The following is a 57370-nucleotide window of genomic DNA, read 5'->3' as shown; positions in this document are numbered from 1 at the left end:
GGCCCCGCAGCCGCCGGATCGCGTCGCCCAGCACGTGCGCCCCGGTGGCGTCCAGCGCCGACACCCGGGACATCCGCAGGATGACCACCCGCACGTCGGCGACGTCGGAGAGCTGGAGCAGGAAGGTGTGGGCGGCGGCGAAGAAGAGTGGCCCGTCCAGCCGGTAGGCCACGATGTGCTCGGCCAGCAGCGCGTGCTCCTCGGCGCTGTGCTCGCCCCGGTCGAGGGGCACCTGCTCCAGCCGCGCGCTGCGGGCCACCGCGCGCAGCGCGATGACGACCGCCACGGCGATGCCGACGGCCACGGCGGTCACCAGGTCCCAGATCACGGTGACGGCGAAGGTGAGCACCAGCACCAGCGCGTCGCCCCGGGTGGCGCGGGCCAGCGCCAGGAGCGAGGCGGCCTCGACCATCCGTACGGTGGTGGCGAGCAGCACCCCGGCGAGCGCCGCGAGGGGGATGCGGCCGACGAGCGGCGCGGCGGCCAGCACGATCGCGGCGAGCGCGACGGCGTGGGTCAGCGCGGCCAGCTTCGACGACGCCCCGGCGCGCACGTTGACCGCGGTGCGGGCGATGGCGGCGGTGGCCGGGATGCCGCCGAACAGCGGGGAGGCGAGGTTGGCCAGCCCCTGCCCGAACAGCTCCTTGTCCGGGTCGTGCCGCTCGCCGACGGTCATCCCGTCGGCGACGGTGGCCGACAGCAGGCTCTCCAGCGCGGCGAGGGCGGCGACGGCGAGCGCGGAGGGCAGCAGCACGCCGACCGCGCCGGGGTCGAGGAAGCTCAGCGACGGCGCGGGCAGCCCCTGCGGCAGCGCGCCGATGCGGACCAGGTCGACCGGCGCGGTCTCCGCGAGGATCGTCGCGGCGGCGACCCCGACCAGGGAGAACGGCACGCCGGGCCGCCAGCGGCCGCCGAGCAGCATCAGCGCCGCGACGCCGAGGGCCACCGCGAGGGCAGCCGGCCGGGGGTGTACGACGAACCGGGCGACCGCGTCGGCGGCCACCGCCCACACCCGCTCGCCGTGCGCGTCTGTCACGCCGAGCGCGGCGGGCACCTGTTGCAGGGCGATGACCACGGCGATGCCGGCGGTGAAGCCCTCGATGACGGGGGTCGGCAGATAGCGGACGTAGCGGCCGAGGCGGGCCAGCGCGAGGGCGATCAGCAGGAGGCCGGCCAGCGCGCCGACCATCAGCACCCCGGTCGGGCCGAACTGCTGCACCACCGGCACCAGGACCACGGTCATCGCGCCGGTGGGGCCGGAGACCTGGAGGTTGGAGCCGCCGAAGACGGCGGCCACGGCACCGGCGACGACGGCGGTGACCAGCCCGGCCTGCGCGCCGAGCCCGGAGGTGACGCCGAAGGCGAGGGCCAGCGGCAGGGCGACGATGGCCACGGTGAGGCCGGCGAGCAGGTCGCGGCGGGGCGAGCGGCGTACGGCGTGCCAGTCGGCGCGGCCGGGCAGCAGGCCGAGGACGCGGTCGCGGACGGCGGCGGTCGCGGCGGCGGCGGCGGCAGTGACGGCGGTGGCGGCGCTCACCGGACCACTCCGGGCCGCGCGCCGGCCTCCCCGCTGACGGCCGGAGCCGAGCCGGCGGACGGCACGGAGCCGGCGGACGGCACGGAGCCCGCAGCCGGCACGGCGTCGGCGCGCAGCTCGTCGAGGAGGGCGTCGCGGTCGGTGAGGACCGCGCCGAGGATGCGCCGCCCGGCGGCCAGCAGGTCGGCCACGTCGGGGGTGCTGAGGGAGTACACGACCAGGGGGCCGTCGCGGTGGGAGGCGACCATGCCGGCGCGGCGCAGCACGGCGAGCTGCTGGGAGAGGTTGGACGCCTCGACGTCGATGGCGGCGAGCAGGTCGCGGACGGGCTTCGGCCCGTCCTGGAGCAGTTCGAGCACGCGGATGCGCACGGGATGCCCGAGGGTGCGGAACAGCTCGGCCTTGGCCTGGTACAGCGGCACGGACACCTGGGGACTCCCCGCTCGACGACCCATACGTGAAGACTTTAACACTTGCAGAAATCTTCAAGTCGAAGAGCGGGGACGCCCCCTCAGGCCGCCGGGACGAACCGGACGGCGTCGGCCACCACGTACCCGTCGGTGCCCTCCGTGCGGATCAGCACGCTGCCCGCCGAGCCCGCCGCGAACTCGTATGCGCCGAGCGACACCCACTGCCCGCCCGAGCCGCGCTGGTCCACCGTGCGGGTGGTCACGCCCCCGGCGTGCGCCACGTCCACCGGCACGTTGCTCGCCCGGTTCGGATCGGCCGTCCAGCGCAGCTGGACCGTCCACGTGCCGGCGGCCGGCAACGCCGGGGTGAACCGCAGCCGGTTGACGCCCTTGCCGGTGTTGCCGTCGTGCTCGTAGTCGGTGCCGTAGTAGCCGCCGACGGCGGTGCTGCCCACCCAGGCCCCGCCCCGGGTCACCCCGGCCGCGCGGTTGTCGACCACGATCTCGCCCTCGGCGACGGGCGGCCAGGTGAGGATCTGCCCGTCGGCACGCAGCCGGGCCTGGAGGGCGCCGACGTCGACCCGCTGCGCCGGCACGCCCGCGTCGAGGGCGAGCTTCGCCGCCGTCGCGGCGGACTGGGCGAGGATCATGAAGACCGGCTCCATCCGGATCGAGCCGTACGCGATGTGGCTCGCCGCCAGGCAGACCGGGACGAACAGGTTGGCGCACTGCCCCTGCGCGGGCACGATCGACCGGTAGCTGACCGGGTACGGCCCCGGCACCCCCACCTGCACGTCGCCCTCGTTCTTCACCACCCCGTTCACCACCACCCGCTGGCAGTTGTGCGAGTCCATCGTGTAGCTGGCCAGGCCGACCGAGTCGGCGACCCGCACCGCGCCCCGGCAGTCCCGCTCGGTCATCACGTAGTCGGCGAGCATCCGCCGCGCCTCGCGGACGTACAACTGGGGTGGCCAGCCACCGGTGGCGGTGAACTCGTCGGCGGCCAGGCCCCAGGCGGCGGTGTCGGCCCGGACCGACGCCGGCAGCCGGGGGTCGTTGGCCAGGAACCACAGCAGACCCTGCTGGTACGCCCGGTGCTCGGCCACCATGCTGTCCCGCTGCGCCCAGGTGGCCGTCGGGTACGCGTAGCCGGCCCCGATGAAGTCGGTGGAGAACGCGCCGGTGTTGTTGGAGTCGGTCTTGCCGCCGCCGACGCTCTGCGTGGTGAAGAACGGGCCGGTGTAGCCGGCCTGCACGTAGCGCAGCAGCAGCTCGTAGTCGGCCGGGTCGTAGCCGGCCGGCTTCGGGAACGGGATCCGGTCGGCGGCCCGGGTGAGGCACATCCGGAAGTTGTACGCCTGGATCCGGTCGTCGCCGGTGCCGTTGGGCGCGACGGGGGCGGCGGAGATGCCGGGCAGCAGGCCGCTCGCGGGGTTGCCCGGCGTCACGTACGGGTCGACGGGCAGGGTGAACTGGTGCGCCCCGCGCAGCTGCACCCCGTTGATCGTCTCGCCGTACACCGAGTTGGCCTCCCGGCCCACCGTGAACGGCACCCCGGCCGCCGCCATCAGGTCGCCCTCGTACGTGGCGTCGACGAACATGCCGCCCGCGAAGAGCCGCCCGTCGTCGGTGGCCAGGCCGGTGAGCCGGTCGCCCGCGCGGGTCACGGCGGCGAGCCGGGCGTCGAGGTGGACCGGGATCGCGTGCTCGGCGAGCAGGTCGGCGAAGACGGCGGCGGCGACGTGCGGCTCGAAGACCAGCCGCATCGGGGAGGTGGGGGTGACGGCCGTGCCGGCGTACTTCGCGTGGACCCGGCGGTAGAACTCCCCGGCGAGGCCGCCGATGGCGGCGCTGGTGCCGCTGTCGGTGTAGCCGAGGCCGCCGGTGGTCAGCCCGCCGACGTGGCCGCCCGGCTCCACGATCAGCGCGGTGCGCCCCAGCCGGCGCATCTGCACGGCGGCCATGATCCCGGCCGACGTCGCGCCGTAGACGACCAGGTCGGCGGTGACCGTGGCGGCGGTGCGGGCGGACCGGCCGGCGGCGGGCAACCCGGCGCTGGGCAGCCCGGGGCCGGCGGCGGCCCGGGCCGGCTGGCCGAGGCCGGTGACGGCGGGGGCGAGGAGGGTGGCGCCGCCGAGGCGCAGCAGGCGGCGGCGGTCGAGCGGGAGCGGCATCGCGCAGGCCCTTCGGGGAGAGGGGAAAGGCGCGCGCCGCCGCACCTCGGGAACGCATCGACTTTCGTGCATGCGCTCGGCTGCTGTCAAGCGCCTGCGGGGTGATTGGAGGGGCCCCTTCCTATACAGAAAGCGTTAACAAGGGGCCCCTCCTTTCAGTTCACCGTGCGCAGGACGGGGCGGGCGGTGAGGGCCGCCGCGGGCAGCGGGCGCGGGGCCCGCACCGTGAACGTCGCCGACTCCCCCGGCAGCAGCGTCACCAGGGCCTCGTCGACCTCGGCGGCCGGGTCGAGCCGGTCCGGGAACAGGGTCAGGTCGCGCAGGAACGTGCGGGCGGTGACGCGTACCCGCTGCCCGCCGTCGACCTGCTCGACCGTGGCGTCGTATTCCGCCGCCGGCCAGTCGGCGTCGCGGTCCTCGGCGAAGAACCAGAACGCCCGCCCGGCGTCGCCCGCCTCGGCGACCAGCAGCTCCCGCCGGGGCTCCTCCGGCCGGGCCAGGTCCGCCGGCAGCGCCAGCTCCACCTTCCCGTACGCGGGCACGTCGAGGTCGTACGCCGACTTCGCCCTCGGCTCGCCGTCGGCCGTGACCCGGGTGACGGCGGCGGGGGCCCGCCACGGCTGCCCGGTCTCGTTGACGGCCACCAGCGCCAGCCCGCCGTCGCGGGGCTGGACGGTGAGCAGCCGGTCGGCGTACGCGCGGCGCAGCGCGTACCACAGCGGTTTGCGCCGGCCGTCGCCGTCGACGGCCGCCCAGGAGGTGACGGGCCAGCAGTCGTTGAGCTGCCACACGATGGCGCCCATGCAGACCGGCCGGTGCGAGCGGAAGTGCTCCACCCCGAGCTGGATGGCGCGGGCCTGGTTGAGCTGCGTGAAGTAGTGCCACTCGGCGAAGTCGGCCGGCGGGGGCAGGTGCGCGTCCAGGCCCCGTCGGAGCTTCGCGTCGCCGTCGATGGCCTTCTGGTGGTGGGCCATCCCCGGCGAGTCGGGGGCGAGCGGGTCGTCGGAGATGGCCCGGCGCAGCGTCGCGTACGCCGGGGGCGCCTGGTAGCCGAACTCGGCGACGAACCGGGGCAGGTACTCGCGGTATTTGGTGTAGTCGTCGGTGTTCCACACGTCCCAGATGTGCATGCTGCCGTGCGCCGGGTCGTTGGGGTGGATCTCCGCCGATCCGGGCCGGTCCGACCAGCCCGACCAGGGGCTGCCCGGCCAGTACGGGCGGGTCGGGTCCAGCTCGGCGACGATCGCCGGCAGCAGCTCCAGGTAGTAGCCCCGGCCCCAGGTGCGCCCGGCGAGGCGCTCCTGCCAGCCCCAGTCGTGCCAGGCCCAGATGTTCTCGTTGTTGCCCGTCCAGAGCACCAGCGACGGGTGGGCGGCCAGCCGGGTGACCTGTTCGCGCGCCTCGGCCTCCACCTCGGAGCGGAACGGCTCCTCCTCCGGGTAGGCCGCGCAGGCGAACAGGAAGTCCTGCTGCACCAGCAGCCCGAGGGAGTCGGCCAGCTCGTAGAAGTCCTCCGACTCGTACCGGCCGCCGCCCCAGACGCGCAGCAGGTTGATGTTCGCACCGACGGCCTGGTCGAAGCGGTGCGCCAGCCGCGCCCGGGTGACCCGGTCGGGGAACGCGTCGTCGGGGATCCAGTTGGCCCCCCGGACGAAGACCGGCACGTCGTTGACGACCAGCGTGAACGCGGAGCCGTACGCGTCGGGGGCGGTGTCCAGGCGCACGGTGCGGAAGCCGATCCGGCGGGACCAGGCGTCCAGCTCCCGGCCGTCGGCGGCGTGCAGCCTCACGTCGAGGGGGTGCAGCGGCTGGTCACCGTACCCCCGGGGCCACCACAGCGCGGGGTCGCGGACCTCGACGGTCAGCGCGGCCGTGCGCTCCCCCGCCGCGACGACGGCCTCGGCGGCGGCCCCGGCCACCGTGGCGCGGACGGTGACCGGCTCGCCGGCGGTGGCCTGCCCGGAGGCGGCGCGCTCGATCTCGACTACCACCTCGACCCGGCCGACACCGTCGGCGACGGTGACCAGCGGCCGGACCGTCGCGAGCCGGGCCGTCGACCAGGCGTGCAGGCCGATCTCCTGCCAGATGCCGGCGGTGACGAGCGTCGGCCCCCAGTCCCAGCCGAAGTTGCAGGCCGTCTTGCGGATGTAGTGGAAGGGCTCGGGGTACGCGTTGGGCCGGTCGCCGAGCCGGTCCCGGTGCGCCTCGGCGTAGCGGTAGGGCGAGTCGAACCGGACGGTCAGCGTGTTGGCCCCCGGCCGCAGCGCGTCCGCCACGGCGAACCGGTAGCCCCGGTGCATGTTCTCGGCGCGGCCGACCTCGACGCCGTTGACGGCGAGCGTGGCGACCGTGTCGAGGCCGGCGCAGACCAGGTCGACCCGGTCGGCGTCGCCGGTCGGCGCGTCGAACGTGGTCTCGTAGACCCAGTCGGTGCGCCCGATCCACGCCAGCGCCGTCTCGTTGTCGTCGAGGTAGGGGTCGGGGATCAGCCCGGCGGCGAGCAGGTCGGTGTGCACGCAGCCGGGCACGCTCGCCGGGACCGACCGGCTCGCCACCTGCGGCGGCGCCTGGCCCCCGGCGACGGCCCGCAGCAGCCAACCCTCGTGCAACGATTGCCGGATCACGACTTCACCGCGCCTTCCATGATTCCGCGGACGATCTGACGCCCGCCGACGAACAGCATGACCAACAGGGGAATCGTGGCGACGAACGCGCCGGCCAGCACCCGCCGGTAGATCACGTAGTTGCCGCTGGCCAGGTCGGAAATGGCCACCATCGAGGTGGGGAAGTCGGTGCCGCTGAGCGTGATGAGCGGCCACTGGAAGTCGTTCCAGGTGGCCACGAACGTCAGCAGGCCGAGCACCGCGAGGGCGGGCCGGATCGCCGGCAGCACCATGCTCCAGTAGATCCGCATGGTGGTCGCGCCGTCCACCCGCGCCGACTCGACCAGCTCGTCGGGGACGGAGTTGACGATGAACTGGCGCATGTAGAACACGCCGAACGCGGTGACCAGGCCGGGCGCGACGACGGCGAGCAGGGTGCCGTTCCAGCCGAGCTTGCCCATCACGATGTAGAGCGCCACGATGCCGAGCTGGTTGGGCACGGTGAGGGTGAGCACCACGAACAGCATCAGCCAGCCGCTGCCCTTGAACCGCAGCTTGGCGAACGCGAAGCCGGCCAGCGAGCAGAAGAACAGCACCGAGGCGGTGACCACGGTGGAGACGATGAGACTGTTGATCAGGCCGGCGGCGAAGAAGACGTCCTGGAGGGAGAAGACCTCCTCCAGGTTGACCAGGAACCGGTCGCCGGGCACGACCGCCGGGGGGATCATCGCGAGGGCCTCGTCGTCGCTGGTGGCGATGACGAACATCCAGTACAGCGGGAAGACCGAGAAGAGGATCGTCACGGCCAACAGCAGGTACGTGCCGAGGCCCGCCGGGGTGTCCTGCGGGGCGCGGCCCATCAGCCGGGCCCGCCGGCCCCGGGGCGCGGGGACCTGCGCGACGGGCCTGCGCGCGGTGTCGACGGCGCTCATGTGCGGCCTCCGGACAGGCGGCTCGTCAGCCAGGTGTTGATGCCGGCGATGACGAGGATGATCAGGAACAGGGCCCAGGACATCGCGGCGGCGTAGCCGAGGTTGAGGTCCTTCCAGCCCACCTTGTAGATGAGCTGGGCGATGGTCTGCCACTCGCCGTTCGGGCCGCCGGTGGCCGCCTGCGCGTTGAGGTCGAACAGCATCGGCTCGGTGAAGAGCTGGAGCCCGCCGATGGTGGAGAGCACGACGGTGAACACGACGACCGGCTGGATCATCGGCACGGTGATCTGCCAGAGCTGCTTCCACGGGCCCGCGCCGTCGATCGCCGCCGCCTCGTAGACGTCGCGGGGGATGGACTGCATGGCCGCGAGGTAGAGCAGCGCGTTGTAGCCGATCCACTTCCAGTTGACCATGGTGGCGACGGCGATCCAGGAGTGCAGCTTGTCGGCCCGCCAGTCGATCGGCGCGTCGCCCCCGCCGAACGGGCCGAGAAGCCAGTTGGCCAGGCCGAAGTCGCGGGAGAAGAAGACGCTGAACACCATCGTGGAGGCGACGATCGGCGTGACGTACGGCAGCAGGACGCCGACCCGCCACCAGGTCTGGGCACGCAGCCTGCGGTTGAGCAGCGAGGCGAGCACCAGGGCGAGCAGCAGTTGCGGCACCGAGGAGAGCAGGAAGATGCCGAAGGTGTTGTAGAGGGCGTTCCAGAAGTCCTCGTCGCCGGCGAGCCGGGTGAAGTTGTCGAGCCCGGCCCAGTACGGCAGCGTCGGGTCGTCCAGCTCGTAGTTGCGCAGCGCCACCACGCCGTTGAACAGCAACGGGAACAGGCCGAAGACGGCGAACAGCAGGAAGAAGGGCGCGATCATCAGGTACGGCAGGTAGCGCATGTCGAAGCGGTACAGCCGGTCGCGCCAGGCGAGCCGCCGGGTGTCGGGCATGTCAGGACCTGCTGGCCTTCTCGGCCTCCTTGACCGCCTCGGCCCAGGCGGCGTCCGGCTTGAGCGTCCCGTTCTCCACCCGCCGGATGACGTTCTCCACGTTCACCCGCGTCGGGCCGTTCTTCCTGCCCTGGTACTGCGGGGTGAGGCCCTGCGCCATCTTCGGGAAGATCTGCCCGACCGGGGCGTCGGTGAAGAACGGGTTCTTGAACTCGGCGATCGCCGGGTCGGCGTAGAGGGCCGGCTGCGACGGCAGGTTGCCGACCTTCTTGAAGATCTCGATCTGCTGCTCCGGCTGGACCAGCCACTCCAGCAGCTCGTACGCCTCGTCGACGTGCCTGCTCTGCTTGGGGATGGTCAGGAACGAGCCGCCCCAGTTGCCGCCGCCGCCGGGCACGGCCGCGATGTCCCACTTGCCCTCGGTGCCGGGGGCGGTGTCCTTGATGTGGCCGAGCATCCACGCCGGGCAGGCGAGGACGGCGAACGCGCCGCTGGTGAAGCCCTTGTCCCAGTCGGCCTGGAAGCTGACGAGCTTGGCGGAGATGCCGGCCTGGAGCGCCTTGACGGTGTAGTCGAAGGCGACCTTGGGGCCGCCGTCCATCCGGAGCTGCTCCTGCTCGTCGTAGAAGCCGGCCTGCTGCTGGCCGAGGATCGGGTTGAACAGGTTCGTGCCCGAGTCGATGAACTTCTTCCCCGTCGCGCCGGTGTACTGCTGGCCGACCTCGATGAACCTGTCCCAGGTGGGCCACAGCGCGGAGACCTGGTCGCGGTCGGTGGGCAGCCCGGCGGCCTTGAAGAGGTCGGTGCGGTAGCACATGGCCAGGCCGCCGACGTCGGTGCCGAGGCCGATCTGGGTCCTGCCGTCGGCGGAGAGCGTCTGCTTCCACTTCCACGGCAGGTACTTGCTCTCGAACGACCCGGCGCCCTTGTCCAGCAGGTTGACGAACTTGTCGGACTGACTGCGGAACTGCACGGCGTAGCCCTCGTCGATGGCGGCGATGTCCGCCGCGCCCGAGCCGGCGACGAGCTTCTTCTGGAGGTCCTCGTGCTGGGCGTTGTACTCGCCCGAGTTGAGCTGGATCCTGACGTCGGGGTGCGCGGCCTCGTACCTGGTCTTGAGGTCCTGGAGCCCGAAGTCGCCCCAGAAATTGATCTTCAGGGTGACCGTGCCGCCATCCGCGTCGCCGCCGCCGGTGGTGCTCCGGCCGCTGCACGCGGCCACCAGGGTCAGGCCGACCGCCCCCACGGCGACCGCGCGGGCCCAGTGGCTCCAGGACCGTCTCATGTCATCCTCCGAGCATGGTGGAACGCTCCCGACATCGAGAGACGTTGACTGAACCGGATAAGTGACGCCACCGTACGGGCCGGCTTCAGCAGTGTCAACGGCCGGTTAACTAGGTGCCTTATCCGTAACTTGCCGGCGTCTCGCGGGGGCTTAACCGCGCAAGCGCCGCCCCGGGGCCGCGCCGCGCACGGGCCCCGGCCCCGGTCGGCGGCCGGGCCGGTTGCAGTAGCGTGAGGGCCGCCGGCCACCCCGGCAGCGTGCACCCGCCACGGGGGCGGGCCGAGCAAGTGGAGGAACACGCCGGTGAAGCGGCCGACCATCGCCGACGTCGCGCGGCGGGCCGGGGTCTCCAAGGGCGCGGTCTCGTACGCGCTGAACGGGCAGCCCGGCGTCTCCGAGGCGACCCGCCAGCGCATCCTGGCCATCGCCGCGGAGATCGGGTTCAGCCCGAGCAGCGCCGCCCGGGCGCTCTCCGGTGCCAGCGCCAACGCCGTGGGCCTCGCCCTGTGCCGCCCGGCCCGGATACTCGGCATCGAGCCGTTCTTCATGGAGCTGATCAGCGGCGTCGAGGCCGAGCTGTCCGCCCGCTCGTACGCGCTGACCCTCCAGGTGGTCGCCGACCCCGACGCCGAGATCGCGGTCTACCGCCGCTGGTGGGCCGAGCGCCGCGTCGACGGGGTCTTCGTCTGCGACCTGCGCACCGACGACCGGCGGGTGCCGGCGCTGGAGGAGCTGCAACTGCCCGCCGTGGTGATCGGCGGCCCCGGGCACACCGGCGGGCTGGCCCACGTCTGGTCCGACGACGCCACGGCGCTGGTGGAGACCGTGGAATACCTGGTCGCCCTGGGGCACCGCCGCATCGCCCGGGTCGGCGGGCTGCCCTCGCTGCTGCACACCGAGGTCCGCAGCGACGCCTTCACCGAGGTGTGCCGGCGACTCGGGCTCGACGAGTCGGTCACGGTCTGGTCGGACTACACCGGCGAGGAGGGGGCGCGGGCCACCCGCCGGCTGCTCAGCTCCCCGCACCGCCCCACCGCCGTCATCTACGACAACGACGTGATGGCGGTGGCGGGCCTGTCCGTGGCCCAGGAGATGGGCCTGACGGTCCCCGGCGACCTGTCCATCGTCGCCTGGGACGACTCGCCCCTGTGCCAGCTCGTGCACCCGCCGCTCACGGCGCTGGGCCGGGACATCCCCGCGTACGGCGCGCACGCCGCCCGGCAGCTGCTCCAGGTGATCGCGGGCGAGCCGGTCAGCGGCGTGCAGGGCGAGACGGCGCACCTCACCCCCCGGGGCAGCACCGCGCCGCCCCGGGCACGGTGAGCCGGGCCAGCGTCGACTGAACCGGTTAAGAAGTCACCGGGACGCCGACGGGAACTCCTCGAGGTACGCCTCCACCCGCTCGGCGGTCGCCGGGCGGGCCAGCGCGTGGCCCTGCCCGTACCGGCAGCCGGCCCGCGCCGCCGCGTCGACCTGCGCCGGGGTCTCCAGCGCCGCGGCGACCACCTCCAGGCCGAGCCGTCGGCCCAGGCCGACCACCACGTCCGTCAGCGGCGGCCGGACCGCGCCGGTCCCTCCCGCCACGCCGGCCGGACAGGTCGCGCCGGCCACGCCGCCCATACCGGTCCCGCCGGTCGCGCCGCCCATGCCGGCCCCACCGGGCCGGTGCGCGGACGCCGCCGCCGGGGCCAGCTTCAACAGGTCGACCGGGAGCCGGCGGAGCTGGGCCAGCGAGGCGTGCTCGGCCCGGAAGCCGTCCAGGGCCGTGCGGACGCCGAGCGACCGCAGCCCGGCGAGCCGGGCCACCACCGCCGGCAGCTCCGGGCCGACGCGGGGCTCGGCCACCTCGACCACCAGCCGGTCCGCCGGGACCCCGTGGGCGGCCAGCACCGCCGCCGTGCGGCGGAGGAAGTCCGGCGCGGTCAGCTCCCCCGGGGTGACGTTCACCGACATCCACAGCCGCCGGTCGCCGGCCGACCAGTCGGCGAGCTGGCGGCACGCGCGGTCCAGCACCCAGCGGCCCACCTCGCCGATCAGGTCCAGGTCCTCGGCGACCGGCAGCAGCTCGGCCGGCAGCACCGTGCCCAGCACCGGGCTGCGCCAGCGCAGCAGCGCCTCCGTGCCCACCGGCAGCCGGTCGGCCAGCCCCAGCACCGGCTGGTAGACCAGGTCCAGCTCGCCCCGGGCCACCGCGCCGGGCAGCTCCCGCTCCAGGTCGAGCCGCCGCACCAGCTGCTCCTCCAGGTACGCGTCGTACCACTCGATGCGGTCCCGCCCGAGCTGGGCGGCCCGGCGGCGGGCCAGGTCCGCCTGGCGCAGCACGTCGTCGGGCCCCGCGCCGCGGACCTCGGCCAGGCCGATGTTGGCCTGCAACCGGACCTCGTCGTCGCCCGCCATCCGGTACGGCTCCGCCAGCGCCGCCAGCAGCCGGTTGCCCAGCCCGTACGCGAGCACCGGGCCCGCGTCGGTGAGCACCGCGAACTCGTCGCCCACCAGCCGGGCCACCAGGTCCTCCGGGCCGGCCACGGCGCGCAGCCGGCGGGCCACCTCGACGACGACGGTGTCGCCGAACGCGTGCCCACGGCCGTCGTTGACCACGCCCAGGCCGTGCAGGTCGACCACCAGCAGCGCCCCCGACCGGTCCCGGCGGGCGCGCAGCTCGCGCAGCAGCTCCTGCCGGTTGGCCAGCCCGGTGAGCTGGTCGGTCGCGGCGAGCTGGTGCACCGCGCGTTCCAGCCGGCGGCGCTCGCCGACGTCGCGCACGTGCAGCACGAGCGCGCGGACCTCGGGCACCCCGCGCTGGTCGCTCACCGTGGACTCGGTCTCCCGCCACGCCCCGTGCCCGTCGCACATCCGGGCCGGCAGCAGCGTCGGCCGGTCGCCCGCGAGCACCCGGTCGAGCAGCCGCGCGATCCGCCCCGCGTCGTCCGGGTGCAGCAGGTCGGCGAAGTGCCGGCCGAGCACGTCGGCGTCGGTGAGGGCGAAGAGCCGGGCCGCCGCCGGGGACTGCCAACGCACCCGCAGCGCGTCGTCCAGCAGCAGGATCAGGTCGTTGCCGCCGGAGACCAGGGCACGGAAGTGCGCCTCCTGCGCGGCGAGCCGGCCGGCGTACCGGCGGTTGTCGGCTGCGGAGATCAGCTCCCGGACGACCAGCGGGGGGATCACCGAGAGGCCGAGCAGGACCATGCCGGTGCTGAACGGGCCGTACGCGGCCAGGTGCCCGGCGGCGGCCACGGTGGCGATGCCCGCGGGCGCGCTGACCCGGGGCCAGACCGGCGGCGGGCCCCCCGCCCGCCTCGGGTCGCCGGCGGCCACCCGCCGGACCCCGGCCGCGGTCAGCAGCACGCCGGCCACCAGCGGCGGCACGGTCGCCAGGGCCGCCCGGTCCGGCGCGCCGTAGGCCAGCAGCACGATCAGCGCGAGCAGGCCGAACTGGGCGGCCCCGGTGCCCAGGAGGCAGGCCGCCGCGCCCGGGCGGCGTCGCCAGTCGGCCAGGGCCGCCACGCCGACCGCCGCGAAGCCGAACCCGCCGGACGCCACCGCGATCCGGGCGGCGAGCGGGGCCTGCTCCGTCGGCATCAGCACCCAGGCGGCGAAGTGCAGGCTCAGGCCCAGGCTGACGATGTCCGTCGCGTGGCGCACCCGGGCGCGGGCCGCCAGCCGGGTGCGGCCGGGCAGCAGGAGCAGCCCGACGGTGTGCAGCACGGCGGCGAGGCCGAGCCCCGCCGCGCCGACGGCGACGCGCAGGCCGGCGGCGGCCAGGGGCAGCACGGCGACGGTCAGCCCGACGGTGAGCACCGCCGCGTGGAGCAGCCCGGCGGCGGGACGCACCCGGGGGCCGCGCCACGGGCCGGGCCGGTCGCCGCCGTCCCCGGCGGGGTCGTCGCCGCTGGCCGGGACGACCAGCCGGGACAGCCGGGCCCCGGCGAGGGCGCTGCCGGCGGCACCGGCGAGCGCCACCACGGCCAGCGGCGGGCCCGCGCCGGCCAGCCCGGCGAGGAGGAGCAGCGCCACCACCGCCAGCACCAGCAGGTCGGCGGGGCGCAGGCGGGGAACACCTGAGGGGTACACGTCGGGCACGGCGGTCGCCTTCGTGAGGGGGCACGGGCGGATGCGGTAGGGCGGTGCGTCCCGGCACGGCGGTTGCGGTCGCCGGGCCGGGATGATCGGCGGTGTCGCCCGGCGGACGGGCCTGCCAGCGGCATGGCAGGGCGCGGCGGTTGAACCCGCCCGATACGGGAGAACGATTCATCGTCACCGCCGGACGCGGGCGCGGCCGACCGGGTAGGCGTGATTCGGGTCACTGCGGCCCGCCGGCCATCCGACGCCCGGCCGGCGGGCCGCACCGACCAGGTGGGATCATCTCCAGGTGCGTACCGAGACCGTCCGCTTCCGCCACAACCAGGCGATCCTGGTCGCGGCGGTGATCGCCTTCATCGGGGCCCTGCCGCTGGCCAGCGCCGGGTGGTATTTCGTGCCCGTGCTGCTCGTCCCGCTGGCGATCGGGGTCTGGGCCTGGCGGGCCGGCACCGAGGCCGACGCCCGGGAGCTGCGCCTGCGGGCGCTGGCCGGGCAGCGCCGCGTCACCTGGGACCGGGTCGTCGAGCTGGGCGCCGACGCCCGGGGGCGGGCGGTCGCCCGGCTCGACGACGGCGAGCTGCTCGTGCTGCCCGGGGTGCGCGGCAGCGAGCTGCCCCGGCTCGTCGCGGCCACCGGCCAGACCCTGCCCGGCCCGGCCGCCTGACCCCACCGCCGTGGGCCGGCGGGTCAGTAGCCGTCCGTCACCGCGTTCGCCAGCGGCTCGCCCGCGGCGAAGCGCCGGACCTGCTCGGCCACCAGCCGGTACGCCCGGGGCAGCAGCCCGCGCACCGAGCCGGCGACGTGCGGGGTGAGCAGCACGTTCGGCAGCTCCCACAGCGGGTGGTCGGCGGGCAGCGGCTCCGGGTCGGTGACGTCCAGGGCGGCCCGCAGCCGCCCGGCGGCCAGCTCGGCGACCAGCGCGTCGGTGCGGGCCACCGGGCCGCGCGCGGCGTTGACCAGCAGCGCGCCGTCGGGCATCGCGGCGAGGAACTTCTCGTCGACCAGGCCGCGCGTCGCGTCGGTCAGCGGCACCAGCAGCACCACCACGTCGGCCTCGGGCAGCAGCGCGGGCAGCTCGTCGACGCCGTGCACCCCCTCGGCGGGGCGGGCCGTCCGGGCGACCAGGGTGAACGTCACCTCGAACGGGGCCAGCCGGGCCCGCACCGCCGCGCCGATCGACCCCGCCCCGACGATCAGCACCCGCTTGCCGGCCAGCTCGTCGGTCGGGCAGAGCCGGTCGTACGCCCACTCGCGGCGGGACCGGGCGACGGCGAAGTCGGGGAAGCCGCGCACCTGGGACAGGATCGCGGCGACCACCCACTCGGCCGTGCCGACGTCGTGCACGCCCCGCGCGTCGCAGAGCGTCACCCCGGGCGGCACCCGGCCCGCCCAGGCGTCCGCGCCGGCCGAGAGCAGCTGCACCACCCGCAGGTCAGGAAGCTCGCCGAGCAGGGCGGTGGCGTCCACGCCGGAGAGGAACGGCGGCACCCAGAACCGGACGCCGGCCACCCCGGAGGGCAGCCGCGACGGGTCCTCGGCCACCTCGACGGTCACCCCGGGCGGCACCTCGCCGAGGAGGGCGCGGCCGGCGGGGTGCGGGATCCAGACCTTCACGAACGCCGACGATAGCCGGTGCGGGCCCCCGTCGCGGCACGGCCGGGGCGGCTAGGCTGGGCCGGGTGAGCACCGGTGCCCCGTACCACCGCAAGAGCCCGCTGCGGGCGGTCGTCGCGGCATCCTGCGCGGCGCTGCTGCTGGCCGCCGCCGGGTGCAGCTTCGGCGAGCCCGAGCCGGACCCGGCCGGCGAGCCGCCCAACCTGCCCACCCCGTCGGTCTCCGCGCCCGCCGGGGCCGGTCAGCAGGTGGTCACCACGGTGCTGGCCAAGGGGCTGCGGGTGCCGTGGGGCATGGCGTTCCTGCCCGACGGCGGGGCGCTGGTCACCGAGCGGGACAGCGGCCGGATCCTCCAGGTCGGCCCCGGGTCCGGGCGCGAGGGGCTGACGGTCACCCCGGTGCGGACGGTGCCGGGCGTGGTGCCCGGCGGCGAGGGCGGGCTCATGGGGATCGCGGTCTCCCCCGACTACGCGACCGACCAGACGATCTTCGTCTACCACACCGCCGCGAACGACAACCGGATCGTCAAGCTCGACCTGGACGGGGCGCCCACCCCGATCCTGACCGGCATCCCCAAGGCCGGCATCCACAACGGCGGCGGGCTCGCCTTCGGCCCGGACGGCTTCCTCTACGCGAGCACCGGCGACGCCGGCAACCGGGAGGCCGCGCAGGACCAGAAGAACCTGGGCGGCAAGATCCTGCGGATCACCACCGCCGGCAAGCCGGCCCCGGGCAACCCGTTCGCCGGCTCCCCCGTCTGGTCCCTGGGCCACCGCAACGTGCAGGGCCTGGCCTGGGACGCCGGCAAGCGGATGTACGCCGTCGAGTTCGGCCAGAACACCTGGGACGAGATCAACCAGGTCACCAAGGGCGGCAACTACGGCTGGCCCCAGGTCGAGGGCCAGGCCGACGACAGCCGGTACGCCGACCCGCTGGTGCAGTGGCCCACCTCCGACGCCTCCTGCTCGGGGCTCGCGGCGGCCGAGCGGCTGCTGGTCACCGCCTGCCTGCGCGGGCAGCGGCTGTGGCTGGTCGAGCTGACCGACACCGGCACCGTGCTCGGCCAGCCCCGGGAGCTGCTGACCCGCCGGTACGGCCGGCTGCGCGGCGCGATCGCCGCCCCGGACGGGTCGATCTGGGTCACCACCTCCAACCACGACGGGCGGGGCCAGCCGGCCCCCGAGGACGACCGGATCCTGCGGCTCGTCTTCACCGACGGCGGCGCGGGCCGCAGCTGACCCGCCGCCGCCAACAGGGCCGGAATCCCGGGTTTGCCAAGATCCTTCACTGGGCAGGTCAGAATCTCAGCATGGACGGGCAGGAGAACGAACAGCGCAGCACCGGCGAAGCCGTGCCCCGCAGGGCCGGGCGCGGCCGGGTCCGCCGGGCGGGGGTGGTCCTCGCCGTCCTGGTGATCGCCCTGGCCGGGGCCGTCATCGGCACCCTCGCCGGCGGGCGGGTGCACACCGACATCGGGCCGTTCCGCGCGCAGCTGAGCATCACGCCTTCGCTGGAGGGCGGCACCACCGTCGACATCCCGCCGCTGGGCGCGCTCCAGCTCGACAGCCACGACGGGCCCACCCACCTCACCGTCGGCCTGGGGGCCCTCGACCAGCGGCGCACCGAGGCGCTGATCGACGACCCGGCGAGCATCAGCCGGGCCAGCCAGTCCGCCGTCACCGACGTCCGCAACGGGGTGCTGCGCCTCGGGCTGCGCACCGTCGGCGCGGCGGTGCTGGTCACCCTCGTCCTCGCCGGGCTGGTGTTCCGCGACACCCGGCGCACCGCCTGGGCGGGCGGGCTGTCGCTGCTGGTCACCGCCGGCAGTCTCGGCCTGGCCGCCTCCACCATCCGGCCGCAGGCGATCGAGGAGCCCCGGTACGAGGGGCTGCTGGTCAACGCGCCCGCGATCGTCGGTGACGCCCGACGGATCGCCAACGACTACACCAAGTACGCCGAGCAGCTCCAGCGCCTCGTCGGCAACGTCAGCCAGCTCTACACCACCGTCTCCGCGCTGCCGGTGTACGAGCCGGCCCCCGGCACCACCCGGGTCCTGCACGTCTCCGACATGCACCTCAACCCGACGGGCTGGCAGCTCATCCGCACGGTCGTGGAGCAGTTCGGCATCGACGTGGTGATCGACACCGGCGACATCACCGACTGGGGCAGCGAGCCCGAGGCGTCGTTCGTCGGCTCGATCGGCCTGCTCAAGAAGCCGTACGTCTACATCCGGGGCAACCACGACTCGGGCAAGACGGCCGCGGCGGTGGCCCAGCAGCCCAACGCGATCGTGCTGAACAACTCGACCACCACCGTCGCCGGGCTGACCATCGCCGGCATCGGCGACCCCCGGTTCACCCCCGACAAGGAGACCTCCCCGGCCGGCAGCGGCCTGACCAGCGAGGTCGCCAACCAGGTGATCGGGGCCGGCGATCAGCTCGCCGCCACCGTGCGCAAGTCGCCCAGGCCGGTGAACATCGCGCTGGTGCACGACCCGGCGTCGGCCGGCCCCCTGTCGGGCACCTGCCCGCTGGTGCTCGCCGGGCACACCCACGCCCGGCAGATCTCCAAGCTGCCGCAGGCGCCGGGCCAGATGCCGACGCAGCTCATGGTGGAGGGGTCCACCGGCGGCGCGGGGCTGCGCGGCCTGGAGGGCGAGAAGCCCACCCCGCTGTCGATGACGGTGCTCTACTTCGACAAGGACAAGCTGCTCCAGGCATACGACGACATCACCGTCGGCGGCACCGGGCAGGCGCAGGTCAACCTGGAACGGCACGTGGTGCAGAACCCGAAGGCCGGCGACCAGGTGCCCGTCACCCCGACCCCGACCCGCTGACCCGGCTGCCCCGACAGCGTCCCCGCCACCCGCGCCCGCCCCCGCGGCCACGCCACCCGTGCCCGCACCACTCGCGGCCACGCCGCCACCGCCTCGCTCACCGCGCCGCCGGATTCGGCCCTGCCACCACGGCCCTGCCACCACGACCCTGCCAGCACGGCCCTGCCAGCACGGACCACCACGGACCTGCCGGCACGGATCTGCCACGGGCCTACGGCCCCACCGGCCCGCAGGCCACGGCCGCCCGTGACATCGGGTAACCGAACCACGCCGGGCGACACACCTCCTCGGCTCCTTTGCTCTGCACCCATGGACGCAGCAGTCACCCTCGGCAATCAACCCCGAGGGGCATCGCCGGGATACGCCGACCGTTAGCGCTGGTCAGCGCCAGTGTTGCATCCCTGGGTGCAGAGCAAAGGAAAGGTGGGCGGGGTGAGGCCGGCGGGGGATGCCACGGAAAGTGACGACGAGGCACCCGACACGGAGCGCGACGGGCCATGCGCCGCCAGGGCTGGGCCGGCGCGGCGGCGCAGCCCACGCGGCAGCGCAGCCCACGCGGCGGCACGGCCCACGCGGCGGCGCGGCAGAGCAGCGGCACCGCAGGGCCGGCGGCGGGTAGCGGCGTAGCAGGGCCGGCGGGCAGCGGCGCGCAGCAGGCGGGCGGCGGGCGCGGCGGGGGCGGGGGCGGGGTCAGCGCAGCGAGAGGGCGGCCAGGGCCGCGTTGACGATGCTGCCGGGCAGCAGGTCGTGCAGCTCGTACAGCTCGCGGACGCTGCCCGACTGGCCGAACTCGTCCACGCCCAGCGGCACCGCCGGGGCGCCCACGGCCGAGCCGAGCCAGGCCATCGCGTGCGACGCGGCGTCGTGCACCGTCACCACCGGCACCCGGTCGACGAACGCCGACCGCAGCGCCCCCGGCACGCTCGGCACGGTGGCCGTCCGCACCCCCTGGCGCAGCGTGCGCTGCCACGCCCGGTAGAGGCGGTCCAGGCTGGTCACGTCCACCACGTGCGCGGCCACGCCCTCCTCGGCCAGCTCGGCGGCGGCGGCCAGCACCTCCGGCAGCACCGCGCCGGAGGCGGCGAGCTGCACCACCGGCGCGTCGGCCAGCTCCGGGTACGTCGCGTGCGCGTCGACCAGCCGGTACGCCCCGGCGACCGCCTGCCGGCGCAGCACCGCGTCGCCCAGCCGCGCCCGGGCCGCCTCGAAGGGCGCCTGGTCGATCGGGCGGGTGCTGAGCCGGAAGTAGTACGCCCCGTCCTCGACCGGCGCGGCCGTGCTGGCCGGCGTGCCACCGGCGGCGATCTGCCCGAGGGCGTCGCAGAGCAGCCAGTCGAGGGTGGCCGCGTACGCGGGCTCGACGAACGTCACCCCGGGCAGCTCCAGCCCCACCGACGCGGTGATCGTGGACTGGTGCGCGCCGCCCTCGGGGGCGAGGGTGACACCCGACGGGGTGCCGGCGACCACGAACCGGGAGCCCGAGTAGGTGCCGTAGAGGAACGCGTCGAGGCCGCGCAGCACGAACGGGTCGTAGACGGTGCCGACCGGCAGCAGCGGCTGCCCCGACAGGTCCCACGACAGGCCGAGCTGGCCTAGCAGCAGGAACAGGTTCATCTCCGAGATGCCCAGCTCGATGTGCTGCCCGGCGGGGCTCTCGGTCCAGCGCAGCATCCGGTCCTCCGTCCAGGACCGCTGCTCGGTCGGGGCGAACACCCCCGTCTTGTTGATGAACCCGGCGAGGTTCGTCGAGGTGGCCACGTCGGGCGCGGTGGTCACCAGGTAGGGGGCGACGGCCTCGTCGCGGGCCAGCTCCACCAGCACCCGGCCGAAGACCTCCTGGGTGGAGACAGGCCTGCTCGCGCGTACCCTCGTGGTTTCCGGCACGGCGACCGGCAGCGCCCGCCCGGCCGGCGGTCGGGACAGCGCCTCCCGGCGCGCGCCGGCCCGGATGCCGGCCGGCGACGCCGGGTCGAGGCGGTCCCACTCGGTGGCGGGGGTCAGGCCGTGGGCGGCGCGCAGCGCGTCGACCTGCGCGGTGGTGAGCAGCGCCGAATGGTTGCGGGGGTTGCCGGCGATGGGCAACCCCCAACCCTTCACGGTGTACGCGAAGACGACGCTGGGCCGGTCGGTGACCGCGTCGCACTGGGCGTACGCGTCGAGCATCGCCTCCAGGTCGTGCCCGCCCAGGTCGGTGACGAGCGGGGCCAGCTCGTCGTCGGCGACGTCGGCGATCAGCTCGGCGATGCCGGCCGGCGCGCCGTCGCAGAACCGCTCCCGCAGCGCCGGCCCGGCCAGCCCGAACAGCGACTGGTACTGCTCGTTGGGCATCGCGTCGATCCAGTCGCGCAGCGCCTCCCCGCCCGGCCGGGCGTACGCCCGCGCGAGCCGGCGACCGTACTTGACCTCGACGACGTGCCAGCCGGCGGCCTCGAACTGGCCGCGCCACTGGTTGATCCGCACCCCGGGGACGACCCGGTCGAGGGACTGCCGGTTGAAGTCGACCAGCCACATCACGTTGCCCAGGCCCGTGGTGGCCGGGTCGGCGACGGCCTCCCAGATGTTGCCCTCGTCCAGCTCGGCGTCGCCGATCAACGCCACGAACCGGGAGCGGGGGCGCGCGCCGAAGTGCGCGTCGACGTACCGGCGGGTGACGGCGGCGAACAGCGGCGCGGCGGCGCCGAGGCCGACGGAGCCGGTGGAGAAGTCGACGCCGTCGGGGTCCTTCGTGCGTGACGGGTACGACTGGAGGCCGCCCCGGGCACGCAGCCGCGTCAGGTAGGACCGGTCGAGGTTGCCCAGCAGGTATTGGATCGCGTGGAACACGGGGGAGGCGTGCGGCTTCACCGCGACCCGGTCGGCGGCGTCGAGGTGCGCGAACCACAGCGCGGTCATCGCCGTGACCAGCGACGCGCTGGACGCCTGGTGCCCGCCGACCTTCACCCCGTCGCCGGTGTCCCGGTCGTGGTTGGCCGCGTCGACGATGCGGGTGGCGAGCCAGAGCACCCGCCGCTGGATCTCGTCGAGGACGTCGAGGTCGTGCTGGTTCACGGGGTTGCTCCATCCGGGCGTCGCCGTTGACGCCCCGCGCGGGGGGTGTGGGGGTGTGGGGGTGTATGTGGGTGGGTGGGCGGGCGGGGCGTTAGGAGGGGGCCCTTCCTATACAGAAAGCGTTAACAAGGGTCCCCTCCTTGCACCTCAGGCGCCGAGGCGGGAGAGGATCAGCTCGCGGACCGTCTTCGCGTCGGCCTGGCCACGGGTGGTCTTCATGACCGCGCCGACCAGCGCACCCGCCGCCGCGACCTTGCCGCTGCGGATCTTCTCGGCGATGTCCGGGTTGGCGGCGATCGCCTCGTCCACGGCGGCGGTGAGCGCGCCGGTGTCGGAGACGACCTCCAGGCCCCGGTTGGTCATGATCTCCGTCGGCGAGCCCTCGCCGGCCACCACGCCCTCCAGCACGGTGCGGGCCAGCTTGTCGTTGAGCTTGCCCGCGTCGACGAGGCCCTGCAGCTCGGCGACCTGGCGCGGGGTGGCCCCCACGTCGGCCAGCTCCACGCCCGTCTCGTTGGCGCGGCGGGACAACTCGCCCAGCCACCACTTGCGGGCGGCGGCGGGGGTGGCCCCGGCGGCGACGGTCGCCTCGATCAGCTCGACCGCACCCGCGTTGAGCACCGACTGCATGTCGGCGTCGGACAGGCCCCACTGCTCCTGGAGGCGGCGGCGGTGCAGCCGGGGCAGCTCCGGCAGGGCCGCCTTCAGCTCGGCCACCCAGGCGGCGTCCGGGGCGAGCGGCACCAGGTCCGGCTCCGGGAAGTAGCGGTAGTCCGTCGCGGTCTCCTTGGACCGGCCCGGGGTGGTGTCGCCGGTGTCCTCGTGGAAGTGCCGCGTCTCCTGGGTGATCCGGCCGCCCGCGTCGAGCACCGACGCCTGCCGCAGCATCTCCGAGCGGACCGCCCGCTCCACCGAGCGCAGCGAGTTGACGTTCTTGGTCTCGGTGCGGGTGCCCCACTCCTGACCGGGCAGGTTGAGGGAGGTGTTGACGTCGCAGCGCAGCGACCCCTCCTCCATCCGCACGTCGGAGACGCCCAGCGAGCGGATCACGTCACGCAGCTCGGTGACGTACGCCCGGGCCACCTCGGGGGCCAGCGCCCCGGTGCCGGGGACCGGCTTGGTGACGATCTCCACCAGCGGGATGCCGGCCCGGTTGTAGTCGACCAGCGACTCCGTCGCGCCGTGGATGCGGCCGGTGGCCCCGCCGACGTGCAGGGTCTTGCCGGTGTCCTCCTCCAGGTGCACCCGCTCGATGCCGATGCGCACCAGCTCGCCGCCCACCTCCACGTCGAGGTAGCCGTCGACGCAGAGCGGCTCGTCGTACTGGCTGATCTGGAAGTTCTTCGGCATGTCCGGGTAAAAGTAGTTCTTCCGGGCGAACCGGCACCACGAGGCGATCGAGCAGTTGAGCGCCAGGCCGATCCGGATCGTCGCCTCGATCGCCGCCTTGTTGGCCACCGGCAGCGAGCCGGGCAGGCCCAGGCAGACCGGGCAGACCCGGGTGTTCGGCTCGCCGCCGAAGTCCGTCGGGCAGCCGCAGAACATCTTGGTGTTCGTGCCCAGCTCGACGTGGGTCTCCAGGCCGATCACCGGCTCGTAGCGGGCGACGACGTCGTCGTACGCGGGCAAGGTCGTGGTGCTCATCGGTGCTCCTGCCTCACAGTGCCGGTGGGGTGAACGTGCCGACCGCGGACTCCAGCGCGGCGGCGACCCGGTACATCCGGTCGTCGGCCATCGTCGGGGCCATGACCTGGAGGCCGACGGGCAGCCCCTCGGAGAGCCCGCACGGCACCGAGATGCCCGGCCCGCCGTACAGGTTGGTGGGGATGGTGTAGAGGTCGGCCAGGTACATCTGGTACGGGTCGGAGGTGCGTGCGCCGATCGGGAACGCCACGAACGGGGTGGTCGGCGAGATCAGCGCGTCGACCCGCTCGAACGCGGCCGTGAAGTCGCGGGTGATCAGGGTGCGGACCTTCTGCGCCTGCCCGTAGTAGGCGTCGTAGTAGCCCGAGGAGAGCGCGTACGTGCCGAGCATGATCCGGCGCTTGACCTCCGGGCCGAAGCCGGCGTCCCGGGTCAGCGACATGACCTCTTCGAGGGACCGGTTGCCGTCGTCGCCCTCGCGCAGGCCGAACCGGACGCCGTCGAAGCGGGCCAGGTTGGAGGAGCACTCGCTCGGGGCGATCAGGTAGTACGCCGGCAGCGCGTACTTGAAGTGGGGGCAGGACACCTCGACGATCTCCGCGCCGAGCTTGGCCAGGGCGTCGACGGAGTCGCGGAACGCCGCCGCGACGCCCGGCTCCGCGCCCTCGCCGGAGAACTCGGTGACCACGCCCAGCTTCACGCCGGTCAGGTCGCCGGTCGCGCCGAGCCGGGCGGCGGCGACCACGTCGGGCACCGGCTGCGGGACGGAGGTGGAGTCGCGCGGGTCGTGGCCGCCGATGGCCGCGTGCAGCAGCGCCGCGTCGAGCACCGTACGCGCGCACGGGCCGGGGGTGTCCAGCGAGGAGGAGAACGCCACCAGGCCGTAGCGGGAGGTGCCGCCGTAGGTGGGCTTCGCGCCGACGGTGCCGGTGACCGCGCCCGGCTGGCGGATCGAGCCGCCGGTGTCCGAGCCGATGGCCAGGGGCGCCTCGTACGCGGCGAGCGCGGCGGCGCTGCCGCCACCGGAGCCGCCGGGGATGCGGTCGGTGTCCCACGGGTTGCGGGTCGGCCCGTACGCCGAGTATTCCGTGGAGGAGCCCATCGCGAACTCGTCCATGTTGGTCTTGCCGAGCAGCACCGTGCCGGCGGCGCGCAGCCGCTGCACGATCGTCGCGTCGTACGGCGGGCGCCAGCCTTCGAGGATCTTCGACCCGACGGTGGTCGGCACGCCCTTGGTGGTGAGCACGTCCTTGACGGCGACCGGCACGCCCGCGAGCGGGCCGAGCTCCTCGCCGGCGGCCCGGCGGTCGTCGACGGCGCGGGCGGCGGCGAGCGCGCCGTCGGCGTCGACGTGCAGGAAGGCGTTGACCCGGTCGTCGACGGCGGCGATGCGGTCCAGGTGGGCCCGGGTCACCTCGACGGCCGAGGTCTGGCCGCCGGCGACGAGGCCGGCGAGCTCGACGGCGGTCAGCTTGGTCAGGTCGGTCATGACGCCACATCCTCGTCCAGGATCCGCGGGACGCGGAACCGCTGCTCCTCGGCGTCGGGCGCGCCCGACAGGGCCTCGGCCGGGGTCAGGCCGGGCACCACCACGTCCTCACGCAGCACGTTGGTCAACGGCACGGAGTGGGACGTCGGCGGGATGTCCGCCGCGGCGACCTCGCCGACCTGGGCGACCGCCTGGAGGATCGTGTCGAGCTGGCCGGCGAAGGTGTCCAGCTCCTCCTCCGTGACGGCGAGCCGCGACAGTCGCGCCAGGTGCGCGACCTCCTCGCGGGAGATGGCGGCCATCAGTGCCCCCTTCTGGCTGTCTGTCCTGCTGCATCTGGCGGTGGCTGGCCGCGCGCCGGCAACGACGATGACGCGCGGTGACCGCAGCGAGTCTATTGCCCGGCACCGGCCGGGCGTCCCCGACTCCCCCCGCGGCCGGCGCGGTGGCGGGGTCAGCGGGCCTGCGGGGGGCGGCTCTCCGCCTCGCGGGCCGCCGGCCGCAGCGGCCGGTAGCGGGCCAGCCAGTCGGTCAGCTCCCCGGCGGGCATCGGCCGGGCGTAGAACCAGCCCTGCGCCACGTCGCAGCCGGCGGCGTGCAGCAGCCGCCAGGTGCGCTCGTCCTCGACGCCCTCGGCGACGACCCGCAGCCCGAGCGCCCCGGCCAGCTCGATCATCGACCGGACGATCGCGGCGTCGTCGGCGTCGTCGGCCATCCCGAGCACGAACGACCGGTCCACCTTGACCTCCGACAGGGGCAGCCGGCGCAGGTGCTGCATGCTGGAGTAGCCGGTGCCGAAGTCGTCCAGGGCGATGGCCACGCCGATGGCGTGCAGCCGCGAGATGGTGGCCAGCACCCGCCGGGGGTCGGCCATCAGCGCGCCCTCGGTGATCTCCAGTTGCAGCCGGTCGGGCCGGACGCCGTAGCGGGCCAGCCGGTCGGCGATCTGGTCGGCGATCTCGCCGGTGTGCAGGTCCCGGACGCTGACGTTGAGCGCGGCCCGCAGGGTGATCCCGGCCGCCGCCCACTTGGCCAGCTGCTCCACCACGTCGTCGACGACCCGGCGGGTGAGCAGCCGCATCACGGCGCTCTGCTCGGCGACCCGGATCAGCTCCTCCGGGTCGACCATGCCCCGGCGCGGGTGCCGCCAGCGCAGCAGCGCCTCGACGCCCACCACCTCGCCCGTGGCGATGGCGACCTGCGGCTGGTAGTACATGGTGATCCGCCCGACGCCCTCGACGTCGCCGCACGCCGGCCCGGCCTGCGGCACCGGCCCCACGGCGTCCACCCCGCCCGACCCGCCCGACCCGCCCGGCTCGGCGTCGGGCCCGGCGGCCCGCCGGCGGATCGGGTCGGCGGCGGTGACGATCCGGTTGATCAGGTCGTCGGGGTGGTCCGGCTCCGCGCGTTGCCGGTGCCGGCGGGCCCGCCACCGGCCCGGCCCGGCGGGCGTCGGCCGCCCCGCGTCGACCGGGCCGCCCGCCGCCGCGGGGAGGGCCGCCGGCAGCGCGGCCCCGTCGCCGCCGCGCGCACCGACCGGCGCGTCGCGCTCCGCCGCCCCGGCCGGCCCCGCCTCGAGTACGCGCCGCAGGTCGGCCAGGAGCCCCAGCCGCTCGGCCGAGTTGTGGTCGGACTCGGCGGCGTAGACGGCGATGGTGTCGTTGCGGTGCTTGGCGTCGTACATGGCGACGTCGGCGTGGCGCATCAGGGTGGCGAAGTCCTCGCCGTGTTCGGGATACATGGCGATGCCGATGGAGCCGCCGACGTCCAGCGGCAGCCCGTCCAGCGACACCGGCTCGGCGAGCGCGGCGACCAGCCGCTCGGCCGTGGCGCGGGCGGCGTCCACCCCGGTGAGCCCGGTGCTGACGATGGCGAACTCGTCCCCGCCGAGGCGGGCGAGCAGGTCCCGCTCCCCCACCGCGCCGGCCAGCCGGGCGCTGACCTCGATCAGCAGGCGGTCGCCGACGGCGTGGCCGAGCGCGTCGTTGACGTTCTTGAACCGGTCCAGGTCGATCAGCAGCAGCGCGAGGTGGGCGTCCGGTTCGTTGCGCGCGGACCGCTCGGCGTGCAGGTGGACCTGCTCGGCGACCTCGGCCAGCAGCGCCTTGCGGTTGGGCAGGCCGGTGAGCGGGTCGAGCGCGCCGAGTTGTTCCTGCTCGGCGGCGAGCCGGGCCATCCGGTACACCGCGAACAGCGGCACCAGCACCAGCGGGATCAGCGCGGCGCTGGCCCGGGCGGCGGCCACCAGCACGGGGGCGAGCAGCAGCAGCGACCCGGTGGAGATCAGCTCGTAGCCCAGGCCGGACCGGACGCCGGGCCACCAGCGGTCCGCGAAGCGCAGCCGGATGGCGGTGCTGACCAGGCCGTAGTTGACCGCGAACCAGACGGCGGTCGCCCCGCCCACCGCGAGCACGTCGACCGCGCGCAGCCGCCCGCCGGCGAAGATGCTCCCCGGCCCGAGCGCGGTGACCGCCGAGGCGGCGGCGAGGGCGCAGGCGTACTGGGCGGCGTTGAAGCCGGAGCGCCATCCGGCGTGCCCCATCCGCCAGCCGGAGACGACCACCGCCACGGTCTGCACGGCCACCGCGGGCCCGAGCCCCCAGCCCAGCAGGATCGCGAAGGTGAAACAGGTGGACGGGAAGACCGCCGACGACTGCCGCCGCCCGGGCGGCACGAACGGCCGCGCGTCGCAGACGACGGCCAGCGCCGCCATCGTCCAGAACGCCGCCGGCAGCTCGTCGAGCCGGCCCGCCAGCGCGGCCAGCGGCCCGACGGTGAGCAGCGCCGCCAGCGCGGCGACGGCGGCGACGAAGCCGAAGAAGGACGTCGCCCGCCCCGGCGGGACGGAGTTTCGCGGATCGGCGGCCTCCATCGCACCTCCCGGGCAGCGGTCACGACGGGCCCTGCGCCCGCCGTGACCACCATGAAACGCTCTGGGTGCCGCTTTTCAGAGATGACAGCCGCGAATCGGTCCTAGTCGTAACTAACTTGGTATACGCGGCCAGGTCCGGTCAAGGTGTACGAGCGGCCGCCCGTCGCGGGCCGCCGCGCTCCCGCTCGGGTCACTCGCCGACCCGGGCCACCTCCCGGGCCGCGTCCGGCCCCTGGTCGAGCAGGACCCGGAAGCCGTCCTCGTCGAGCACCGGCACCTTCAGGGTGGCCGCCTTGTCGGCCTTGGAGCCCGGATTGTCGCCCACCACCACGAAGCCGGTCTTCTTGGAGACCGAGCCGGTGACCTTGCCGCCCCGGACCTGGATCGCCTCGGCGGCCTGGTCGCGGGAGAACCCGCCGAGGGTGCCGGTCACCACGACAGTGAGCCCCTCCAGCGGGCGCGGCCCCTCGTCGACGGCCTCCTCGGCCATCCGTACGCCCGCCTCGGCCCACTTGCGCACCACCTCGCGGTGCCAGTCGACGGTGAACCACTCGACGATGCTGGCCGCGATCGTCGGGCCCACGCCGTCGGCCGAGGAGAGCTCCTCCTCGCTGGCGGCCTGGATCGCCGCCATCGACCGGAAGTGCCGGGCGAGGGCCTGGGCGGCGGTCGGGCCGACGTGCCGGATGGAGAGCCCGACCAGCACCCGCCACAGGTCGCGTTCCCGGGCCACGGCGAGGTTGTCGAGGAGCTTGGTGGCGTTGCTGCCGAGGCTGCCGTCCTTGTTGACGAAGAACGGCGACTGGGCCAGCTGCTGCGCATCGAGGCCGAACAGGTCGCCCTCGTCGGTGATGACCTGCGCGTCGAGCAGCGCCGCCGCGCCCTTGTAGCCGAGCACCTCGATGTCGAACGCGCCCCGGCCGGCCAGGTGGAACACCCGCTCGCGTAGCTGCGCGGGGCAGCTTCGGCTGTTGGGGCAGCGGATGTCGACGTCCGCCTCCTTCTCGGGCCGCAGGGCGGTGCCGCAGGAGGGGCAGGTGGTCGGCATGACGAACGGGCGGGCGTCGGCGGGGCGCAGGTCGACCACCGGGCCGAGCACCTCGGGAATCACGTCGCCGGCCTTGCGGATCACCACCGTGTCGCCGATGAGCACCCCCTTGCGCTCGACCTCGTGCGCGTTGTGCAGAGTGGCCTGGGCCACCGTGGACCCGGCGACCAGGACCGGCTCCAGGATCGCGTAGGGCGTGACCCGGCCGGTGCGCCCGACGTTGACGGCGATGTCGAGCAGCTTGGTGTTGACCTCCTCCGGCGGGTATTTGAAGGCGATCGCCCAGCGGGGGGCCCGGCTGGTCGAGCCGAGCCGGCCCTGGATGGAGACCGGGTCCACCTTGACCACGACCCCGTCGATCTCGTGCTCGACGTCGTGCCGGTGCTCGGCGTAGTAGGCGATGAACCCGGCGACGCCGGCCAGGTCGGGCACGACCCGCCAGCGGTCGCTGGTGGGCAGCCCCCACGCGCGCAGCGCCGCATAGGACTCGGACTGCGCGGTCGGCGTGTAGCCGCGCCGGGCGCCGATGCCGTGCACCACCAGCCGCAGCGGCCGGGACGCCGTGACCCGGGGGTCCTTCTGCCGCAGGCTGCCGGCGGCGGCGTTGCGCGGGTTGGCGAAGGGCGCCTTGCCCTGCTCGACGAGGCTCGCGTTGAGGTCGGCGAAGCCGGCGATCGGGAAGTAGATCTCGCCGCGCACCTCGACGAACTCGGGCACCTCGGGAAACTCGTCGGACGGCGTCAGCCGGGCCGGCACGTCGCGGATGCTGCGGACGTTGGCCGTGACGTCCTCGCCGGTGCGCCCGTCGCCCCGGGTGGCGGCCCGGACCAGCCGGCCCTTCTCGTAGGTAAGGTTGATCGCCAGCCCGTCGACCTTGAGCTCGCAGAGGTAGGGCACCGGGCCGCCCGCGTCCCGCTCCACCCGATCGGCCCAGGCCACCAGCTCCTCGTCGGCGAACGCGTTGTCGAGCGAGAGCATCCGCTCGGCGTGGGTGACCGGCGTGAAGTCGGTGGAGAAGGTGCCGCCGACCCGCTGGGTCGGCGAGTCGGGGGTGCGCAGGGCGGGGAACTCGGCCTCCAGGGCCTCCAGCTCACGCAGCTGCCGGTCGAAGTCGGCGTCGGAGACGGTGGGGGCGTCCAGCACGTAGTAGCGGTACTGGTGTTCGGTCAGCTCCTGGCTGAGGGTGGCGTGCCGCTCCCGCGCCTCGGGGGTCGGCTCGGGGCCCGCCGCCGCCTCCTGCGCCGGGCTCACCTGCTGTGGAACGGCTTCCTCGGACATGCTGCCGGCTTCGGACACCGCGTCGACCTCCCTGTTCACGCTACCCTCGCACCGTATCGGGACGGTGGGACAATCCGCGGCCTGGGCGGCGCAGCCGACCTCACGCGACGGGGACATGGGTGCGAGGGCACCTAGGCCGTGTTTCGTAGCGGTCGACGGCGTGGCGGTGGTCGCTAATGGGAGAGGTCTCCGGTAGTTGGTTCAGCGACCAAGCTAGAACTTCACACCGGAGACCTCGTGCCGAGCGTAGCGGCAGCGAGGCGACATGACCTGACCGACGTGCAGTGGGCGGTACTCGAGCCGTTGCTGCCTGCGGGAACGGGTCGTGCTCGGCCGCGCAGATGGACCATGAGAGTGATCATCGACGGGATCCGGTGGCGGGTCCGGACCGGATCACCGTGGCGAGACGTGCCCGCGCACTACCCGCCCTGGCAGACCCTGTACCGGTGGTTTCGACGCTGGCAGCGTGACGGCGTCTGGTCTCAGATTCTCACCTCGTTACAGGCCAGCGCGGACGCGGCGGGGTTGATCGGCTGGACGGTGAGCGTGGACTCGACCATCAGCCGCGCCCATCACCACGCCGCTGGGGCCCGCCGCGACGGTCAGGCGCAGAAAGAGCCCCCCGGTGGTGTGCAGGCCGAGCCGTCCGATCACGGGCTCGGCCGGTCGAGGGGCGGCTGGACCACCAAGACCCATCTGGCCTGCGAACAAGGCCGCAAACTGATGGCCGTGGTGGTGACCGCCGGACAACGCGGCGACAGCCCACAGTTCATCCCCGTGCTGGCCAGGATCCGCGTCCCCCGCGCCGGTGGCGGTCGGCCACGGACCCGCCCCGACATGGTGCTGGCAGACAAGGCATACACGTCCAAGGCCAACCGCTCCCACCTGCGATCCCGCGGCATCCGCGCGTGCATCCCGAGCAAGGCCGACCAGGACGCACACCGCAAAGCCAAAGGCTCCAAAGGCGGACGTCCGCCCGCCTTCGACCCCGACCTCTACCGCCTGCGTCACGCCGTGGAGTGCGGCATCAACCAGCTCAAACAACACCGCGCCATGGCCACCAGGTACGACAAACTCGCCGTGCGCTACGAAGCCACCCTCACCATCGCCGCCATCAACCAATGGCTCCGAGCCCTACGAAACACGGCCTAGGGAGTCGTCCACGCCCCGGCGCGGCTCCGCCACGCGGACAGTCAGTCGAGGGCGGCGGCGAGGGCGGCGAGCTGGTCGGCGTACTCGATGCGGGCGGCCCAGTCGGTCGGCCAGGCCGGCAGGCCGTACGCCGCGCCGACGAACGCGCCGGCCAGGGCCGCGATGGAGTCGGAGTCGCCGGCGGTGGTCGCGCCGCGCGCCAGCGCGCCGACCGGGTCGTCGGCGTGCCACAGCGCGCAGAGCAACGCGGTCGCCAGCGCCTCCTCGGCCACCCACCCCTCGCCGGTACGCCGGCAGGGGTCGTCGCCGTCGTCGGGACGGGTCAGGGTGGTGGTCAGGCGGCCCAGCGCGCCCAGGCACTCGTCCCAGCCCCGGGCGATGAACTCCTGCGGCGAGTCGACGCCGGGGCGCTGCCACAGGTCGCCGAGCCAGTCCGACCGGTAGACCCGGCGCTGCTCCCGGGCCCGGTCGGTGAGCAGCGCCGGCAGCTCGGCCAGCGCCGCGCCGTCGCGCAGCAGGCGCACCGCGTACGCCGTCAGCTCGCTCGCGGCCAGCCCGGTCGGGTGGCCGTGGGTCAGGCCCGCCTGGAGCTGGGCGAGGCCGGCCAGGGTGTCCAGGTCGACGGCGAGCAGCCCGACCGGGGTGACCCGCATGTTGGCCCCGCAGCCCTTCGAGCCGGCCACGGTCGCCTCCTGCCAGCGCACCCCCCGGGACAGCTCCGCGCAGGCCCGCAGGCAGGTCATGCCCGGCGCGCGGTTGTTGTCGGGGCTGACCGCCCAGGCCAGGAAGCGCTCGCGCAGCAGCGGCTCGACCGCCGCCGGGGTGTACGCGGGCGCGTCGTGCAGCGCCCAGCCCACCGCGAGCGCCATCTGGGTGTCGTCGGTGACCAGCGCCGGGTCGCCCGCCAGCTCCCGGGGGCCGGACGGGCCGTAGCGGCGGTGGATCTCGGCGACGGTCAGGAACTCGGTCGGGCGGCCCAGCGCGTCACCGTAGGCCAGGCCGAGCAGCGAGCCGTAGGCCCGCCGGAGCGAGGAGTCGATCACCCGTGTGATCATGCCGGGCCCCGGCGGTCCCCGCCATGTGGCGGGACACAGCCGGGCCGGTCAGTCCCAGCAGAGGCAGAACGGGTGGCCGGCCGGGTCGGCGTAGACCCGGAACCCCTCCCCCTCGCCGTCGAGCCGGCGCGCGCCCAGCGCCAGCACCGCCCGCTCGGCCGCCTCGATGTCGGTGACGGTGACGTCGAGGTGGAGCTGCTGCGGCCGCTCCGGGTCGGGCCAGGTCGGCGGGCGCAGGTCGGGGGCCTTCTGGAAGGCCAGCCGGGGGTGCTGCCCCGCCGGGCCGCCGAGCACCACCCACTCGTCGCCGTCGGAGTCACCCTCCGCCAGCGGCAGGCCCGTCAGCTCGGCGTAGAACGCCGCGAGGGCACGCGGGTCGGGGCAGTCGACGACCGTGGTGCGCAGTTGACCGATCATGTGCCTCATCCTGCCCACGGGGTGCGACAGGAAACCTCAGTCCTCGGCGAGTCGCCGGCCCGCGTCGCGGCACGCCGCGAGCACCGCCCGGACGTGCTGCGGCGTGGCCCCGGCCAGGCCGCAGGCGGGGGTGACCACCACCTGCTCGGGCAGCCGGCGACGCGGGAAGCCGAGGCGGTCCCAGAGCTGGCGTACCCGGTCGGCGACCTGGGCGGAGGTCGGCGCGCGACCGCCGGGCGGCGGGGTGGCCGGTGCGGCGCCGGCCAGCAGCCCGAGCCCGGCGTCGATCGCCTCGCCGAGCGGGTCCAGGTCCTGCACCAGGGCGAGGTCGAGCGCGACCGCCGCCGCGCCGGCCGAGCGGATCAGCTCCAGCGGGACGTCCGGCGCGCAGCAGTGCACCACGACCGGCACGCCGACGGCCTCGACCACCGCGCGCAGCAGGTCCGCCGCGTCGGACTGCGGCACCGGCCGGTAGGTGCCGAAGCCGCTCTCGGTGGGCACCCGCCCGGCCAGCACGGTCGGCAGGGACGGCTCGTCGAGCTGGAGCAGCACCGAGGCGCGGGGCAGCCGGCGGGCGACCGCCGCGAGGTGGGCGCGCAGCCCCTCGGCGAGGGAGCCGGCGAGGTCCCGCACCGCGCCCGGGTCGCGCAGCATCCGGCCGCCGATCGGCAGGTCGATGCCGGCGGCCAGGGTGTAGGGGCCGGCGGCCTGCACCTTGACCGGGCCGGCGTACTCCTCGGCCTGCTCGGCGAGCTGGTCGAGGTCGCGTTCCATCAGGTCCCGGGCCCGGCGCAGGTCCCGCCCCGGGCGGGGGGCGACCCGCCAGCGGGCCGCGTACAGCTCGACGGGCAGCTCGACCAGCAGGCCGCCGGTGCGGCCGATCAGGTCCGCCCCGGGGCCGCGCGCCGGCAGCTCGGGCAGGTGGGGCAGGGCGGGCAGCTCCCCGAGGACGATCCGCTGCGCCTCGGCGATGTCGGTGCCGGGCAGCGAGCCGATGCCGGTCGCCGCGCCGAGGGGCCAGGGCCATGCGCTAGCTGTCACGGGCGAAGGGTACCGGTCGGCGGCCGGCGGCACGCGGCGATGGTCGCACGACCGGGCACCGCGCCCGCGGCGCTGGTCGCACAGCTGTGCACCGCGCCCGCGACGCCGGTCGAGTCGGGCGGCGCGTCAGCCGGCGATGGTGGCCGAGCCGAGCACCACGTCGCCGGCCGGGTCCGGCCGGTACGCGACGACGGCCTGGCCGGCGGCGACGCCGCGCACCGGGCGGCGCAGCTCGGCGTGCAGCGTGTCGCCGGTCAGCTCGACCGTGGCGGGGACCACGTCGCCGTGGGCGCGCAGCTGCACCTCGCACTCGATCGGCCCGTCGGGGCGCTCGCCGCCGGTCCACACGGGACGCTCGGCGCGCACCGTGGAGACCTCCAGCGCCTCGGCCGGGCCGACGGTGACGGTGTTGGTCTTCGGGGTGATGGAGAGCACGTAGCGGGGACGGCCGTCGGGGGCGGGCCGGTCCAGGTGCAGGCCGCGGCGCTGCCCCACCGTGTACGCGTACGCGCCGGTGTGGCTGCCGACCACCGCTCCGGTGAGCGCGTCGACCACCTGGCCCGGCGCCTCGCCGAGCCGGCCGGCGAGGAAGCCCCGGGTGTCGCCGTCGGCGATGAAGCAGATGTCGTGCGAGTCGGGCTTGTCGGCGACGGCCAGGCCGCGCCGGGCCGCCTCCTCGCGGACCTGGGCCTTGGTCGAGTCGCCGAGCGGGAAGACCGACCGGTCGAGCTGGGCGCGGGTCAGCACCGCGAGCACGTACGACTGGTCCTTGGCCGCGTCGACGCTGCGGCGCAGCAGCCCGTCGGGGCCGAGCCGGGCGTGGTGGCCGGTGACCACCGCGTCGAAGCCCAGCGCCACGGCCCGGTCCAGCACCGCCGCGAACTTGATCTTCTCGTTGCAGCGCAGGCAGGGGTTGGGGGTGCGGCCGGCCGCGTACTCGGCGACGAAGTCGTCGACCACGTCGGCGTGGAACCGGTCGGCCATGTCCCACACGTAGAACGGGATGCCGAGCACGTCGGCGGCGCGGCGGGCGTCCCGCGAGTCCTCCAGCGTGCAGCACCCGCGCGCCCCGGTGCGGTAGGTCTGCGGGTTGCGGGCGAGCGCCAGGTGCACGCCGGTGACGTCGTGCCCGGCCTCCACGGCCCGCGCCGCCGCCACGGCGGAGTCGACCCCGCCGGACATGGCCGCCAACACCCTCACCCCGTCACGCTCCCTTCCCCGCTCCGAGCGTACCGGGCCCGGCGCGGCGGCCCCGGGGCAGCGGGCGCGGTCAGCGGGGCGCGCGCAGGGCGGCGGCGCGGCGGGCCCGCTCCACCGCCGCCGGCAGGGCCGCCACGAGCGCGTCGACGTCGGCCTGGCCGCTGGTGTGGCCGAGGCTGAAGCGCAGCGAGGAGCGGGCCCGGTCGTCGTCGGCGCCCATCGCGATCAGCACGTGCGAGGGCTGGGCCACCCCGGCCGAGCAGGCCGAGCCCGTGGAGCAGGCGATGCCCTGGGCGTCGAGCAGCAGCAGCAGCGCGTCGCCCTCGCAGCCGGGGAAGGAGAAGTGCGCGTTGCCGGGCAGCCGGTCGTCGGGGTCGCCGTTGAAGACGACCTCGGGCACGGCGTGCCGGACCCGCCGCACGAGGTCGTCGCGGAGGGCGGCGACGCGGGCCGCGTACTCCTGCTGGCCCTTCACCGCCGCCTCGACGGCGACCGCGAAGGCGACGATGCCGGCGGTGTCGAGGGTGCCGGAGCGCACGTCGCGTTCCTGGCCGCCGCCGTGCAGCAGCGGGGTGGCCGCGACGTCGCGGGCGAGCAGCAGCGCGCCCACCCCCGCCGGGCCGCCGAGCTTGTGCCCGGTGACCGTCAGCGCGGAGACGCCGCTGGCGGCGAAGTCGACGGGCACCTGGCCGACCGCCTGGATCGCGTCGGTGTGGAACGGCACCCCGTGCTCGGCGGCCACGGCGGCCAGCGCCGTCACGGGCTGGAGGGTGCCGACCTCGTTGTTGGCCCACATCGCGGTGACCACGGCGACGGCGTCGCCGTGGTCGGCCAGCTCGGCGCGCAGCGCCTCCGGGTCGAGCCGGCCGGCGGGGTCCACCGGGAGCCAGCCCACCTCGGCGTCCTCGTGCCCGGCCAGCCAGTCGACCGCGTCGAGGACCGCGTGGTGCTCGACGGCGCTGGAGACCACCCGGCGGCGGGCCGGGGAGGCGGCCCGGCGGGCCCAGAAGATGCCCTTGACCGCCAGGTTGTCGCTCTCCGTCCCGCCGCCCGTGAAGATCACCTCGGAGGGGCGGGCGCCCAGCGCGGCGGCCACCCGCTCGCGGGACTCTTCGACCCGGCGGCGGGCGCGGCGGCCCGCCGCGTGCAGTGACGACGCGTTGCCGACGTCGCGAGCGGCGGCCACGTACGCCTCCAGTGCCTCGTCGAGCATCGGAGTCGTCGCCGCGTGATCCAGGTATGCCATCGCCGTTCAGCCTACTGACCGGCCGTGCCCCCGCCCGACCCCGGAGGCCGCCCCGCCCTGGGGCGGGGCGGCCTCCGGGGCGGAACCCTCACACCGGGACGGCGGTGACGACGATGTTGTCCCGGTAACGACGGGTCTGCGGGTCGAACGGGCCGCCGCAGGTGATCAGCGTGAGCCGGGGGCTGCCGTCGCGGGCGAAGTACCGGTCCAGCGGGATCTTCGTCTTGGCGTACTCCTCGCGGGCGACGACCCGGTACTCGCGCGTCGTCCCGTCGCCGCCGGTGGCGGTGACGGTGTCGCCCCGGTCCAGCTCCCGCAGCCGGAAGAACGCCCCCCTGCCCTGTTCGGCGCTGTCCACGTGGCCGGCGATCACCACCGACCCGGCGTCGGCGGACAGGCCGGGGCCGTATCGATACCAGCCGATCCGGTCCACGCTGGGCGGGACCTCGAACTCGTCGGTGCGCGGGTTGACCCCGACCGGGTCGACGCGGGCGGTGACGCCGATCGCCGGGATGCGCAGCCGCACCGGCGGCACGGTCGCGTCGCCGGCGGGCAACTCGCCGGCCGTGACCGGCACCGACGGGCCACCGGGGGCGCTCGCGGCCGGCGATCCGGTGGCCACGGCCAGGGCCGCCGCGTCGTCCGCGCCGACGTCCTCGGCGGGCTGCGCACCGCAGGCGACCACGGCGGCGACGGTGAGCGCGGCAGCGCCGGCGGCCAGCGCCGCCAGCGCGCCGCGGTCGCGCACCGTCACCGGCGGGACGTCCGGGCCGTGGCGGCGACCCGGACGCCGCCGCCGACCAGCAGCAGGACGCCGGCGCCGGCCAGCACGTACCACCAGGTCTGCACGCCGGTGCCGGCCTGGCCGCCGGTGCCGCTGGGCACGCCGCCCGGGGCGGAGTGCAGGCCGGTGATCGTCTGCGCCACCAGGTCGAGGTTCTTGGCCTCGGCGGAGCCGATCGCGTAGACGATGGTGGCGGTGCCCTCCTTCAGGTCGAGGTCGGCGGGGCCGATCGCCACGGTGTCGGTGCCGGCGAGCACCACGTCGGCGGAGACCGTGCCGGCGTCGACGTCGGCCTTCGACTCGTTCGGGTTGGTCAGGTCCTCGAAGACGGGCTTTCCGCCGGCCCGCACGTCCACGGCCGGGGCGGCGGCGGTGTGCCGGACGATCAGCCGGGCCTTGCCGGCGTCGACCTTGGCGGTGTCGTTGACGAACGGCGTGATCTTGGGCTTGCCCGCCTCGTCGAGGTGTGCGGCGAGGCTGATGTTCGCCCCGCCCGGCACCTCGGCGTCGTCGACGGTGAGGATCGCCTTGTCGAGCGCCTCGCCGGGCTTGGTCAGGGCGATGTCGTACGCGCCCTGCTCCAGGTCGAGCGGGCCGGCCACGTCGCCGGGCTTGAAGTTGTCGAGGGTCTTCTTGCCGTTGACGTACACGTCGACGGGGGTGTCGGGGATGCCGTGCACGACGGAGACCTTGCTGGTGGCGGCGTAGGCCGGCGTGGCGGTGAGCGCGCCGACCCCGGCGAAGGCCAGCGCGGCGACCGCGCCGCCCGCGGCGACCCGACGGAAGTACGAGAGCTGCATGTCTGCCTCCTGGTGGTTCGTGCTGGTTCGTCAGGCCTGGTGTGCAGAACGGGTTACGCCGGCTCCCGCCGCCCCGGATGCGCCCTCCGACGACTTCTTTTTCTTTCCGCCCGGCGCATCCGCGGCGGTCCCCGGCGACGAAGAGCAGGTGAGACAGGTGCGGACGCACGAGGCGCGAAGGTGGGGCGATGACGACGGGGGTTACAGTCGGGCATGCTCCACGGAAGGCGAACCGCCCGGTGACAGCGGTGCAACAGGAACCCGAGCCACCACCCCAGGACGACCTCGCCGAGCGGTTCCGCGCGGGTGACGAGGCCGCCCTGCGCCAGGCGTACGACCGGTACGGCCGGGCGGTGCTGCACCTGGCCACCAGCACGCTGGCCAACCGCAGCGACGCGGAGGACGTGACCCAGGCGACCTTCGTGGCGGCCTGGCTGGGGCGGGACACCTTCGACCCGACCCGGGGGTCGCTGATCGGCTGGCTGCTCGGCATCGGCCGGCGCAAGGTGGTCGACCGGCTGCGCGCCTCGGCGCGGGAGACCCGCGTGGTGGAGACGGTGCGGCAACTGCCCGACCCGGCCCCGACCGGCCCAGACCCGGACACGGTCGTCGACCGGCTGGTGGTGGCCGACGAGCTGGCCCGGCTCCCCGACGAGCAACGCCGGATGCTGGAGTTGGCGTTCTACGACGACCTGACCCACCAGCAGATCGCGACGGTGACCGGGGTGCCCCTGGGGACGGTCAAGAGCCACATCCGCCGGGGTATGGCGAGCCTGAAACGCAGATGGGAGGTGGACGGTGCAGCACCTGGACCACGACCGGCTGGTCTTCCTGGCGCTCGGTGAGAGCGAGGCGGACGACGGTGAGGCCCGCCACCTCGACGCCTGCGCGCACTGCCGGGCCGAGGTGGACGGCCTGCGGCACGTCGCCGGCCTCGGCGCCGGCACCCAGGGCCTCGGCGACCTGCCCGACCCGCCCGAGCACGTGTGGCAGGGGATCGTCGCGCAGGTCGCGGCGGCCGAGGCGCTGCCCTCGCTCGGCGACCGGCGCGCCGCCGGGCCGCCGGCGAGCGCCCCGACGCCGGGCGGCGGTGCAGGAGCGGAAAGCGGCGCGTCACGGCCCGGGCGGGCCGGTGGGCGGCGACGCCGGCTGCCCCGCTGGGCGGCCACGGCGGTCACGGCGGCCGCCGCCGCAGCGGTCGGCGTGGTGGGCACCTTCGCCGTGCTGTCGGGCTCCGCCGACGAGCCCCGGCCACCGGAGCGCGTGGTGCTGGCCAGCGGGTCCCTGACCGCGTACGGGACGACGCCGCGCGACGCCAACGGGGACGCCCGGGTGTTCACCGACAACCAACTGCACCTGCACGTGGCGAATCTCCCGGCGGTACCGGGGTACTACGAGGTCTGGCTCATCGACCCGGCGACCATGCGGATGTTCTCGGTCGGCGTGCTGAACTCCGGCACGGGGGACGCGCTGCTACCGTTGCCGCCGAACGTCGACCTCCGGACCTACTCGGTGGTGGACGTCTCCGCCGAGCAGTACGACAACAAGCCCGCCCACTCCGGCGACAGCCTGCTGAGGGGCACCCTGACGGGCTGATCGGCGGGCCGGATCAGCTCCCCGGCCCGCCGATCAGCTCCCCGTCGACAACGGCGGAAGGGGGCCACCCGATCCCGGGTGGCCCCCTTCGGCGTCTCGCCCGGGTCACCCCGGGGAGCGGCTCACTTGCGCTTGCGGATCTCCTCGGCGGCCTGCGGCACGACCTTGAACAGGTCGCCCACCACGCCGAAGTCGGCCAGCTCGAAGATGGGCGCCTCGCCGTCCTTGTTCACCGCGACGATGGTCTTCGAGGTCTGCATGCCGGCCCGGTGCTGGATCGCCCCGGAGATGCCCAGCGCCACGTAGAGCTGCGGGGAGACCGTCTTGCCCGTCTGGCCCACCTGGAACTGGTGCGGGTAGAAACCGGAGTCGACGGCCGCGCGGGACGCGCCGACGGCCCCGCCGAGCAGGTCGGCCAGCTCCTCGACCAGCTTGAAGTTGTCGGCGTTGCCGACGCCGCGCCCGCCGGAGACGACCACGGACGCCTCGGTCAGCTCGGGGCGGGAGCCCTTCTGCTCGGCGACCCGGTCGACGACCCTGGCCAGCTTGTCGGCGTCGCCCACCGTCACGGTGAGCTGCTCGACGGCGGGCGTGGCGGGCGCCGGGGCCGGGGTCAGCGAGTTCGGCCGCACGGTGACCAGCGGCAGGCCCCGGGTGACCTTCGACGTGACGATGGTCGAGCCGGCGAACGCGACCTGCGTGGCGGTGCCGTCGGCGGCGAGGGCGACCACGTCGGTCAGGATGCCGTTGTCCAGCTTGACGGCCAACCGGGCGGCGATCTCCTTGCCCTCCTGGGCGGAGGCGAGCAGCACGGCGGCCGGCTGGACCCGCTTGACGAGGTCGGCCAGCACGGTGGCCTTCGGGGCCACCAGGTAGCCGTCGATCTCCTCGCTCTCGGCGGCGTAGATCTTCTCCGCGCCGTACTCGCCCAGCTTCGCGCTCAACGCCTCGGCCGCGCCGGGGCCACCGAGCACGACCGCGGCGGGCGTGCCCAGCTCGCGGGCGAGGGTGAGCATCTCCAAAGTGACCTTCTTGACGCCGAACTCGCGGGTGGCTTCGACGACGACGAGAACCTCAGACATGACCTGCACCCCTCACACGAACTTCTCGGTGGCGAGGAACTCGACCAGCTGCGCGCCGCCGGAGCCCTCGTCGGTGACCTTCGCGCCGCCGGAGCGCGGCGGGCGCTTGCTGTGCTCCAGCACCGTGCTGGTCGCGCCGTCGAAGCCCACCTCGGCCGGGGCGACGCCGAGGTCGGCCAGGGAGAGGGTGCGCACCGGCTTCTTCTTGGCGGCCATGATGCCCTTGAACGAGGGGTAGCGCGGCTCGTTGATGGTGTCCCAGACGGAGACGACGGCCGGGGTCGAGGCGGTGACCACCTCGTAGCCCTCCTCGGTCTGCCGCTCCACGGTCAGGGTGGACCCTTCGACGGTGAGCTTGCGCGCGCCGGTCAGCGCGGCGACGCCGAGCCGTTCGGCGATCATGTGCGGCATGACCTGGACCCGGCCGTCGGTCGACTCGGCGCCGCAGATCACCAGGTCGGCGGCGAGTTGACCGAGGGCGGCGGCGAGCACCTTCGAGGTGGCCACGGCGCAGGAGCCGTGCAGGGCGTCGTCCACGACGTGCACGGCGGCGTCCGGCCCCATCGACAGCGCCTTGCGGATCGACTCGGTCGCCCGGTCCGGACCCATGGTCAGGATCGTCACCTCGCCCCCGTGCGCCTCCTTGATCTTCAACGCCTCCTCGATGGCGTACTCGTCCATCTCGTTGATGACGTTGCTCGCCGAACCGCGGTCGACGGTGTTGTCGTCAGGACGCAGGTTGCGGTCCGCGCCCGAATCGGGCACCTGCTTGACGAGTACGACAATGTTCATCGCGCTTCGACGACCCCTCCTGTTGGTGTGGCGATCCCTCGCCAGGTCACGGGCGCAGCCTCCCGCGAAACTTAACGATCGGTCAACCACGGGCTGCTGTGCACTTGCCCACGCGCCAATGTTACCCACAAGTAGCATCGGCTCCCGGGGGCCTCAGGGTGACACAGCTCACCGCGCGCCCGGCCGTCGGGGCGCGCCGCGCCGCACGGGCTCAGGCCGGCTCGGCCAGCGCGCCCCGGATCCGGTCGATCACCTCGGCCTCGGCCGGCGTCACCCCCCGGTGCGCCCGCGCCACCCGGTCGGCGGCGGCCAGCACCAGCGACCGGTACGCCGCCACGTCCCCCGGTGACTTCGCGCGCAGGATCCCCACCGCCCGGCCCAGCGCCGGCAGCACCACCGCCTCGACCTCCAGGGCCGAGTCCCGGGGCAGCCTCGGCAGCGGGCCGGTGGTCAACGCCTCCTTCACCGGGCCGCTCGCCCCCGCCATCGCCCCCGACGCGGCGAAGCTCTCCCGCAGCATCGCGAACATGCCCGGGTCGGCGTTCGACACCAGGAAGACCGCGCCGAACGCGCCCGTCTTCAGGGTGAGTCGTTCCTCGTCCGTCAGCGGCTGCCCCATGGTCACGGAGTGTAGATGTAGGGCGTGGTCGTGGTGACCGGGACGAGACCCAACCGCTCCAGGATCGGCCGGCTGTCCTCGGAGGCGTCCACCTGCAACAGCGTCCGGCCCCGCTGGGCGGCCAGCCACGCCCGGTAGCCGACCAGCGCCCGGTAGATGCCCCGGCGACGCCACTGCGCGAGCGTCGAGCCGCCCCACAGCGTCGCGAAGCCGGTGCCCGCCACGTAGCGCACCCAGCCGGCGCTGACCACGGTCTCCCCCGCCTCGGCGACCACCACCGTGATCGACTGCGGGTCGGCGGCGATCTCCCTCCCCAGGCCCTCGATCAGGTGGCCCCGGGACTCGCCCCAGACCTCCTCCTCCATGGCCGCGATGCGCTCCAGGTCGGCGCGGGCGGTCACCTCGCGCAGGCGTACCCCCTCGGGGGTCACCGGGAGCGTGGCCGCCAGCGGCGCGACCGGACCGATCACGACGGTCTCCCGCTCCTGCGGCACGAACCCGGCGGCCCGCAGCCGGTCCGGCAGGTCGGCGGGCTCGTCGTGGCCGTGCAGCTTCCACTCCACCGACTCGCCCCGCGCGCGGAAGAGCTCCACCTGGCGGGCGATCAGCGCGTCCAGCGCCGCCCCGGTCAGGCCGTCCAGGTCGCGGTACGTCAGGAAGCCCCCGTGGTCCAGGCCGAGGACGCGCACCAGCGGCCCGTCCCGCTCCACGGTCACGCCCGCCGGCAGCGGGTCCGGGGCCCATGCCTTGAGCTGGTTGTCGTACGCCTCGCGCAGCGTCATCGCGTCAAGATCAGTCACCCGTCCAACCTATGCCCTGGACAAAGCGGATAATCGGCGGCGTGTGGGAGACGGTACGGCGGTGGTTCGACCCGCGGGAGCTGCGGTCGGTGGGCAGCACGCCCGACTACCGCTTCTCCCTGGCCAACGAGCGGACGTTCTTGGCCTGGCTGCGCACCGGGCTGGCCCTGGTGGCCGGCGGGCTGGCCGCCGCCCAGTTCCTCCCGCCGCTGCCGTTGGCGCACCTGCGCGAGGCGATCGCCGTCGCGCTGCTGCTGCTCGGCGGCACCGTCGCCGTGCGGGCCGTGGACCACTGGGCCCGCACCGAACGCGCCATCCGGCTCGGCGAGGAGCTGCCGGCGTCCCGCTTCCCCGCCGTGCTCGCCCTCGCCGTGGGGCTGGGCGCGGCGCTGCTGGTGATCGCGGTGCTCGCCCACGCGGTCGGCGGCCGGTGACCGTCGGCCGTGCCCCGGCGGGCGACCCGGGGCTGCAACCCGAACGCACCCGCCTCGCCTGGCGGCGCAGCCTGCTCGCGCTCACCGCCGTCACCGTCCTGACCGTCCGGCTGGCGCTCACCGGGGACGCCACGGGGGCGGTGCTGGCCGGCGCGGCGGTCGCCGGCTGGGCGGCGGCCCTCGCCCTGTGCTGGGGCCGGGCCGTCGGGGCGGGCCCGGTCCGCGCCACCTCCCGCACCATGCCGGCGCTGGCCCTCGCCGCCGCGTGGCAGGCCACGCTGGGCGTGCTGCTGGTCCTGCGCGGACTGGGTTGACGGGCGCGGGTGCGCCATGATGGGGAGATGGCCCGCCTGTACGTCCTGCTCTTCCTGGTCCAGATCGCGCTCGCGGTGTGCGCGCTGATCAGCTGCCTCTCCGCCGAGGAGGGGGCGATCCGGGGGCTGCCCCGGTTCGCCTGGGTGCTGGTCATCCTGTTCTTCCCGCTGGTCGGCGCGATCGCCTGGTTCCTCGCCGGCCGGCAGCGCCCCGCCGGAGGGCCGGGCACGCCCCGGTCGGCCGCCGGCGGTCCGCGCCGGCCGCTCGCCCCGGACGACGACCCGGAGTTCCTCGACTCCCTGGCCGAACGCGCCCGGCGGCAGGACGCCGAGCTGTTCCGCCGCTGGGAGGAGGACCTGCGCCGGCGCGAGGACGACCTGCGCCACCGCGAGGGCGACCCGCCCCGGGAGGAGAACCGCCCCGAGGTGTGACCGGGCCGCCCCCGGCGGACGTCAGACGCGACGCCGCAGGGCCCGGACCGCCAACGGCGCGAAGACGGCGGCGAGCACGACGGCCCAGATCATCGCCTGGATCGCCGGGCCGACCACCGGGCCGCCCACCAGCAGGCCGCGCAGGGCGTCGGCCAGGATCGTCACCGGGTTGACCTCGACCCAGTGCTGGAGCCAGCCCGGCATCCGGTCGGTGGGGACGAAGACGTTGCTGGTGAAGGTGAGCGGGAAGATCACCATGAACCCGAAGATCTGCACCTTGTCGGGCTCGCTGACCAGCACCCCGACCAGCACCGAGATCCACGCCGCGGCCAGCGAGAACGTGAGCAGCAGGGCGAACGCGCCGAGCAGTCCGACCACCCCGTTGCCGAGCCGGAAGCCGAGGATCGCCCCGACGCCGATCAGCAGCGACACCGACCACGCCTGCTTGACGGTGTCGGCGAGGATCCGCCCGGCCAGCGGGGCCCAGCGGGCGATCGGCAGGGCGCGCAGCCGGTCGAACACCCCCTTGGTGAGGTCGTTGTTGAGCCCGAAGCCGGTGGTCATCGTGGCGAACAGGGCGTTCTGCACGATGATGCCGGGCAGTGCGAAGGTGAGGTACTCCCCCGGCGAGCCGGAGATCGCCGTGCCGAAGACGTACGTGAAGAGCAGCACGAACATCACCGGCTGGATGCTGAGGTCGACCAGCTCCATCGGGTTGTGCTTGATCTGCACCAGGCTGCGCCAGGCCAGGGTGAGGGTGTGCCGCAGCCCGGCGCCCACGCCGAGGCGGCGGGCCGGCGCGAGCGGGGCGGTGACGGTGGCGGCGGTCATGCCGGCGTCCTCTCCAGGTCGGCCCCGGACGGGGTGTCGCCCCCGGCCGGCGCGTCGGGCTCGGCGCGGTGGCCGGTCAGGTGCAGGAACACCTCGTCGAGGCTGGCCCCCCGCAGGGCCAGCTCGGCCACGGGGATCTCGGCGTCGTCGAGGCGGCGGACCATGGCGGGCAGCACCCCGGGGCCGTTGACCGCGACGGTGACGGCGCCCTGGGCGACCTCCGGGCTGGCGGCGGCGGCCTCCCCCGCGATGGCCACCACGGTCGCCAGGTCGGCCGGGTCCACCGGGCGGACCGTGAGGACCTGGCCGCCGGTCTTGGCCTTCAGCTCCTCCGGGGTGCCGTGGGCGATCACTCGGCCGTGGTCGACCACGGCGATCTCGCTGGCCAGTTGGTCGGCCTCCTCCAGGTACTGCGTGGTCAGCAGCACCGTCACCCCGTCGGTGACCAGGCCGCGCACGGTGTCCCACAGGTCGTTGCGGCTGCGCGGGTCGAGCCCGGTGGTCGGCTCGTCGAGGAACAGCACCTGCGGCCGGCCGACCAGGCTGGCGGCCAGGTCGAGGCGACGGCGCATGCCGCCGGAGTAGGTCTTCGCCGCCCGGTCGGCGGCGTCGGCGAGCTGGAACCGGGCGAGCAGCTCCCGGGCCCGGGCCCGCGCGTCGGCCCGGGAGAGGCCGAGCAGCCGGCCGATGAGCAGCAGGTTCTCCGTGCCGGTGAGCGCCTCGTCGACCGAGGCGTACTGGCCGGTGAGGCCGATGAGCTGCCGCACCCGGTGGGCGTCGCGGCGCACGTCGTACCCGCCGACGGTGGCGTGACCCTCGTCGGCGGCGAGCAGGGTGGCGAGCACCCGCACGGTGGTGGTCTTCCCGGCCCCGTTGGGCCCGAGCAGCCCGTACACGGTCCCGCTGGGGACCGCGAGGTCGACTCCGGCGAGGGCCGTGGTGGCGCCGAAGCGTCGCACCAGGCCCTCCGCCCGGATCGCGTACGTCATGGAAACTCCTGTCGTCTGTGCATGTGTCACGCCAACTGGCCGACGGCACTGACAAACTGCCGAGCCTCGGCTGACGTTACGACGACAGACGCCGCGAGTCCCCCGAATTAAGCGGTGGCGCTCAGGCCAGGTTCGACGAGCGGGGGTACGCGTCGGCCGGGTCGGTGAGCACGTTGACCAGGTAGGGCACGCCCGAGGCGAAGGCCCGCTCCAGGGCCGGGGCGAGGTCGCCGGCCTTCTCGACCGTCTCGCCCGCCCCGCCGAGGGCCTCGACGACCTTGTCGTAGCGCAGGCCGGGCTGGAGGTCGGCGGCGACGTCGTAGCCGTACATGGCGCGCATCGGGTGCTTCTCCAGCCCCCAGATGCCGTTGTTGCCGACCACGATCACGACGGGGAGCTTCTGGCGCACCAGGGACTCGACGTCCAGCAGCGAGAAGCCGGCCGCGCCGTCGCCCATCAGCACGCAGACCTGCCGGTCGGGGTGGCTGACCCGGGCCCCCATCGCGTAGCCCATCCCGGTGCCGAGGCAGCCGTACGGGCCCGGGTCGAGCCAGGTGCCGGGCTGGGCGGGCTCCAGGTACTTCCCCGCGTACGAGACGAAGTCGCCGCCGTCGCCGATGGTGATGGCGTCGGGGGCGAGCACCCGGCGCAGCTCGCCGTAGACGCGGGCGGGGCGGATCGGGTCGGTCTCGGCGGCCATCGCCTCGGCGTCGCGGGCCTTCGCGGCGTCCTCGGCCTCGCGCAGCCGCGCGACCCAGTCGTCGTGGTCGGCCCGGTCGCCGGGGTGCTCGGCGAACGCGGTGAGGATCAGCCGCAGGTCACCGGCGGGCGAGGCGGCCGGGGTGACGTGGGTGGCCCGCTGGCTGGGCGCGTCGACCACGTGCACGACCCGGGCGTCGCCGAAGTCGCCGAAGGCGAGCCGGAAGTCCAGCGGGGTGCCGACCACGACGACGACGTCGGCGCCGGACAGGGCGGCCCGGCGGGCCTTGGCGAAGGCCAGCGGATGCGACGGGGGCAGCGCGCCGCGCCCCATCCCGTTGGTGAACACGGGCACCCGCAGCGCCTCGGCGGCGGCGCGCAGGGCGTCGACGGCGTCCCCGGCGTACACGTCGGAGCCGGCGATGAGCACCGGGCGGTGGGCGGCGGCGATCAGCCCGGCGGCCCGGGCCACCTCCTCCGGGTCGGCCTCGATCGGTGCGGGCGCGACCGCCTCGGGCAGCTCCGCGTCGCCGACGGAGAAGATCGCCTCCAGCGGGAAGTCGAGAAAGACCGGGCCCCGGTGCGGGGTGAGCGCGGTGGTCAGCGCCGCGCTCACCGCGCGCGGGATGTCGTCGGCGCCGAAGACCGTCTCGGCGTGCTTGGTGACGGGGGCGACCAGCGGCAGGTGGTCCATCTCCTGCAGGCTGCCGGAGCCCCAGCGGAACTGCGGGGCCCGGCCCCCGAGCACCAGCACCGGCGAGGCGTTGAAGAAGGCGCTGGTCAGCCCGGAGACGCCGTTGGTGACGCCGGGGCCGGCGGTGAGCACGGCGAGGCCGGGGCGGCGGTTGAGCTTGGCCACCGCCTCGGCCGCGAACACCGCCGACTGCTCGTGCCGCACGTCGTAGAGCGGGAAGCCGGCGGTGTGCGCCGCGTCGTAGAGCGGGAAGACGTGCCCGCCGGAGAGGGTGAACATCTCGCGTACGCCGTGCGCGCGCAGCGCCGCGAGCGCCAACTGTCCGCCGTGACCCTCGACCCGCTCCGTCATCGCCGCTCCCCTCGCCGTGGCCGGAGTCACACGCTACTGGCCGGTAGGCGGAATGTGAACCAGGCTCGGGTCAGCGGCCGGTGAAGTCGGGCTTGCGCTTCTCGACGAAGGCGGCCATCCCCTCGCGCCGGTCGTCGGTGGCGAACAGCGCCGCGAAGAGCTGGGTCTCCCAGGCCAGACCCGAGGTGAGGTCCATGTCCAGGCCGGCGTCGACCGCCAGCTTCGCCGCCCGCAGCGCCTGCACCGGCCCGTTCAGGTACGGGGTGACCAGCTCGACGGCGGCGGCGTACACGTCGGCGGCCGGCACGACCCGGTCGGCCAGGCCGATCCGCAGCGCCTCCTGCGCGTCCACCATCCGGCCCGACATGATCAGGTCCTTCGCGCGGGCCGGGCCGACGAGCCGGGCCAGCCGCTGGGTGCCGCCCGCGCCGGGGATGACACCCAGCTTGATCTCCGGCTGGCCGAGCTTCGCGTCCTCGGCCACCACCCGCCAGTCGCACGCGAGGGCCAGCTCGCAGCCGCCGCCCAGGGCGTACCCGGTGATCGCGGCGACCACCGGCTTGGGGATCCGGGCGAACGCGCCCAGCGCGCTGGACAGGTCCGCCGCCCGCTCCGCCATGTCCACGTAGGACATGGCGGCCATCTCCTTGATGTCCGCGCCGGCCGCGAAGACCTTCTCGCCGCCGTACACGATGACGGCGCGGACCCCGGGGTCGGCGGCGGCCTCCGCAGCGGCGGCGCGCAACTCCTCCTGGACCTGCTTGTTCAGCGCGTTCATCGGCGGCCGGTCCAACCGGATGGTGCCGATGCCGTCCTTGGTCTCCAGCCGCACGAACTCGCTCACGCTGCCCTCACTTCCTCGTCGAAGTCGCGTGCCAACCTTACGGCCCGGATCGTTGGGGCAGATAGTCTGATGTCCGCCCCTGCCCCACCGGAGGCCGCCATGGTCACGTACTACGACGACAGGTCGGTGCAGGTCACCTCCACGGCGGTGCGGGCGGACGGCCGGACGTACCCGCTGGCCGAGATCAGCGTGGTCTGGCACCTGCGCGGCAGCCGGTCCTGGCGGGTCCTCGCCGGCCGGGGCGCGATCGGCGCGGCGCTCGCCGCCCCGCTGGTCGCCGCCGCGCTGGGGGTGGCGCTCGCCCTGTGGCTGCACCGCTCGGTGACGGTCACGATCGCCATCGTGGGGGCCTCCGTGCTGGTCGGGCTCGCCGTCGGGCCGGTCGCCGACTTCCTCTTCGAGCGCCTGGACCGCTCGTACGCCCGGGGCAGCCGCCAGTGGGAGCTGTGGGCCCGTTGGCGGGGCCAGCCGGTGCGGCTGGTGCAGACGGGCGACGCGCTGCGCTTCGGGCAGATCTACCGGGCGGTGCAGCGGGCGGTGGAGGCGGGGCAGGCGGAGCGGTTCGGTCGGACCGGCGGCCGCCCGCCGGGGAGCGCCGTCAGGCCGTAGCGCCCCGGCGCGGACCCCAGCCGGCGCCCCGGCCCGCCCCGGCCTGTGCGCGGCGGCCCGAGGGAGGCGGATCCCACGTGGCCCCCGCCCAGCAGGGGCTTCAGCCAGACTAGGGAGCTGATGTCGTAGCTGACTCAGCTCCCTAGCGTGCCGAACGTCCCTCGCCGGGCTGGGCGGGCACGCCCGGCGGCGGTTAGGCTTGGTGATGGCCATCTATTACCAGGACGACGCGGTGCAGGTGACCTCCGAGTCGATCCGGGTGGGTGGCCACACCATCCTGCTCGCCGACGTCACCTACGTCTGGCACGCGCGCGGGCGCACGACCCTCGCCGTGCGCGGCCGGGTGATCGGTCGGGGCGTGCTGGTGCTCCTGCTGTCGCTGCCGCCGCTGGTGGCGCTGGTCTGCGTGGTGTCGCTCGCCTGGTCCGCGCAGGACCGGGGCAACTGGACCCTCGCCCTGATCATCCTGGCCGCCTGCGCGGTCGGCGCGCTGGCCCTGGTCCCGTTCCTGGAGGTGCCGCTCGGCTGGCTCGACCGCTCGTACGAGCGGGGCAACCGGGTCAACGAGCTGTGGGTGCAGCACCACGGGCGGGAGGTGATGCTGCTGAGCACGCCGGACGCGCTGCGGTTCGGGCAGATCTACCGCGCCGTGCAGCGGGCCGTGGAGCAGCAGGGCGACCGGGGCTGACCGGGCGGCACTGGCCCGTCCCGCGCACACTGGAGGGCATGGTGCCTCCCCTCCCCCGGCCGTCCGCCGTCGTCGGCCTCACCCGCTCCGCACTCGACCAGGCGCTCGGCTCGGCGGCCTCCGTCGCCGCCCTGCCGGCCCGCGCCTTCGCGCTGCTCGACGGGGTGGAGGCGCTGCTGCACCGGGTCAACGGGGTGGTGGACCGGATCGAGGGGACGCTGGACCGCACCGACCGGATCCTCGACGACGCCGAGAGCGCCGTCCGGGAGGTCGCCGTGATCAGTGCCGCCGCGACCACCGCGATCGACACCGCCACCGAGGTCGCCGCCGCCGCGGCCGTGGTCGTCGGCGAGGCCGAGCGGGTCTCCGCCGCCGCAGGCACCGTGGTCGCCGAGGCCGACGCGGTGGCCCACCGCGCCGCGGGGACCGTGACCGCCGCCGCGGCGGCGGCCGGCACCGCCGCCGAACTGCTGGCCGCGTACGAGCCGGCGCTGCGCCGGGGCGCGCCGATGGCGGCCCGGTTCGTCGAGCAGCTCAGCCACGAGGAGGTGACCGCGGCCATCCGCCTCGTCGACGAGCTGCCCAAGCTCAGGGAACACCTGACCGCCGACGTGCTGCCGATCCTGGCGACGCTGGACCGGGTGGGCCCCGACCTGCACGACCTGCTCGACGTCACCCGCGACCTGAAGCTCGCCGTGGCCGGCATCCCCGGCCTCGGCATGCTCCGCCGCCGGGGCGAGAAGCTGACCGACGAGTGAGCCGGCCCGGCGGGTGGGGCCGACCGACCAGGGTGGATCAGGCCGGCGGGGCGTAGAGCTGGTCGATCTCGGCCCGGCTGGGCAGGGCCACGGACGCGCCGAGCCGGCGTACGCAGGCCGCGCCGGCCGCCGCCGCCCAGTGCACCGCCGCCCGCAGGTCCCGCCCCTCGCCCCAGGCCACCGCGAGCGCGGCCGTGAACGCGTCCCCGGCGGCGGTCGAGTCGACCACCTCCACCGGCACCGCCGGGACGTGCACCGGCGCGGCGTCGCGCGCGACGTACCAGGCGCCCTCGCCGCCGAGGGTCAGCACCGCGCGGGGCACGAGCGCGAGCAGGGCGCCCGGGTCGTCGCGCCCGGCGCCGGTGAGCATGCGCGCCTCGGTCTCGTTGACCACCAGCAGGTCCACGGCGTCGAGCAGCTCCGCCGGCACGTGCCGGGCGGGCGCGGCGTTGAGGATCACCCGGGTGCCGGCGGCCCGGGCGGCCAGCGCCGCCTCGGTCACCGTCGCCACGGGGATCTCCAGCTGGGCGACCAGGACGTCCGCGTCGCGTACGGCGGAAAGCTCGGCCTCGGTGAGGCCGGTGAACGCGGCGTTCGCGCCGGGGGTGACCAGGATGGCGTTCTCGCCGTCGGCGCCGACCATCACCAGGGCGACGCCGGACGCCCCGTAGACCACCCGGAGATGTCCGGTGTCGACGCCCGCCGCCGTGATCCGCGCCCGCAGGGTCACCCCGAACGCGTCGGAGCCGATCGCGCCGAGGAAGGCGCAGGACGCCCCGGCCCGCGTGGCGGCGACCGCCTGGTTGGCCCCCTTGCCGCCGGGCACCATGACGAAGTCGCTGCCAAGCACCGTCTCGCCGGGGCGGGGCAGGGCCCCGGCGGTGGCCACCAGGTCCATGTTGGCGCTGCCCACGACGGCGACGCGGGTCTGCCGCACGGTTGCCTCCCTTGCTCCGGCCACTGCGGCCGCACGGACGCGGCTCAGGCGGCGCGGGCCGTCCAGCGGTCGCCGTGGCGCTCGACCGTCAGCGGCAGGCCGAAGGTCTTGGCGAGATTGTCGGCGGTGAGGGTGTCGCCGAGCAGCCCCTGGGCCACCACGACGCCCTCGCGCAGCAGCAGCGCGTGGGTGAACCCGGGCGGGATCTCCTCGACGTGGTGGGTGACCAGGACCAGCGCCGGGGCGTCGGGGTCGGCCGCCAGCTCGGCCAGCCGGGCCACCAGGTCCTCGCGCCCGCCCAGGTCGAGGCCGGCGGCGGGCTCGTCGAGCAGCAGCAGCTCGGGGTCGGTCATCAGCGCGCGGGCGATCTGCACCCGCTTGCGCTCGCCTTCGGACAGGGTGCCGAAGGCCCGGTCGGCGAGGTGCCCGACGCCGAGCTGGCCGAGCAGGGCGCGGGCCCGCGCCTCGTCGGCGGGGTCGTAGCTCTCCCGCCAGCGCCCGACCACCGACCAGGCGGCGGTGACCACCGCGTCGGTGACCAGCTCCTCGGCGGGCACCTGCCCGGCGAGGGCCGCGGTCGACAGGCCGATGCGGGTGCGCAGCTCGTTGATGTCGGTGCGGCCGATGCGCTCGCCCAGCACGTGGGCGACGCCGGTCGTCGGGTGCAGCCGGCCGGCGGCCAGGTTCAGCAGGGTGGTCTTGCCGGCCCCGTTGGGGCCCAGCACGACCCAGCGTTCGTCCAGCTCGACCCGCCAGTGCACGTCGTGCAGCAGCGCGGTGCCGGACCGGCGTACGGCGACGCCGTCCAGGCTGACCACCAGATCCGCGTCCACGGGGCTGGCGGCGGGGGCGGCGGCGGGGGCGCCGGGGATCAGGTCACCAGTCACCCGCCCATCCAACCACGCACCTCCGCACCGCCCCCCACGGGCGGCGTCCACGCCCTAGGGTGGGGCGCCGTGTCGTTGGTCACCGCACGGGGGAGGCGCGGATGTCACACGGGGAGCACGTCGGATGAGCGCGGTCATCGAGATCGAGGGGCTGCGCAAGACGTTCCACGGCCCGTACCGGAGCCGGCACGTCGCCGTGGACGGCTTCGACCTGCTGGTGGGGCGGGGTGAGGTGCACGGCTTCCTCGGGCCGAACGGCTCGGGTAAGACCACCACGCTGCGCGCCCTGCTCGGCCTGGTCCGCGCCGACTCCGGCCGGATGCGGCTGTTCGGCGAGGACGTCCCGCGCGCGCAGGCGCGGGTGGCCGCCCGGGTCGGCGCGATCGTGGAGACCCCGCAGTTCTTCGGCAACTTCACCGGGCACCGCACGCTGCGGCTGCTCGCCCTGGCCGGCGGGGTGCCGACCCGGCGGGTCGACGAGGTGCTGGCCCAGGTGGGGCTGCTCGACCGGGGCGAGGACGACGTGCGGGGCTACTCGCTGGGCATGCGGCAGCGGCTCGCGGTGGCCTCGGCGCTGCTCAAGGAGCCGGAGTTGCTGATTCTCGACGAGCCGGCGAACGGGCTGGACCCGGCCGGCATCCGGGAGATGCGGGACCTGATGCGGTCGCTGGCCGACGCGGGGGTGACCGTCCTGCTGTCCAGCCACATCCTCGGCGAGATCCAGCTGATCTGCGACCACGTGACGATCGTCTCGGCGGGACGGCGGGTGGCCTCCGGCCCGGTCGCGGAGGTCCTGGCCGGCCACGACCGACACGAGTGGCTGGTGCGCGTGCCGGAGCCCAAGCGGGCGGCGGAGCTGCTGCGCGCCGCCGACCTGATGGTGGACGAGCGCCCCGACCACCTGGTGGTCGGCGGGGTGTCCGACGCCGGCGAGGTCAGCCGGCTGCTCGGCGAGCAGGGGCTGTGGGTACGCGAGCTGGTCCCGCTGCGGCCGGACCTGGAGAGCGTCTTCCTGGAGCTGACCGACGGCGGCACGCACGACGGGGAGGCAGGGGCATGAACCTGGTCCGGGCCGAGTGGGAACGGCTGGCGGCGCGCCGGTTCGTGCGGCTCATGCTGGCGCTGCTGGTGCTGGCGTTCGCGATCACGGCGGCGACCGCGCTGGTGGGTTCGCACCGGCCGTCGTTCACCGAGATCGCCGCTGCGCGACAGAGCGCCGCCGCGGAGCGGCAGGCGTTGGAGGAGACGTTCCAGCAGTGCCTGGCGGCCGTACGCGGGACGCTGCCGCCGGAGGAGGCCCAGGACTACCCGCCGGACTGTTCGGTGTTCGACCCGGGGCAGCGCGACCGGCTGCCGGTGGCCGCCGACTATCTCCACGGGGTGTTCACCTTCGCCGACCAGGCCCGGCCGCTGCTCTACTTCCTCGTCCTGTTCCTGGTGCTGTTCGGATTCCTGGTGGGTGCGTCGTACATCGGGGCGGACCTGTCCACCGGCGGGGTGGTGAACCTGTTGATCTGGCGGCCCCGGCGGCTCGCCGTGCTCGGCGCGAAGCTGGGCACCCTGCTGGGGGCGGTGACGCTGCTGTCGGTGCTGGCGTCGGCGGCGTACCTGGGGGTGTTCTGGCTGATCGGGCAGGGCGCCGGGCTGCCCGGGGCGACGGGCGGCGACTTCTGGCCCGGGCTGGGGCTGGTCTGGCTGCGCGGGCTGGTGCTGGTGCTGCTCGTCGCGACGGCCGGCTTCGCCCTGGCCACGCTGGGCCGGCGGACGGCGGCGGCGCTCGGCGCGGTGACCGCGTACGCGGTGGTGTGGGAGCTGGGCCTGCGGGTGGTGGTGGAGGTGGTGGGCCTGCCGCGCGGCGAGGACTGGATGCTCTCCACGTATCTCGACGCGTGGTTGACCGGCGAGGCCCGGCTCTCCGACGCGACCGCCTGCCGGGGGGTGGGCGGCTACTGCGACGGCAGCTACCAGATCGGCTGGGGGCTCGGGCTGGTGGTGCTGCTGGTGCTCGTCGGCGCGCTGACGGCGGCGGCGTTCGGCGCGTTCCACCGCCGCGACCTCGCCTGAGCCGCCCGCCGGGTGCCACACCTCGCCGGGCCGCCCGCCAGGCACGGCGACACCTTGCAGCACCCCGCGCGGTGGTGAAGAATTCCTTCACATGAGCCGCGCGGGGTCAGCCCACGGTGCTGCCGAAGACCTCGTCGCGCACCGCGTCCAGGGCCGTGCGCAGCGCGCCGTGCAGGATCGGCTCCTCGGTCAGCCCGGTCGGCACCACCCGGGGCCGGACCAGGGTGATCGCGGCCACCTCGTGCTGCACCCGCTCGGCGAGCGCCGCCCCGCCGGCCTGGCCGACCTCGCCCGCGAGCACCACCAGCGGCGGGTCGAGCACCACGCAGGTGCTCGCCACGCCCAGGGCCAGCCGGCGCGCCAGCTCGTCGAGCAGCGGGCCGCCGGCGGTGCCGGCGGCGATCGCCGCGCGCACCGCGTCGGCCGCCGAGTCGGCCGGCTGCCCGTGCTCCCGGGCCACGGCGAGCACCGCGTCGGCCCCGGCGAGCTGCTGGAACGCCGGCTTGGCCCGGCGCGACACGTCACGCGGGATGGGCACGCCGGGCACCGGCAGGTAGCCGATCTCGCCGGCCGCGCCGCTGCTGCCGTGGTGCAGCCGGCCGCCGAGCATGATCGCCAGGCCGACGCCCGCGCCCACCCAGACCAGCACGAAGTCGCGGTTCTCCCGGGCCGCCCCGGACTGCGCCTCGGCCACGGCGGCCAGGTTGACGTCGTTCTCGAAGACCACCGGGGTGGCCAGGTCCTCGCGCAGCGCGGCGAGCAGGCCCCGGTGCCAGCGTGGCAGGTTGAACGCGAACGTGATGTCGCCGCTGGCCGGGTCGACCAGGCCGGGGGTGCCCAGCACCACCCGGCGCACGCTGGACAGCTCCGCGCCCGCGCCGCTCGCGGCCTGGACGACGGCGTTGTGCACCACCCCGACCGGGTCGTCGGTGTCCCGGGTGGACTGCTCCACCCGGGAGACGACCGCACCGGTGATGTCCGCGCAGGCGGCCACCACCCGCTCGGCGCCGACGTCCACCCCGACCACGTACGCCGAGCCCGGCCGGACGGCGTACAGCTGGGCGTTCGGGCCCCGCCCGCCGGCCTGCTCGCCGACCCGGGCGACCAGGCCGCGTTCCTCCAGCCGCTCGACGAGCTGGGAGGCGGTGACCTTGGACAGCCCGGTCAGCTCGCCGAGCCGGGCCCGGGTCAGCGGCCCCTGCTCCAGCAGCAGCTCCAGCGCCGCGCGGTCGTTGAGCGCCCGCAACAGGCGGGGGGTGCCGGGCAGGCGGGTCGCACTCATGCCACGTCCTCAAATTTTCGTAAACTTTGCTAACCAAACCGACACGCGGGTGACCGTAGCGTAACGGCCGCCCCGAACCTGGGTACTCGGACGACCCGGCACCCGCCGACGCCTCCGGTACGACGACCGCGCCCGACCGGGCACGGCAGAGGGGAGACCTCCGTGGCGACCGATCCTGGACTGCGCCGGCTCGCGCTGGGCACGCTGCTGGCCGCGTACCCGGGGCCGGTCCCGCCGGACTGGGCCGTCGAGCTGGTCGCCGAGGGGCTCGCCGGGCACACCCTGTTCGGCACGAACGTGCACGACCCGGCCCAGGTGGCGGCGAGCACCGCCGCGCTGCGCGCCGCCCGGCCCGACGTGCTCGTCGCGATCGACGAGGAGGGCGGGGACGTGACCCGCCTCGCCCACGCGACCGGCAGCCCGTACCCGGGCAACGCCGCCCTCGGTGCGGCCGACGACCCGGCGCTGACCGGGCAGGTCTACGCGGCGATCGGCGGCGAGCTGGCCGCCCTGGGGATCACCGTGGACCTCGCCCCGACGGTGGACGTGAACACCGCCGACGAGAACCCGGTGATCGGCACCCGCTCCTTCGGCGCGGACCCGGCCCGGGTGGCCGTCCACTCGGCGGCAGCCGTCGCCGGGCTCCAGTCGACCGGCGTGGCCGCCTGCGCCAAGCACTTCCCCGGCCACGGCGCGACGGTCGCCGACAGCCACCACGAGCTGCCCACCGTCGACGCGTCCCCGGCGCTGCTGCGCGAGCGCGACCTGCCCCCGTTCGCGGCGGTCGTCGACGCCGGGGTCAAGTCGATCATGACCGCGCACATCCGGGTGCCCGCGCTCACCGGCGACGGCCCGGCCACCTTCAGCCGCCCGGTCCTGGTCGACCTGCTCCGCCGCGAGCTGGGCTTCACCGGGACGGTGATCACCGACGCGCTGGAGATGCAGGGCGCGGCGCTGGCCGCCGGCGGCGTCGGCCCGGCCGCCGTCCTGGCGCTCGCCGCCGGGGCAGACCTGCTCTGCATCGGCGCGCGGGTCGATGCCCGCCTGGTCGAGCGGGTCGCCGCCGAGATCGTCGCCGCGCTGGGCGACGGCCGGCTGGACCGGGCCCGGGTCGAGCAGGCCGCCGGCCGCGCCGCCGCGCTCGCCGCCGGAACGCGGGCCACCGCGCACGCCGCCGCCGGCCCGCCGGCACCCACCCCCACCGACCTGGGGTACGCCGCCGCGCGGCGCGCCGTCCGGGTGGACGGCGACGTCGCCGGGCTGGGCCGGCCCCTCGTCGTACGGCTGGACGCCGCGACCACGATCGCGCAGGGGCGGGTGCCGTGGGGCCTCGGCCCGCACCTGGCCGGGTCGGAGGAGATCCGGGTGGTGGCCGCCGAGGCGGACGCGGCGGCCCTGCGCGCCCACGCCGGGGAGCGGCCGATCGTGCTGGTCGGCCGGCACCTGCACCGGCTGCCGGGCGGCGCGGCGCTGGTGGACGCGCTGGCCGCCGCGCACCCGGTGGTCGTGGTCGAGATGGGCTGGCCGGGGCGGTGGCGGCCGGCGGGGGCGCGCGCGTTCGTCACCACGTACGGCGCGAGCCACGCCAACGGCCACGCGGCGGCCCGGGCGCTGGGCCTGACCGGCTGACCGCCGACCGCCCGACTTCCTGACCGCCCGCCGTCCGGCCGCCCGGCCTTCGGGCCGGCCGGGCGCACCCCGCCGCCAACCCACTCTTGAACGCGTTCAAGTCGTGCCCTACGCTGAGCACGACCTGATTTTGAACGTGTTCAAGAAAGGTGCCGGGATGGACGTCAAGGTCTGGATGTACCTGGTCTACCTCGCGGTCAGCATCGGCCTGACCGTCTGGGTGGCGCGGTCGCTGTCCCGCAACGGGCTGGTCTTCCTGGAGGAGGTCTTCGCCGACGAGCGGCTGGCCCGCGCCGTGAACAGCCTCCTGGTCGTCGGCTTCTACCTGCTCAACCTCGGCTACGTCACGGTGGCGATGCGGCACCGCGACCCGGTCACCGGCACCAGCGAGGCGATGGAGGAGCTGTCCCTGAAGGTGGGGCTGGTGCTGCTGGTGCTCGGCGCGCTGCACTTCTTCAACGTGTTCGCGCTCGGCCGCTACCGCCGGGGCCGGCTGCGCCAGCTCGCCACGCACCCCCCGGTGGCGCCCGTCGCCCGGCTCGCCCCGCCACCCGCC

General features: G+C 75.0%; 49 protein-coding genes and 1 pseudogene (2 of these 50 only partly in view). 17 read left to right on the top strand and 33 right to left on the bottom strand.

The features are described 5' to 3' along the window. The 7 genes and pseudogenes from O7628_RS20270 to O7628_RS20240 form a co-directional block, all read right to left on the bottom strand. Positions 1-1465, bottom strand: partial view of a SulP family inorganic anion transporter gene (locus O7628_RS20270; RefSeq protein ID WP_278136360.1) — the 5' portion only. The gene continues 164 nt to the left of window position 1, outside the view; 1465 of the gene's 1629 nt are visible here — the first part of the coding sequence; its start codon is at positions 1463-1465; its stop codon lies off the left edge, out of view. Between the two features lie 179 nt (positions 1466-1644). Then, positions 1645-1965 (bottom strand): annotated as a pseudogene (locus O7628_RS20265) (metalloregulator ArsR/SmtB family transcription factor); the annotation flags it as partial. Positions 1966-2048: 83 nt separating this feature from the next. Continuing rightward, entirely contained in the window at positions 2049-4121 is a 2073-nt protein-coding gene (locus O7628_RS20260) for an FAD-dependent oxidoreductase (protein ID WP_278132813.1), read from the bottom strand. 155 nt (positions 4122-4276) lie between these two features. Continuing rightward, positions 4277-6745 (bottom strand): glycoside hydrolase family 2 protein, encoded by a 2469-nt coding sequence (locus O7628_RS20255; RefSeq protein ID WP_278132811.1) that lies wholly within the window; start codon positions 6743-6745, stop codon positions 4277-4279. Then, a complete protein-coding gene (locus O7628_RS20250; RefSeq protein ID WP_278136359.1) occupies positions 6742-7584 on the bottom strand; it encodes a carbohydrate ABC transporter permease in 843 nt (280 codons plus the stop codon). The genes O7628_RS20255 and O7628_RS20250 overlap by 4 nt, the downstream gene beginning before the upstream one ends. A 68-nt stretch (positions 7585-7652) precedes the next feature. Then, positions 7653-8594, bottom strand: a complete 942-nt coding sequence (locus tag O7628_RS20245; protein WP_278132810.1) for a sugar ABC transporter permease — start codon at positions 8592-8594, stop codon at positions 7653-7655. Between the two features lies 1 nt (position 8595). Beyond that, positions 8596-9879 carry an extracellular solute-binding protein gene (locus tag O7628_RS20240; protein WP_178063726.1) on the bottom strand — a complete coding sequence of 428 codons (1284 nt, stop codon included), beginning with the start codon at positions 9877-9879 and terminating at the stop codon, positions 8596-8598. Positions 9880-10182: 303 nt separating this feature from the next. Here O7628_RS20240 and O7628_RS20235 point away from each other — a divergent pair, with 303 nt between their 5' ends. Further along, positions 10183-11202, top strand: a complete 1020-nt coding sequence (locus tag O7628_RS20235) for a LacI family DNA-binding transcriptional regulator (RefSeq protein ID WP_278132807.1) — start codon at positions 10183-10185, stop codon at positions 11200-11202. 33 nt (positions 11203-11235) lie between these two features. On the opposite strand, the gene O7628_RS20230 is transcribed toward O7628_RS20235, so the two are convergent. Further along, a complete protein-coding gene (locus tag O7628_RS20230; protein ID WP_278136358.1) occupies positions 11236-13458 on the bottom strand; it encodes an EAL domain-containing protein in 2223 nt (740 codons plus the stop codon). 790 nt (positions 13459-14248) lie between these two features. Between O7628_RS20230 and O7628_RS20225 the strand changes: the two genes are divergently transcribed. Continuing rightward, complete coding sequence (locus O7628_RS20225; protein ID WP_278132805.1) at positions 14249-14623, top strand: PH domain-containing protein; 375 nt, start codon at positions 14249-14251, stop codon at positions 14621-14623. 23 nt (positions 14624-14646) lie between these two features. On the opposite strand, the gene O7628_RS20220 is transcribed toward O7628_RS20225, so the two are convergent. After that, positions 14647-15573 carry a 2-hydroxyacid dehydrogenase gene (locus O7628_RS20220; protein ID WP_278132803.1) on the bottom strand — a complete coding sequence of 309 codons (927 nt, stop codon included), beginning with the start codon at positions 15571-15573 and terminating at the stop codon, positions 14647-14649. Between the two features lie 65 nt (positions 15574-15638). Here O7628_RS20220 and O7628_RS20215 point away from each other — a divergent pair, with 65 nt between their 5' ends. Beyond that, the gene (locus O7628_RS20215; RefSeq protein ID WP_278132801.1) at positions 15639-16811 is read left to right on the top strand and encodes a PQQ-dependent sugar dehydrogenase; all 1173 of its coding nucleotides are present in this window, start codon (positions 15639-15641) and stop codon (positions 16809-16811) included. Positions 16812-16882: 71 nt separating this feature from the next. Further along, positions 16883-18409 carry a metallophosphoesterase gene (locus O7628_RS20210; protein ID WP_278132799.1) on the top strand — a complete coding sequence of 509 codons (1527 nt, stop codon included), beginning with the start codon at positions 16883-16885 and terminating at the stop codon, positions 18407-18409. Positions 18410-19099: 690 nt separating this feature from the next. Here O7628_RS20210 and O7628_RS20205 read toward each other — a convergent pair. From O7628_RS20205 to ligA, 6 genes are all read right to left on the bottom strand, one after another. Then, positions 19100-21457 carry a pyruvate dehydrogenase gene (locus O7628_RS20205; protein WP_278132798.1) on the bottom strand — a complete coding sequence of 786 codons (2358 nt, stop codon included), beginning with the start codon at positions 21455-21457 and terminating at the stop codon, positions 19100-19102. A gap of 147 nt (positions 21458-21604) precedes the next feature. Continuing rightward, positions 21605-23101: an Asp-tRNA(Asn)/Glu-tRNA(Gln) amidotransferase subunit GatB gene (gene gatB, locus O7628_RS20200; RefSeq protein ID WP_278132797.1), complete on the bottom strand. Its 1497-nt coding sequence runs from the start codon at positions 23099-23101 to the stop codon at positions 21605-21607. Positions 23102-23114: 13 nt separating this feature from the next. After that, positions 23115-24590: an Asp-tRNA(Asn)/Glu-tRNA(Gln) amidotransferase subunit GatA gene (gene gatA / locus O7628_RS20195; RefSeq protein ID WP_278132794.1), complete on the bottom strand. Its 1476-nt coding sequence runs from the start codon at positions 24588-24590 to the stop codon at positions 23115-23117. After that, positions 24587-24892: an Asp-tRNA(Asn)/Glu-tRNA(Gln) amidotransferase subunit GatC gene (gene gatC / locus O7628_RS20190; RefSeq protein ID WP_007075103.1), complete on the bottom strand. Its 306-nt coding sequence runs from the start codon at positions 24890-24892 to the stop codon at positions 24587-24589. Before gatC ends, gatA begins: the two co-directional genes overlap by 4 nt. A gap of 152 nt (positions 24893-25044) precedes the next feature. Continuing rightward, entirely contained in the window at positions 25045-27462 is a 2418-nt protein-coding gene (locus tag O7628_RS20185) for an EAL domain-containing protein (protein ID WP_278132792.1), read from the bottom strand. 190 nt (positions 27463-27652) lie between these two features. Next, positions 27653-29788, bottom strand: coding sequence for an NAD-dependent DNA ligase LigA (gene ligA / locus O7628_RS20180; RefSeq protein ID WP_278136357.1), 2136 nt, complete (start codon positions 29786-29788; stop codon positions 27653-27655). A 237-nt stretch (positions 29789-30025) separates the two neighbouring features. Between ligA and O7628_RS20175 the strand changes: the two genes are divergently transcribed. Further along, positions 30026-30940 (top strand): IS5 family transposase, encoded by a 915-nt coding sequence (locus tag O7628_RS20175; RefSeq protein WP_278132791.1) that lies wholly within the window; start codon positions 30026-30028, stop codon positions 30938-30940. Positions 30941-30981: 41 nt separating this feature from the next. Here O7628_RS20175 and O7628_RS20170 read toward each other — a convergent pair whose 3' ends face one another. The 7 genes from O7628_RS20170 to O7628_RS20140 all read right to left on the bottom strand — a co-directional run bounded on the left by O7628_RS20170 (position 30982) and on the right by O7628_RS20140 (position 37483). Beyond that, complete coding sequence (locus tag O7628_RS20170; RefSeq protein ID WP_278132789.1) at positions 30982-31995, bottom strand: ADP-ribosylglycohydrolase family protein; 1014 nt, start codon at positions 31993-31995, stop codon at positions 30982-30984. A 48-nt stretch (positions 31996-32043) separates the two neighbouring features. Beyond that, on the bottom strand, positions 32044-32412 hold the full coding sequence (locus tag O7628_RS20165) for a VOC family protein (protein WP_278132787.1): 369 nt from the start codon (positions 32410-32412) through the stop codon (positions 32044-32046). A 36-nt stretch (positions 32413-32448) separates the two neighbouring features. Then, the gene (locus O7628_RS20160) at positions 32449-33453 is read right to left on the bottom strand and encodes a methionine synthase (RefSeq protein ID WP_278132785.1); all 1005 of its coding nucleotides are present in this window, start codon (positions 33451-33453) and stop codon (positions 32449-32451) included. 126 nt (positions 33454-33579) lie between these two features. Then, positions 33580-34653 carry a tRNA 2-thiouridine(34) synthase MnmA gene (mnmA, locus tag O7628_RS20155; protein ID WP_278132783.1) on the bottom strand — a complete coding sequence of 358 codons (1074 nt, stop codon included), beginning with the start codon at positions 34651-34653 and terminating at the stop codon, positions 33580-33582. A 70-nt stretch (positions 34654-34723) separates the two neighbouring features. After that, entirely contained in the window at positions 34724-35899 is a 1176-nt protein-coding gene (locus O7628_RS20150; protein ID WP_278132781.1) for a cysteine desulfurase family protein, read from the bottom strand. Positions 35900-35987: 88 nt separating this feature from the next. Continuing rightward, on the bottom strand, positions 35988-36653 hold the full coding sequence (locus O7628_RS20145) for a class F sortase (protein WP_278132779.1): 666 nt from the start codon (positions 36651-36653) through the stop codon (positions 35988-35990). After that, positions 36650-37483 carry a DUF4397 domain-containing protein gene (locus O7628_RS20140; protein ID WP_278132777.1) on the bottom strand — a complete coding sequence of 278 codons (834 nt, stop codon included), beginning with the start codon at positions 37481-37483 and terminating at the stop codon, positions 36650-36652. The genes O7628_RS20145 and O7628_RS20140 overlap by 4 nt, the downstream gene beginning before the upstream one ends. Positions 37484-37722: 239 nt before the next feature. Between O7628_RS20140 and O7628_RS20135 the strand changes: the two genes are divergently transcribed. Then, complete coding sequence (locus O7628_RS20135) at positions 37723-38328, top strand: sigma-70 family RNA polymerase sigma factor (protein WP_074473735.1); 606 nt, start codon at positions 37723-37725, stop codon at positions 38326-38328. Beyond that, positions 38282-39079, top strand: a complete 798-nt coding sequence (locus O7628_RS20130; RefSeq protein ID WP_278132775.1) for an anti-sigma factor — start codon at positions 38282-38284, stop codon at positions 39077-39079. Before O7628_RS20135 ends, O7628_RS20130 begins: the two co-directional genes overlap by 47 nt. A 122-nt stretch (positions 39080-39201) precedes the next feature. On the opposite strand, the gene O7628_RS20125 is transcribed toward O7628_RS20130, so the two are convergent. From O7628_RS20125 to O7628_RS20110, 4 genes are all read right to left on the bottom strand, one after another. Beyond that, positions 39202-40161, bottom strand: coding sequence for an electron transfer flavoprotein subunit alpha/FixB family protein (locus O7628_RS20125; protein ID WP_178063708.1), 960 nt, complete (start codon positions 40159-40161; stop codon positions 39202-39204). Positions 40162-40173: 12 nt separating this feature from the next. Beyond that, entirely contained in the window at positions 40174-40953 is a 780-nt protein-coding gene (locus tag O7628_RS20120) for an electron transfer flavoprotein subunit beta/FixA family protein (protein WP_278132772.1), read from the bottom strand. 211 nt (positions 40954-41164) lie between these two features. Then, the gene (locus O7628_RS20115) at positions 41165-41578 is read right to left on the bottom strand and encodes a hypothetical protein (protein WP_178063706.1); all 414 of its coding nucleotides are present in this window, start codon (positions 41576-41578) and stop codon (positions 41165-41167) included. Next, on the bottom strand, positions 41575-42372 hold the full coding sequence (locus O7628_RS20110) for a GNAT family N-acetyltransferase (RefSeq protein WP_278132769.1): 798 nt from the start codon (positions 42370-42372) through the stop codon (positions 41575-41577). The genes O7628_RS20115 and O7628_RS20110 overlap by 4 nt, the downstream gene beginning before the upstream one ends. Before the next feature lie 41 nt (positions 42373-42413). Between O7628_RS20110 and O7628_RS20105 the strand changes: the two genes are divergently transcribed. From O7628_RS20105 to O7628_RS20095, 3 genes are read left to right on the top strand one after another with little or no spacing between them, the layout of a single operon-like run. After that, positions 42414-42806, top strand: coding sequence for a DUF202 domain-containing protein (locus O7628_RS20105; protein ID WP_278132767.1), 393 nt, complete (start codon positions 42414-42416; stop codon positions 42804-42806). After that, positions 42803-43120, top strand: a complete 318-nt coding sequence (locus O7628_RS20100) for a DUF202 domain-containing protein (RefSeq protein WP_278132766.1) — start codon at positions 42803-42805, stop codon at positions 43118-43120. Before O7628_RS20105 ends, O7628_RS20100 begins: the two co-directional genes overlap by 4 nt. A gap of 27 nt (positions 43121-43147) precedes the next feature. After that, positions 43148-43552 carry a PLD nuclease N-terminal domain-containing protein gene (locus tag O7628_RS20095; protein ID WP_178063703.1) on the top strand — a complete coding sequence of 135 codons (405 nt, stop codon included), beginning with the start codon at positions 43148-43150 and terminating at the stop codon, positions 43550-43552. A gap of 21 nt (positions 43553-43573) precedes the next feature. On the opposite strand, the gene O7628_RS20090 is transcribed toward O7628_RS20095, so the two are convergent. The 4 genes from O7628_RS20090 to O7628_RS20075 form a co-directional block, all read right to left on the bottom strand. Next, positions 43574-44383: an ABC transporter permease gene (locus O7628_RS20090; RefSeq protein WP_278132753.1), complete on the bottom strand. Its 810-nt coding sequence runs from the start codon at positions 44381-44383 to the stop codon at positions 43574-43576. Continuing rightward, positions 44380-45372: an ATP-binding cassette domain-containing protein gene (locus O7628_RS20085; RefSeq protein ID WP_278132752.1), complete on the bottom strand. Its 993-nt coding sequence runs from the start codon at positions 45370-45372 to the stop codon at positions 44380-44382. Before O7628_RS20085 ends, O7628_RS20090 begins: the two co-directional genes overlap by 4 nt. Positions 45373-45493: 121 nt before the next feature. Further along, positions 45494-47116, bottom strand: coding sequence for an acetolactate synthase (locus O7628_RS20080; protein ID WP_278132751.1), 1623 nt, complete (start codon positions 47114-47116; stop codon positions 45494-45496). Positions 47117-47186: 70 nt separating this feature from the next. Next, positions 47187-47960: an enoyl-CoA hydratase-related protein gene (locus tag O7628_RS20075; RefSeq protein WP_278132749.1), complete on the bottom strand. Its 774-nt coding sequence runs from the start codon at positions 47958-47960 to the stop codon at positions 47187-47189. Positions 47961-48059: 99 nt separating this feature from the next. On the opposite strand from O7628_RS20075, the gene O7628_RS20070 reads away from it, so the two are divergent. From O7628_RS20070 to O7628_RS20060, 3 genes are all read left to right on the top strand, one after another. Beyond that, a complete protein-coding gene (locus O7628_RS20070) occupies positions 48060-48569 on the top strand; it encodes a DUF6232 family protein (protein WP_278136356.1) in 510 nt (169 codons plus the stop codon). A 205-nt stretch (positions 48570-48774) separates the two neighbouring features. Further along, entirely contained in the window at positions 48775-49257 is a 483-nt protein-coding gene (locus O7628_RS20065; protein WP_278132748.1) for a DUF6232 family protein, read from the top strand. A gap of 38 nt (positions 49258-49295) precedes the next feature. Continuing rightward, positions 49296-50015, top strand: coding sequence for a hypothetical protein (locus O7628_RS20060; protein WP_278132746.1), 720 nt, complete (start codon positions 49296-49298; stop codon positions 50013-50015). Positions 50016-50052: 37 nt separating this feature from the next. Here O7628_RS20060 and O7628_RS20055 read toward each other — a convergent pair whose 3' ends face one another. Both O7628_RS20055 and O7628_RS20050 read right to left on the bottom strand, forming a co-directional pair. Beyond that, positions 50053-50952, bottom strand: a complete 900-nt coding sequence (locus O7628_RS20055) for a ribokinase (RefSeq protein ID WP_278132744.1) — start codon at positions 50950-50952, stop codon at positions 50053-50055. 44 nt (positions 50953-50996) lie between these two features. Further along, entirely contained in the window at positions 50997-51839 is an 843-nt protein-coding gene (locus O7628_RS20050; RefSeq protein WP_074473713.1) for an ABC transporter ATP-binding protein, read from the bottom strand. A gap of 124 nt (positions 51840-51963) precedes the next feature. Between O7628_RS20050 and O7628_RS20045 the strand changes: the two genes are divergently transcribed. Both O7628_RS20045 and O7628_RS20040 read left to right on the top strand, forming a co-directional pair. Beyond that, a complete protein-coding gene (locus O7628_RS20045) occupies positions 51964-52899 on the top strand; it encodes an ABC transporter ATP-binding protein (protein WP_278132740.1) in 936 nt (311 codons plus the stop codon). Next, on the top strand, positions 52896-53903 hold the full coding sequence (locus tag O7628_RS20040; RefSeq protein ID WP_278132738.1) for an ABC transporter permease subunit: 1008 nt from the start codon (positions 52896-52898) through the stop codon (positions 53901-53903). The genes O7628_RS20045 and O7628_RS20040 overlap by 4 nt, the downstream gene beginning before the upstream one ends. 106 nt (positions 53904-54009) lie before the next feature. Here the strand turns inward: O7628_RS20040 and O7628_RS20035 are convergent, their stop codons facing one another. Beyond that, positions 54010-55185 (bottom strand): ROK family transcriptional regulator, encoded by a 1176-nt coding sequence (locus O7628_RS20035; protein WP_278132736.1) that lies wholly within the window; start codon positions 55183-55185, stop codon positions 54010-54012. Positions 55186-55347: 162 nt separating this feature from the next. On the opposite strand from O7628_RS20035, the gene O7628_RS20030 reads away from it, so the two are divergent. Together O7628_RS20030 and O7628_RS20025 are read left to right on the top strand one after the other, a co-directional pair. After that, on the top strand, positions 55348-56814 hold the full coding sequence (locus O7628_RS20030; RefSeq protein ID WP_278132734.1) for a glycoside hydrolase family 3 N-terminal domain-containing protein: 1467 nt from the start codon (positions 55348-55350) through the stop codon (positions 56812-56814). A 157-nt stretch (positions 56815-56971) separates the two neighbouring features. Further along, positions 56972-57370, top strand: the 5' portion of a protein-coding gene (locus O7628_RS20025) for a hypothetical protein (RefSeq protein ID WP_278132733.1). 132 nt of this gene lie beyond the right edge of the window; 399 of the gene's 531 nt are visible here — the first part of the coding sequence; it begins with the start codon at positions 56972-56974; its stop codon lies beyond the right edge, outside the window.

The sequence above is a fragment of the Micromonospora sp. WMMD956 genome (assembly GCF_029626125.1).
GTDB lineage: Bacteria > Actinomycetota > Actinomycetes > Mycobacteriales > Micromonosporaceae > Micromonospora > Micromonospora carbonacea.
Note: the sequence above shows the minus strand (reverse complement) of the source record. Positions and strands in the feature narration are given on the sequence as shown.

What these genes read in the sequence shown, in the direction of transcription:
- O7628_RS20095 (WP_178063703.1), top strand. Translation starts at nt 43,148, where the DNA reads ATGGCCCGCCTGTACGTCCTGCTCTTCCTGGTCCAGATCGCGCTCGCG.
- O7628_RS20120 (WP_278132772.1), bottom strand. Translation starts at nt 40,953, where the DNA reads ATGAACATTGTCGTACTCGTCAAGCAGGTGCCCGATTCGGGCGCGGAC.
- O7628_RS20065 (WP_278132748.1), top strand. Translation starts at nt 48,775, where the DNA reads ATGGCCATCTATTACCAGGACGACGCGGTGCAGGTGACCTCCGAGTCG.
- O7628_RS20060 (WP_278132746.1), top strand. Translation starts at nt 49,296, where the DNA reads ATGGTGCCTCCCCTCCCCCGGCCGTCCGCCGTCGTCGGCCTCACCCGC.
- O7628_RS20035 (WP_278132736.1), bottom strand. Translation starts at nt 55,185, where the DNA reads ATGAGTGCGACCCGCCTGCCCGGCACCCCCCGCCTGTTGCGGGCGCTC.
- O7628_RS20170 (WP_278132789.1), bottom strand. Translation starts at nt 31,995, where the DNA reads ATGATCACACGGGTGATCGACTCCTCGCTCCGGCGGGCCTACGGCTCG.
- O7628_RS20230 (WP_278136358.1), bottom strand. Translation starts at nt 13,458, where the DNA reads ATGCCGACGGAGCAGGCCCCGCTCGCCGCCCGGATCGCGGTGGCGTCC.
- O7628_RS20260 (WP_278132813.1), bottom strand. Translation starts at nt 4,121, where the DNA reads ATGCCGCTCCCGCTCGACCGCCGCCGCCTGCTGCGCCTCGGCGGCGCC.
- O7628_RS20070 (WP_278136356.1), top strand. Translation starts at nt 48,060, where the DNA reads ATGGTCACGTACTACGACGACAGGTCGGTGCAGGTCACCTCCACGGCG.
- gatA (WP_278132794.1), bottom strand. Translation starts at nt 24,590, where the DNA reads ATGACCGACCTGACCAAGCTGACCGCCGTCGAGCTCGCCGGCCTCGTC.
- O7628_RS20140 (WP_278132777.1), bottom strand. Translation starts at nt 37,483, where the DNA reads ATGCAGCTCTCGTACTTCCGTCGGGTCGCCGCGGGCGGCGCGGTCGCC.
- ligA (WP_278136357.1), bottom strand. Translation starts at nt 29,788, where the DNA reads ATGTCCGAGGAAGCCGTTCCACAGCAGGTGAGCCCGGCGCAGGAGGCG.
- gatC (WP_007075103.1), bottom strand. Translation starts at nt 24,892, where the DNA reads ATGGCCGCCATCTCCCGCGAGGAGGTCGCGCACCTGGCGCGACTGTCG.
- O7628_RS20125 (WP_178063708.1), bottom strand. Translation starts at nt 40,161, where the DNA reads ATGTCTGAGGTTCTCGTCGTCGTCGAAGCCACCCGCGAGTTCGGCGTC.
- O7628_RS20045 (WP_278132740.1), top strand. Translation starts at nt 51,964, where the DNA reads ATGAGCGCGGTCATCGAGATCGAGGGGCTGCGCAAGACGTTCCACGGC.
- O7628_RS20185 (WP_278132792.1), bottom strand. Translation starts at nt 27,462, where the DNA reads ATGGAGGCCGCCGATCCGCGAAACTCCGTCCCGCCGGGGCGGGCGACG.
- O7628_RS20240 (WP_178063726.1), bottom strand. Translation starts at nt 9,879, where the DNA reads ATGAGACGGTCCTGGAGCCACTGGGCCCGCGCGGTCGCCGTGGGGGCG.
- O7628_RS20080 (WP_278132751.1), bottom strand. Translation starts at nt 47,116, where the DNA reads ATGACGGAGCGGGTCGAGGGTCACGGCGGACAGTTGGCGCTCGCGGCG.
- O7628_RS20040 (WP_278132738.1), top strand. Translation starts at nt 52,896, where the DNA reads ATGAACCTGGTCCGGGCCGAGTGGGAACGGCTGGCGGCGCGCCGGTTC.
- gatB (WP_278132797.1), bottom strand. Translation starts at nt 23,101, where the DNA reads ATGAGCACCACGACCTTGCCCGCGTACGACGACGTCGTCGCCCGCTAC.
- O7628_RS20090 (WP_278132753.1), bottom strand. Translation starts at nt 44,383, where the DNA reads ATGACCGCCGCCACCGTCACCGCCCCGCTCGCGCCGGCCCGCCGCCTC.
- O7628_RS20250 (WP_278136359.1), bottom strand. Translation starts at nt 7,584, where the DNA reads ATGGGCCGCGCCCCGCAGGACACCCCGGCGGGCCTCGGCACGTACCTG.
- O7628_RS20245 (WP_278132810.1), bottom strand. Translation starts at nt 8,594, where the DNA reads ATGCCCGACACCCGGCGGCTCGCCTGGCGCGACCGGCTGTACCGCTTC.
- O7628_RS20165 (WP_278132787.1), bottom strand. Translation starts at nt 32,412, where the DNA reads ATGATCGGTCAACTGCGCACCACGGTCGTCGACTGCCCCGACCCGCGT.
- O7628_RS20210 (WP_278132799.1), top strand. Translation starts at nt 16,883, where the DNA reads ATGGACGGGCAGGAGAACGAACAGCGCAGCACCGGCGAAGCCGTGCCC.
- O7628_RS20150 (WP_278132781.1), bottom strand. Translation starts at nt 35,899, where the DNA reads ATGGCATACCTGGATCACGCGGCGACGACTCCGATGCTCGACGAGGCA.
- O7628_RS20085 (WP_278132752.1), bottom strand. Translation starts at nt 45,372, where the DNA reads ATGACGTACGCGATCCGGGCGGAGGGCCTGGTGCGACGCTTCGGCGCC.